Genomic DNA, 57,671 nt, shown 5'->3' with positions numbered 1-57,671 from the left:
AGCCATGAGACTCGGCGTCATTTCATATCCCTCAGACAAATTGTCCAGCATTATACGCCTGCAAACGATTACCTCAAGGTTTTTATCAGCAAAATCGCTTAATTTCCTAGCGTGGCAACCATCACGGCTTTGATGGTATGCATGCGGTTTTCTGCTTCGTCAAAAACAATAGAATAATCAGACTCAAACACTTCTTCGGTCACTTCCAGACCTTTCATGCCATATTTTTGAGCCACCTCTTTGCCTACGGTGGTTTCATCGTTGTGGAACGCGGGTAAGCAGTGCATGAATTTTACATCTGGATTCCCTGTGAGCTTAATGACTGACATGTTGACTTGGTAAGGCGTCAACTGCGCGACACGTTGATCCCACGCTTCCGGAGCTTCCCCCATGGAAACCCACACATCGGTATATAAGAAATCACAATCTTTCACGCCTTCTTCAACCGATTCCGTAAGGGTGATACGTGCCCCACTTTTTTCCGCCAGAGCCTGGCATTGCTTAACCAAAGATTCATCTGGCCAAAAAGCCTTAGGGGCGACTAAGCGAATGTCGACACCCATAATTGCGGCACCAACTAATAGCGAGTTACCCATGTTGTTGCGTGCATCGCCTAAGTACGCAAGCTTGAGTTGTTTTAGGGATTTTCCGTGGCTATGCTCAAGCATGGTTAGGAAATCAGCAAGGATTTGTGTTGGGTGGAACTCATCCGTGAGGCCGTTCCATACCGGAACGCCCGCATAGGTGCCGAGCTCTTCAACAATCTCTTGACCATACCCACGGTACTCAATGCCATCGTACATGCGACCAAGCACGCGAGCTGTGTCTTTCATTGACTCTTTATGGCCTATTTGCGAACCGGAAGGGCCGATGTAAGAAACCTGAGCACCTTGATCAAAGGCCGCTACTTCAAACGCACAGCGCGTACGTGTTGATGACTTTTCAAAGATCAGCGCGATGTTCTTACCCACTAAGCTCTTTTGCTCATTACCCGCGTATTTGGCTTTTTTTAACTCGGCCGCCAAATCGAGCAGGAACTGAATTTCCTTAGCGGAAAAATCAAGCAGCTTGAGGAAGTTCCGGTTCCGTAGATTAAACGCCATAGTTATGATCCTTTTTAATAATCTTTTGTATAGCGTCAGTTAAACATAACTACCCATGTTTTGTGAATATTTATTTTTAATTGGAGCAATGTTCGCCTTATTTATTGCAAAGTTGTGATTATAAATGCGTTTACATCGCTTCTTTTATTCCCTGACGAATGAGCACATAGTTGACCGGGATCGCCGTTACTAATCCACACAGCATCGCCAGTTGCATCATCCACCAAAAGCTGACGGAAGTGACTTGTAGAGGGGTATTGAGTACCTGTGCAAAAAGATAGAAATGGGCGAACGCCATAAACCCATACATACCAACTTGCCAAGCCGTCAACGAAAGAAAGTCAGCTTTGAGTGCCTCGAAGATCGCTTGGCGGCGACTGATATCTCGCATCGGTTTAATCGCAAAGTATTGAAAGATAATGCCCAAGGCAAATGCGATAACGAAGTCTAACCCCCAGACCGCAAAAATCTTATCGGCAAATAACCAGTGCCAACCAAATAAGATTGCGAGAGAAGGGAGCAGGAAAGCAAGGCTTTCAGCAATGATATCACCTAATGTACAGCCACTGCCGCAGTGCAGCGCTCCCTTGATAACTTGCACCAATGACGGGGTAGAATCATGTTGATGTTGATGTTGATGTTGATGTTGATGTTCTGGATTCGCACGACCGTAGCGAAAATAGAACCAAGCTAATAGCAAATGACCAAACAACGCACACAGGGGCCATACCCAGTTCATAATTTTCATCGGTTGCGGGCGCTGGCGAACATCTCTGATGATGATGAGGCTAGAGGTCAAGCCAAGAAGAATCGATATCCATGCAATCACGGTGACCCAAGTCGGTATCATAAGCGCTCCTAAAGCATTAGCGTAAGTGAGACGATGACCTAAATTTCATTGAAACAATTTGAAACAAAAAGTGCAAGTCATGCTATGGGGGAGTATTGCTGATGAGACAAAGAGTGTATGCGATGAGGGGATTGAGACGAAATGCGGAAACTCTACAGTAAAGAGCTTCCGCATCGTATAAAGGCTAGAGGTTTTCTTCTGCAAACTCGGCCAAACGACTGCGCACCACACCGTTTAAGTGAATGTTGGCGCTGCCTTCAAAGTTCTTAAAGCGTTCAACCATGTACGTTAAACCGGAAGTGACAGGCGTTAGATAGTGGGAATCAATCTGCGCTAGGTTACCTGAGCAGACAATTTTTGTTCCTTCACCACAGCGAGTGATGATTGTTTTGATCTGTGAAGCGGTTAAGTTTTGACACTCATCTAGCAGCACGAATGCATTTTGAATTGAACGTCCACGCATAAAGTTAATGGATTTGAACTGAATATTGGCTTTGTCACAGATGTATTTCATCGAGCCTTCAGTACAGTGATCATTTTTATGCAGCGCTTCGAGTGTATCCGTGACTGCGGCAAGCCAAGGCATCATTTTCTCTTCTTCCGAACCCGGTAAGAAGCCGATCGACTCACCGATGTCAGGAGTGTTACGGGTGACGATGATTTTATCAAACTGATTCTTTTCGATGGTTTGTTCAAGCGCAGCTGCCATCGCGAGCAATGTTTTACCGCTTCCTGCTGCACCGGTCAGAATGACCAGGTCTATGTCGGGGTCAAGCAAGGCATCGAGTGCCATGGCTTGGTAGACATTTTTGGGTGAAATATCCCAAGCACGGCGATGCATCATGTGCTCACGGCTGAGATCACGAATCGTAATTTCCTCTGGCGTTATGTCTTCAACACGTCCGGCAAAATCGCTCTCTTCATCAATCACATATTGGTTGATATAAGTGGGTTCAAACGGTTCTCGCGCTAAGGTATGGTAGGTTTTTCCGGCGTAGTTTTGGGTGTGGACTTCACTAATGTTGCTCCAGAAATCGCCTTCAATCTGCTGGAAACCTTTGGTTAAGTACTGAACATCATCAATCAATTGGTCGGTACGGTAGTCTTCAACAAAGCGGACACCGGCTCCTTTTGCCCGTAATCGCATGTTGATGTCTTTGGTGATCAAGACCACTTCACGGGGAGCTCGTTTGTTTTGTAAGTAGAGTACGGCGTTAAGTATACGGTTATCACCTGCTTTATCGGCAAAGGCTTTAACGGTTTCTTGCAGTTCAAAATCGGCGAGGATGGAAATATGTCCTGTGGCCATGCCATCTTTGGAAAAAGGTATGCCTTCGGATATCTGATCTGGGGTTGCTTCGCGGAATAAATCTTCCAGTGCTCGAATCGCGACTCGCGCATCCCGTGCGACGTCACGTTTACTGTCTTTGATTCGGTCAAGCTCTTCTAGGACGGTCATGGGAATGACCACATCGTGTTCTTGGAAGGAGTAAATGGCAAGAGGTTCGTGAAGCAGAATATTTGTGTCGAGCACAAACAGTTTCCGATCGGTATCGCCCATAAGCGTCTCCTTGCCGCAATGCGGCATGCTTAGCAATAGATGTTTGCGCAGGGCAGATTACTTTCGCTCAGCGGACTAGCAGAAGTAATCAATGACAAGCTGCAAACCCGTATGGTTCCGTTTTTGAATAAGCATAACTTGTGCCATTCAGCTTATGTCTGATGCTAAAAATCCTTAGCCTGTGACATAAAACCAAGTTACTTAGGCGTCCTATTCAATGTTGAGTATATGCAAATTTGACTACACTCAAGATTAGATTTGCCATTGAATTGTGACATTTTGAAGTCACACAAAAGGACGAAAAAAAATCCTGGCTTTTAAGGTGTTTGTTCGTGACCTGTATCACGGCTTGCAGTAATATTATCGACCTTTTTTCTCAGCCAGATATAACGCTAAATTCATAGATTTGTGACTTTTTTCTGGTAGCAGAAGCTTTAAGATAGCAACACGCTTAATTTCCAATTGATATAGGTGAGGTAGTCGATTCATGACATTTGCTTTGGGGCAACGCTGGATCAGCGATACGGAAAGTGATTTGGGATTAGGGACGGTCGTCGCGCTTGATGGGCGTACGGTCACTCTAATGTTTGCAGCATCAGAAGAGAATCGAGTCTACGCTCGTCATGATGCGCCAGTGACCCGAGTGACTTTTAATGTCGGTGATGAAGTGGAGAGTCAACAAGGCTGGTTTCTGACTGTCGAACAGGTAGTCGAAGACAGTGGCGTCGTCACCTATGTGGGGACTCGTTCCGACACCGAACAACAAGGGGTTGAGCTACGTGAGATTATGCTCAGCCATCAAATTCGCTTTAACAAACCTCAAGATAAGCTGTTTGCTGGTCAAATTGACCGCATGGATAACTTTGTGCTGCGTTATCGTGCATTAACCAATCAGTATCAGCAGCATCGTAGCCCAATGCGTGGCTTGTGTGGTATGCGTGCTGGTTTGATTCCTCACCAGCTGTTCATTGCCCATGAAGTGGGCCGCCGTCATGCACCACGTGTTTTACTGGCCGATGAAGTCGGGCTGGGAAAAACCATTGAAGCCGGCATGATTATTCACCAGCAAGTGTTGTCTGGGCGTGCTGAGCGAATATTGATTGTGGTTCCTGAGACCTTACAGCATCAATGGCTGGTTGAAATGCTCCGGCGTTTTAATTTGCACTTCTCTATCTTTGACGAGGAACGTTGTGTCGAGAGCGTTGCTGAAGGGGAAAACCCATTTGAAACTCAGCAATACGTTCTATGTTCACTCAATTTCTTGCGTAAAAGCCGCGAACGCTACCAACAAGCTTTGGATGCGGAGTGGGATTTACTGGTGGTCGATGAAGCTCATCACCTTGAATGGAGCCAGGATAACCCAAGTCGTGAATATCAAGTCATAGAAGGGCTGGCCAACAGCACTCCCGGCGTTTTACTTCTGACCGCAACCCCGGAGCAGCTTGGTCGTGAAAGTCACTTTGCGCGCCTGCGGTTGCTTGACCCTGACCGCTTTTATGACTATCACGCGTTTGTCGAAGAAGAGCAGCAGTACGAACCAGTGGCTGACGCCGTTGCTGCACTCTTTTCGGGCGAAGAGCTTCAAAATGACGCAAAAAATAAGATAACCGAACTACTTTCAGAACAAGATGTAGAACCTTTGTACCGGATTCTTAGTGGCGAAGTGAGTGACGAAGAAAAAGCTCAAGCGCGCCAAGAGTTGATCGATAACTTGATGGACCGCCATGGAACTGGACGCGTCTTGTTCCGTAATACTCGAGCGGCAGTGCAAGGTTTTCCTCAGCGTCATGTTCACTTGCTACCGATGGAGATTCCATCTCAATACACCACTTCAATGCGTGTCGCCAACATGATTGGTGGCAAAATTAGCCAGGAAGCACGTGCGGTGAAAAACCTCTATCCAGAGGAGATTTTCCAAGAGTTTGAAGGGGAAGAAACCAGCTGGTGGCAATTTGATCCTCGAGTGAATTGGCTTTTGGATAAAATCACCGAAAAGCGCAGCGAAAAAATCTTGGTCATTGCTTCGCGCGCTAGTACGGCTTTGCAGCTTGAGCAAGCGTTACGTGAGCGAGAAGGCATTCGGGCGACCGTTTTCCATGAAGGAATGTCGATTTTAGAACGTGATAAAGCGGCGGCGTATTTCGCTCAAGAAGAGGGCGGTGCTCAAGTTCTGATTTGTAGTGAAATTGGGTCTGAAGGACGCAACTTCCAGTTTGCGAATCAGCTGGTGATGTTCGATTTACCATTCAACCCTGATCTTTTAGAACAGCGAATTGGACGCTTGGACCGTATTGGACAAGCGCGTGATATCGAAGTGTATGTTCCTTATCTTGAGGGGACCTCACAAAGTATCTTAGCTCGCTGGTTTAATGAGGGCTTAAATGCATTTGCAGAAACTTGCCCAACAGGCCGCACGGTCTATGACCAGTTTGATACAACGCTGATTGAAATGTTGGCGACAGGGAATACTGAAGCGCTGGATGATGTGATTGAACAATCTTCGAAACTGAATAAATCATTAAAAGCACAGCTTGAGCAAGGGCGTGATCGCCTGCTGGAAATGCACTCAAATGGCGGTGAGCGAGCTCACGAGATTGTTGAGCGTATCGCCGCAACCGACGGCGATACCAATCTAGTGACTTTTGCGCTGAGCCTGTTTGATACCATTGGTCTAAACCAAGATGACAAAGGCGATAATGCTCTGGTCGTCACGCCGTCAGAACATATGATGGTACCAAGTTATCCGGGGTTACCGTATGAAGGGGCAACCATCACCTTTGAACGCAGCACCGCGCTCGCACGAGAAGATATTCACTTTATCAGTTGGGAACATCCAATGATTCAAGGTGGCATTGATCTTCTGATGAGTGAAGGTGTGGGCACTTCCGCGGTATCGCTGCTAAAAAATAAAGCGCTACCCGTGGGCACTGTCCTGCTTGAATTGGTATTTGTGGTTGATGCACAAGCGCCAAAAAGCAGTGGTATTAGCCGTTTCCTTCCACCGACACCGATTCGCCTTCTGCTTGATCAGAAAGGGAACGATCTGTCGCATCAAGTCGAGTTTGATGGTTTTAACCGTCAATTGAGTCCTGTTAATCGTCATCTGGCGAGTAAACTTGTCACCTCTGTTCAGCCTCAGTTGCACCATCTGATTGAGGTCGGTGAAGGGTTAATCGAAGCCAAAGTTGATGAGGTGAGACAGCAAGCACAGAGTGATATGCATAGCCGCCTCAATGCCGAGCTTGAACGTTTACAAGCATTAAAAGCGGTTAACCCAAACATCCGTGATGAAGAAATTGAAAGCCTTGACGAGCAAATTAACACGCTTAATGGTTACATTTCTCGTGCTCAGTATCAGCTTGATTCGTTACGCGTCATCGTCGTATCGCATAACTAAATCTACTTTCCAGATACGCAAAAGGCCTTCATTTGAAGGCCTTTTTTGTCGATGTCATGTGCAATTACATGATCCACTTCCACCAAACAAACAGCGCTAGGAAGCCAAAGAGATAAATCAGACCAATAACGGAAAGAAGCTTCAGCTTGTTCCCTACAGCCAAGGCTTTGGGGAGTGGTGTTTTGGTGACCAAAATAAAGTTAAGCAAGGCAAAGAACGGCGTGGTGACAAACGCCAGTACCATCGCGAAGTTCAACATGGGTAGTAGGGCTGATGCCCAAAATACGATAATGCCAAGCGCGAGTGCTGAGATGAACCACATCCAATTTTGGGTTGTTTTAGGGTTCATTTCCGGTTGGTTACGCAGCAAACGCTGAGATTCAGACACGACACGAGCATAGCCATCAATCACCGTAATGGTACTGCCAAAAATACAGAAAAATGCAATGACAGCAATAAGGTAGCGTGACCACTCACCAATCGTCGATGCGTACATACCCACTAACTGATGTGAAAATCCAATCCCTGATTTAGACAGTTCAACACCAGAACCGTGCAGAACCAACGCGCCTAATGACAGGAATACAATCGCCAGTAGCGCAGTGCCAATGTAGCCAACATTAAAGTCGAACAAAGCAGAACGTGCGGTGACCGCTTGATGTGAACTCTGGCTCTTGAGCCACATTGAGGTCAGGCTTGAAATTTCAATGGGTGCAGGCATCCACCCCATGGTGACGACGATAAAGCCGATCGCGGCGATGGTCCATGGCGAAGGTTCTTCTACTGCAGCCGATGCCACTGGTTGAGCATCGCTTGAAAAGGCAACCATTACCGCGCTAAGTGTCGCGATGGTTAATACAGCCATGATGATTTTTGACAGTGAATCGAGGGCTTTGTAGTGACCGGCAAATAAAATGACTAAGCAGGTAACCAGCACAATAGCACTCAGGGCACTCATTGAGAGATCAAATGGAATAAAGTAGCCCAGTAGACTTGCACTAAATAGCGCCAGTGCTGCGGTATTTACCACAGCTGAAATACTGGCCAGAGCCATGAAAACCCACAGGTAAGGACGGCCAAGTTTTGAGTAGCCTTCAACTAAACTTTGCCCGGTTCCCATCGTGTATTGAACACCAGCTCGAAAAAACGGATATTTAAAAAGGTTTACGAGCAAAATGAGCGCAGCAAGTTGCCAACCATAAATGGCACCCGCTTTAGTCGATGCGACGAGGTGTGAGCCACCTACCGCGGCAGCCGCGGTCATGACGCCGGGGCCTAAAGATTTGATCAATTGTGACAAGGGAGCTCGCTCTTCGGCGGGCCGGTACTCGGCAGCATTCTCCATGGGTTAATCCTTATACGTGTGCTTGATTATTGTTTTATAGTTTTTTGTCAATAGATGGTATGGATATCACATATGACTTTTGTGTCAAACTAAATTTACATTTTTTCAGAAATAGCAGTTTTAGGTTGACAATTAGCCATTCGAGCTTGAAAGGACTCTGGTATAATCGCGACGTTTTTAGTGACGGGACACATTGAATGGCGATGCATGAATACCACCCTCCTACTGAGCCGTGGGTTGAGATCATTTATGAAGACGAACATATTTTGGCAGTCAACAAGCCGTCTGGCCTGCTGTCGGTTCCTGGCCGTTTGCCTGAGCATCAAGACAGTATGTGGCGTCGCTTACAAGAAACACATCCCAGCATACAGGTTGTGCATCGCCTCGACATGGATACCTCAGGCTTGATGGTACTTGCTAAAGACAAATGGGCAGAGTCGGCGCTAAAAAAGCAGTTTCAATACCGATTAACTCATAAAGTGTACTATGCGCGAGTTTGGGGGGCGGTGAATCATGAGCAAGGCGAGCTCGATTTCCCACTGATAGGTGATTGGCCCAATCGCCCCAAGCAAAAAGTGTGTTATCAACAAGGAAAGCCCGCCAAAACCTATTATCAAGTGGTAGAACGCGAAGCCCAGACAACCCTAGTCCGCTTGCTACCTGTGACAGGGCGCTCGCATCAATTACGCGTTCACATGCAGGCTTTAGGGCACCCTATTGTTGGGGATGAGTTTTATGCATCCGAGCAAGCATTTGAATTTTCTGATAGGTTAGAGCTTCACGCCGCTGAGTTGAGTTTTTATCATCCTCGAAGTCACGAGTTAAGTAGCTTATTTGTTGCCTGTGATTTTTATCCGCAAGCCCAAGCGATGATCTTTGAGCATTTTGACGCTGAGAAAACACTGCCAGATTATAAAACTCTGCCCACCCCTTAGTCTGGGGAACTTGGGTAGCGAATAAGGAGAATAAAAAATGACGTTACCCAAAGTGGTCTTTCTGGACCGTGCCACCATTCCTTCCCATATCCATTTGCCTCATTTGCCGTTTGAGCATCTATGGGTCGAGTACGATACCACCGCGCCATCGCAAGTGCTTGAGCGTATTTATGATGCGGCGATCGTGATTACCAATAAAGTGGAACTCAAAGGTGATCTGCTCACTCAGCTTTCCGATCTCAAATTGATTGCTGTCTCTGCGACTGGCTATAACAACGTCGATATTGAGGCATGCCGAAAAAGTCATATTGCGGTCACCAACATTCAGGGGTATGCAACCCAATCTGTTCCCGAACATGTGATTGCAATGATGTTTGCTTTACGACGTAACTTATTTGCCTATCATCAAGATATTGCTAATGGTGAGTGGCAGCGTAACGGGCAGTTTTGCTTTTTTACTCATCCGATTAATGATATCTCCGGAAGTACGCTAGGCGTTATTGGCCGAGGTGCTTTGGGGCAAGCAACAGCTGAACTGGCCAAAGCAATTGGTATGAATGTCCTGTTTGCTGAGCGTAAGGGGGAAACCCGTTGTCGTACTGGATTGACACCGTTTGAACAGGTACTTCAGCAAAGTGATGTTTTGACGCTACATTGCCCGTTGAATGAGGACACGCACCATTTGATCGGTCAACGTGAGCTAAAAACGATGAAGTCGTCGGCCATTTTAATTAATACTGGGCGTGGTGGGTTAGTTGATGAGCAGGCATTAGTGGAGGCATTGACTGAACAAATCATCGCAGGGGCTGGTGTTGATGTATTTAGTGCGGAACCTGCTGATATGTCCAATCCTTTATTAGCGAACATGTCGCTGCCTAATTTACTTTTAACTCCGCACGTTGCCTGGGGGAGTGACTCTTCAATAACGCGTCTCGCCGAGATTTTAATACAGAATATTGCCGCCTTTGAACGAGGTGAGCGGCTCAATAGAATTGTTTAGACGGACGGTTCTTTCCTCTGGCTAAATATTGATAAAAGTAATAATTATATGGTGTATTTTTTTGTGAATTTTATCCATGCAATTGTATTAGTATGATGAATGTTTCCTGAACACTTGGTATTCTAAATAGGCAAATATTTGCTTATTTTTGTCGCTAGCAAAAATAATAACAACGTCAGGAAAAACAAATTCATGGATAATAAACAACATATAAACCCCCTGATCTTTAAAGGTCAAGGGGGGGCTTTTTTTGGTATTTGGATCGTTAATATATTACTTTCGATTGTTACTCTTGGTATTTATTCTGCGTGGGCAAAAGTGCGTACCAAACGTTATTTTTATGGTAATACGCAATTAGCCGGTGATGTATTTGAATATCATGCGAAACCGCTACAAATTCTAAAAGGGCGCTTAGTGGCTCTACTATGTCTATTGGTTTGGGCGTTGCTTGGGCAATTTAATCCGGTCGTCTCATTAGTGCTCATATTGGCGTTTTACGTTGCGATCCCTTGGCTACTTTGGAGTAACGCACGCTTTGATTCGGCAATGACCAGTTTTCGTAATGTCCATTTTTCTTTTGCCGGAGAACTGTCTAAGGCGTACGCGGTTATTCTGGGACGAGCTCTAGGGGCACTTGTTATTCTCGCGGTATATTGTGCTTTGGTTGCAGGCGCATTTCATGCCTCATTTGGTTTCGGGTTAGTCATGGCTATCGGAGCGCTGATCTTAATGGCCGTATTATACTCGTGGGTAGTGTTTGGCATTACGCAATATTTCGTCAACGGTTACCGTTACGGGGATTGGGCATTTTCAGCGCAGCTTAAGCAGAGTGTTTTTGTTAAAATCTACTTGTCTGCTATGGGTTTTGGAGTATTAGCCTTTATCGCGTTGACTGTGGTTATGTTGGCGTCTTCATTCTCCGGTGTTGATTTTAATGGCAGTGCGCAGGATATGTTCGCGACCATCGGGTCGAACTCTGTAATAACGGTGGTTGGTATGTATCTTGGCTTTATTTTGATTACGTTAACGCTAACCGCTTATACCGTAACTCGCGTCCGTAACTATTTATTTTCTGTGATGGTGCTGAGCCAAGAAGAGCATGACCAACTTAAACTGACGTTTATTTCTAAATTTAAGGTTTCAAGCTTTATATGGTTGATGCTCTCTAACTTCCTCTTACAACTTGTGACGCTTGGTTTAGCCAGACCGTGGGCGATGGTGAGAGCCTCTCGTTATGTCGCTGATAATACTCGTGTGGTTGGTGATATGGCGTTGCTTGTATCACGAGACCAAGATTCAGATATTGATTCGGCGGTTTCCGATGAAGTCGCTCAGGCCTTTGACCTGAACCTAGGCATCGGTTAATGCAACTATCGGGTCATGCATTCGCGCCTCGCAGTTCACAACGCTGCGAGGCGTTTTTTCATCTTGAACAAAATGAAGTCGGAAGCCAACAATGGGTTTTAGCCTTAGAGGGACAGCGGTTTTGTTATCCACTGCAGGATGTTGAGTTTAGTGCGCCAGTCGGCAACATGCCAATACGTTTGCAGTTGCCTGATGGGCGTATGTTTATTACCCAGCGAACGTCAGAGTTAGATAAGTGGCTCAAATCCCAGCAACGCTGGACGTTGAAGCTTGATTGGTTGGAACGTCACTGGATAGCTTGGCTGAGCAGTGGGATTCTGTGTTTGGTACTCCTTGTATCCGGTTATCACTATGCCTTACCTTGGGTGGGTAGTAAAACGGCACAAGCCTTGCCTGAGCGCTGGAGTCTTCTCATCGGTGACCAAGTTTTGGACACGCTCGACCATATTTACCAGCCATCACAATTGAGCATGGATCAGCAAAACGCTATTCGTTCACGAGTGGCAGGTTATCTTGAAAAATTACCTGTAATGCCATTTTCTATCGAGATAGAATTCCGGTCATCACCTGGGGAGAGTAACGCCTTTGCTTTACCCGGCGGCAAAATGGTTATTCTCGATGATTTAGTGGCTATGATGGAGAACCCGCGTCAACTTGACGCCATCATCATGCATGAGCTTGGGCATATCTATCATCGCCATATGCTCACTCGCTTGGTTCAATCAAGTATTATCTCGGTGGCGGTTGCAGTGATGACGGGGGAGGCCAGTGGTGTGATTGATAATATGGCTGGCGTGGGTGTTTTTCTCTTAGCGAACCAACAATCTCGCCGCAATGAGCAGCAAGCGGATGCGTTTGCGCGCCAAGCGATGATGCGTTTGTTTGATGATCACCAGGCCTTGGCGAAGGCGTTTGAGCGCCTAAAACAGCAGCCGGGGTTGGAGCTTCCACAGTGGCTAAGTACTCACCCTGATATTGAGCAGAGAATTCGAGATGCGCAAATATCGCCTTAGTTGGCAGAGGATGAAGAAACAAAAAAAGCAGCGGTTTTCCGCTGCTTTTTTATATCAAAGTGAGGCTTCTTACAAAGCAGCAATCGTCACTTTTTGCTCTTCAAGTTTCGCCAATGTCTCTTTGTAACCTTCGAGCTTCTCTCGCTCTTTTGCAACAACGGCTTCAGGCGCTTTCGCCACGAAACCTTCATTACCAAGCTTACCTTCAAGGCGTTTGATTTCACCTTGCGTTTTCTTCACTTCACCATCAAGGCGAGCAAGTTCCGCATCTTTATCAATGATACCCGCCATTGGGATCATCAGTTCCGATTTGCCCACAAGCGCGGTCGCGCAGGCTGGCGTCTCTTCTCCGTCATTGAGAACACGAATACTTTCAAGCTTAGCCAGTGACACCAGCACTTGTTCATTGGCACTGACACGAGCTGCATCAATGTTATTTGCCGCTTTTAGCATCACTTCCAGTGGCTTGCCTGGATTGATGTCGTATTCAGCACGGATATTACGAATGCTAGTGATGAAAGATTTGACCCACTCAATATCATCTAACGCTTCTTGGTGGAAATTATTTTCATCGTACTGTGGCAGTGCCTGCAGCATGATGGTTTCACCTTCAACACCCTCCACTAATGGCTTGATACTTTGCCAGATGGTTTCGGTAATGTAAGGAATTACCGGATGCGCAAGACGTAGGGTTTTTTCCAATACCGTGATTAAGGTGCGGCGAGTGCCTCGCTGCTGCGCTTCGTTACCTTTCCAAAGTACCGGCTTCGTTAGCTCCAAGTACCAGTCACAGAATTGGTTCCAAATGAACTCGTAAATCGTGTTGGCCGCCATATCTAAACGGAAGTTATCGATATGGTTGTTGAACTCTTTAGCCGCTAATTCAAATTGTGATTCGATCCAGCGGTCGGCATAGGAGTAGACGACTTCACTGCCTGCATCAAAGCCACAGTCTTGCTCTTCGGTGTTCATCAAGACGTAACGGCTCGCATTCCACAGCTTATTGCAGAAGTTGCGGTAGCCCTCTAGGCGTTTCATGTCCCAGTTAATATCACGTCCAGTTGATGCCATGGCCGCAAGCGTAAAGCGCAATGCGTCAGTACCGTAAGCTTCGATACCGTTCTCAAAGGTTTTGCGTGTGTTCTTTTCAATCTTCTTCGCTAATTGAGGCTGCATCATGTTGCCGGTGCGTTTCTCAACCAGAGATTCAAGGTCGATACCATCAATCATGTCGATAGGATCAAGAACGTTACCTTTCGATTTCGACATTTTATCGCCGTTTTCGTCACGAATTAGCCCTGTGACGTAAACGGTTTTGAACGGAACTTGTGGTTTGCCATTTTCATCTTTGATGAAGTGCATGGTCATCATGATCATACGCGCAACCCAGAAGAAGATGATGTCAAAGCCCGTAACTAATACATCCGAAGGGTGGAATGCTTTTAAATCCGGCGTTTGTTCTGGCCAGCCTTGAGTTCCAAAGGTCCACAATGCAGATGAGAACCAAGTATCCAGAACATCATCGTCTTGGCGCAGTTCAATCACTGACTCAAGGTTATGGTTACGGCGAACTTCTTCTTCGTTGCGACCCACGTAAACATTGCCTTGGTTGTCATACCAAGCCGGAATACGGTGACCCCACCATAGCTGACGCGAAATACACCAATCTTGAATATCACGCATCCAAGAGAAGTACATATTTTCGTACTGTTTTGGCACGAATTGGATTTCGCCATCTTCTACCGCTTTAGTCGCGACTTCAGCCATTGGGGCTGTGCGCACGTACCATTGGTCGGTGAGCATCGGTTCAATGACCACACCGCCACGGTCACCGTAAGGGACGGTTAAATCGTGATCTTTAATTTCTTCGAGCAAACCAAGCTGTTCAAACTCAGCAACAACCGCTTTACGTGCCGCAAAGCGCTCCAAACCTTGGTATTGGGCCGGAATCGTGGTTGGGTAGGCTTCGCTTGGCTCACCATTGGTAGTGAAGACTTCCGCTTCATCACGAATATTGGCATCAAAGGTGAGAATGTTGATCATCGGCAGTTGATGACGTTTACCGACTTCGTAGTCATTAAAGTCATGAGCTGGCGTGATTTTTACACAACCAGTGCCTTTTTCCATATCAGCGTGTTCATCGCCAACAATCGGAATGCGGCGGTCAACCAATGGAAGAATGATCTCTTTGCCAATCAGAGCTTTGTAGCGTGGATCTTCTGGGTTAACCGCAACACCGGTATCGCCAAGAACGGTTTCTGGGCGCGTCGTCGCAACCACAATGTAGTCTTTGCCTTCAGCGGTTTTCGCTCCGTCGGCGAGCGGGTAGCGGAAATGCCACATATGACCTTTTTTATCTTTATTTTCAACTTCAAGGTCAGAAATCGCGGTGTGCAGTTTTGGATCCCAGTTAACCAGACGTTTGCCACGGTAGATCAAATCTTCCTGATAAAGGCGAACAAACACTTCTTGAACGGCGTTGGAGAAACCTTCATCCATGGTGAAACGTTCGCGATCCCAATCAACAGAAGCACCAAGGCGACGCAGCTGTTTGGTGATGGTGCCGCCAGATTGGCCTTTCCATTCCCAAATTTTGTCGATAAATGCATCGCGGCCGTAATCGTGCTTGGTTTTTTCCTCTTCCGCGGCAATCTTACGCTCAACCACCATTTGGGTTGCGATACCTGCATGGTCAGTACCGACTTGCCACAAGGTGTTCTTGCCTTTCATGCGTTCGGCACGGATTAAAGTATCCATGATGGTGTCTTGGAAGGCGTGGCCCATGTGTAGGCTACCAGTGACGTTCGGTGGCGGGATCATGATGCTGTATGATGCTTTCGTCGTGTCACCGTGTGGCTTAAAGTAGCCTTTTTCTTCCCAAGCCTGATACAGCGCTTGTTCAATTGAAGTTGGGTTGTATGTCTTTTCCATAGTACTCATTTAATGGATACGTTGAGGTTAATCTTTGTCAATCTTTATAAGTGAACTCTCTGTTTGGAGAGCTTAACTATAAGGATTGACGACTAAGGGTAGTGTATTTCTATGGTTTGCAGCTGGTAGCCAGCATGACGATAGATTTTATACCTTTCTCTTGCGAGTTGCTTTGCTTTTTCATCGCAGGGGACGAAGTCTACCACCTCTGCAAACTTGTTCGCAAAGGTTGTCTGATTATCCGCCACATTTATAACAAGCTGACGATTCCAACTCGGTTTTACCCCTTGATGACCAATTTCGATACTGGTGGCGTACTTAGGGCCTTCACCGACAAGGTTATGGGCGATAAATTGCTCGGGTGGTTGCTGCCAAAAGTATTCGGCGAGTTGCTCAGCATGGGGCTTATCTTGGCAGTTGAGATAAACCTTAGCCCCTTGCTTGGCAAAGTGTTGAGCCAGAAAAACCACATAGGCAGCGAAACCTTCGGCGCTGGCCTGTGGTGATTGTTCAGGAACAATGTAAAAAGTCGCGTTAGACATGGCGCTTCACTTATTGATTGCAGCAACAAAAAAGGGCCTTTCGGCCCTTTTCGAATTACTCTTCGCTATCTTGGCCACTGCGGTTAAGCAGGAATTGGACAAGCATTGAGACCGGACGGCCCGTCGAGCCTTTTGATGCACCTGATTTCCAAGCGGTTCCGGCAATGTCGAGGTGAGCCCAGTTGTATTTCTTAGCAAATTTGGACAAGAAACAGCCCGCAGTGATGGTTCCCGCAGGACGACCACCAATATTGGCCATATCTGCAAATGGGCTTTTCAGTTGCTCATGGTACTCATCAGTCATTGGCAAACGCCATGCACGATCGCTGGCCTGCTCTGAAGCATTGATAATTTCATGCGCCAACGGGTTGTGGTTGGAAATGACCGCAGAAATGTGATGACCAAGGGCCATAATACATGCGCCAGTCAGGGTGGCCACGTCAACCACACATTCAGGTTCAAAACGCTCAACGTAAGTGAGAGCATCACACAAAACTAAACGGCCTTCCGCATCTGTGTTTAACACTTCAACCGTTTGACCCGACATGGTCGTGAGGATGTCTCCCGGACGATAAGCATTGCTGCCCGGCATGTTTTCACAACCTGCGAGCACACCGACAACATTAATAGGTAAGTTCAGTTTTGCTAGCGCTTTCATCGCGCCAAATACTGAAGCTGCACCACACATGTCGTATTTCATCTCATCCATACCAGCGCCGGGTTTGAGTGAGATACCGCCAGAATCAAAGGTTAAGCCTTTACCGACTAAGACAATCGGCTTAGCGTCTGGCTCGGGATTACCTTTGTACTCGATGATTGACATCATCGATTCGTTCTTCGAACCACGACCAACGGCGAGGTATGAGGTCATGCCGAGTTTTTCCATCTCTTGCTCACCAATGATTTTAGTGGTGATGGACTCGTAATCGTCAGCAAGGCGGCGCGCCTGAGAGGCAAGATACGCAGGGTTAGCGACGTTTGGTGGCATGTTACCTAGGTCTTTACATGCTCTTACACCTGACGCCACAGCCAGGCCGTGAGCAATGGCTTTTTCACCTAAACTCAGTTCACGGCGAGTCGGCACGTTGAAGACTAACTTGCGAAGTGGGCGGCGAGTTTCCGGCTTGGTACTTTTGAATTGATCAAAGGTATAAAGACCATCTTTGGTCGCTTCAACAGCTTGACGTACTTTCCAGTATGTATCACGACCTTTGACATGAAGCTCAGTGAGGAAGCATACTGCCTCCATCGAACCGGTTTCGTTCAATGTACTGATGGTTTTTTGAATGATTTCTTTGTATTGGCGCTCGCCCAGTTCGCGTTCTTTGCCACAACCGACGAGCAAAACACGCTCAGAAAGTACTCCGGGTACTTGGTGAAGCAGTAGCACTTGGCCTGGTTTTCCTTCTAGGTCACCACGACGCAGTAGTGAGCTGATATAGCCATCACTGATTTTGTCGAGTTGCTCTGCTACTGGAGAAAGGCGACGTGGTTCAAAGACGCCGACAACGATACATGCGCTGCGCTGTTTCTCTGGACTTCCACTTTTTACACTGAACTCCATGCGTACTCCTACATCCTAAAGACAAATAGTTCTAAATGTTAGATAATGGTCGCCATACTTATGGGAACAACCTTTGAATTAAGCAATCTAACAGTTAGTGAAAAATTAAAAAATAAAAGGTTCAACGGAAAACTATAGTGATTCGACTAAAAATACAAGTTTTGTATAGGTAATTTCAGCGTGATTATTGTTAGATATTTGATCCGCGAGACACTCAAGAGCCAGTTAGCGATCTTTTTTGTACTGTTTCTGGTGTTCGTCAGCCAAAAATTTATTCGAGTGTTAGCGGATGCGTCGGATGGTGAAATTCCTGCCCGTATGATTCTCTCTATTGTTGGTTTAAATATGCCATCAATGGGGTTGTTAATGCTGCCATTAAGCCTGTTTATTGGGATTCTTTTAACCTTCGGACGTCTCTACGCCGAGAGTGAAATTACCGTAATGAACGCGACCGGAATAGGAAATAAATTTCTCATTCGTGCCGCGTTATACCTTGCGGTGATTACTGGTGGTTTAGCGGCGTTTAACGCATTTTGGCTTTCACCATGGGGGCAGGATAAAGAAGCTCAACTGTTTGAACAGTTTGAAGCCGAAAACAGCGTTGACCTGCTACAAAAAGGACATTTTCAGCGTACGCCGGACGGTTCGTCAGTGGTGTTTATTGACAACATCCAGAACAAAAAGTTGTCCAATGTTTTTGTTGCCCAACTAACGCCTCGGGATTCGATTTTACCAAGTGTTATGTTCTCTAACTCTGGAGAAGTCAAAGAGCTTGGGGATGGTCGTCAAGTCATTAGTATGTATGACGGGACCCGTTATGAAGGAGTTCCAACTCGGGTTGATTATATGACAACAACCTTTGATGAATACCAAGGGCTGATTGGGCAGCGTGAAGTCAAACAGCGTAGCCGAGATTGGGAAGCGATTCCGACGATAAACCTGATTAAAAACTCTGATCCGGAAGCACAAGCCGAACTTCAGTGGCGAATTTCGTTAGTGGTGTGTATTCCACTGCTGACGATGTTGGTTGTCCCCCTATCAGCGGTTAACCCTCGTCAAGGGCGCTTTGCGAAGATGGGACCGGCTATTTTGATCTATCTTGCGTATTTCCTTGCTATCAGTGCAACGAAATCAGCACTCGAAGATGGCTCAATTCCGACCATTGTCGGCATGTGGCCGATTAACGCGGCCCTGTTGTTTACGGCTATTGTTGCCAACTCATTGGACAGTGTCATGGCTCGACGCCTGAAAGACCGATTTAGAAAAAAGAAGGCCGCATAACCTGTGTTTAAAATTCTTGATTTGTATATAGGTCGAACCATTATTGCGACCACCTCTTTGGTTTTGGCCACTTTTGTTGGTCTGTCGGCGATCATTAAATACGTTGAGCAGTTACGTAAAGTTGGGCAGGGCAGTTATGATTTGCTACAAGCCTTGTTCTTCGTAGTGCTGAGTATCCCACGCGATGTGGAAATGTTTTTCCCTATGGCTGCGCTGTTGGGCGCGTTAATTGGTCTGGGAATGATGGCTTCAAGTTCGGAGCTGGTGGTGATGCAAGCCTCTGGTTTTTCGAAATTGAACATCGGAACCTCGGTACTCAAAACCGCCGTGCCTTTGATGATAGCTGTCACCCTGCTTGGACAGTGGGGGGCGCCGCAGGCGCAGAAAATGGCGCGAGATATGCGAGCGTTCTCCACCTCTGGAGGGCAGTTGCTGTCGGTACGTGCTGGGGTGTGGGCGCGAGATGCCAACGACTTCATCTTCATCGGTAAAGTGGAGGAAGATAAACTCTATGGGTTGAGCATGTGGCGTTTTGATGCGGATAAAAAGCTCGATACAGTCGTGTATGCCAAAGAAGCGGACTTTGTTGAGCAAAGCCATTGGATGTTGAAAGATGTACAAGTGACAAACTTGCAAAATGATATCGAAATATCCAAACAAAACCTCGATGAGTACCGTTGGGATACAACGCTCGCTCCGGATAAGCTCGCCGTCGTGACTGTGAAGCCTGAAGAGTTGTCTCTGACGGGGTTGTATGATTACGTCTCTTATCTTGATGCCTCAGAGCAGGATTCTTCCCGTTATGAATTGGCACTGTGGCGTAAAGTCACTCAACCATTTTCAATTGCGGTGATGATGTTGATGGCCCTGTCGTTTATTTTTGGTCCGCTGCGTAGCGTGACCATGGGGGCTCGCATTTTATCGGGCGTCATTGCCGGCTTTACGTTTTACATCTCCAGTGAATTTTTCGGTCCATTGAGTTTGGTGTACGAAATGCCGCCTGCTTTTGGCGCCATTGCGCCTAGTGTGGTGTTTTTGACGATTGCCGTCTTATTGTTGAGGCGCAAGCTTTAGCGACTGTTTGATGTATTAAAAAGGCTGCCTGGATGGCAGCCTTTTTAATTTATTGCGTTACTGGTCTCTGCGAGATGCTGTCTTATAACAACTGCTTAAGGCGATAAAGAGCACCCAAGGCTTGGCGCGGCGTCAATTCGTCCGGATCGATACTTGCCAAGACTTCTTCGACTTCACTCGGCTCGGGAATTAAACTCAGTTGATTGGCGACATCGACCCCTTGACTGGACGACGGATTATGGCTGGAATCTCCCAAGCTTTCTGCTTTACTGAGCTGTTCTAGTTGTGTGAGTTTAGCGCGTGCATTTTTGATCACACTTTTTGGAACACCAGCAAGCCCGGCGACCGCCAAACCATAAGATTTGCTGGCGGCTCCTTCTTGTACGGCATGCATAAACGCGATGCTGTCACCATGCTCAACCGCATCAAGATGCACGTTGGCTAATGCAGGAATTTGCTTGGGTAGCTCAGTCAATTCGAAGTAGTGAGTTGCAAATAAGGTTAACGCACCAATTTGTTTTGCGAGCCATTCGGCACTGGCCCAAGCCAGAGATAAGCCGTCATAGGTGCTGGTGCCGCGACCAATTTCATCCATCAAGACTAAGCTACGCTGGGTTGCGTTGTGCAAGATATTCGCGGTCTCCGTCATCTCAACCATGAAGGTTGAACGGCCTGATGCGAGATCATCGGACGCACCAATACGAGTAAAGATACGATCAATCGAGCCTATCTGTGCTGACTCTGCGGGGACATATGCGCCAATATGAGCCATCAGAGCAATCAAGGCGGTTTGTCGCATGTAGGTCGATTTACCTCCCATATTAGGTCCGGTAATGATCAACATTTTACGTTGCTCTGAGAGTTCAATTGGGTTGGCAATAAAAGGGTCATCCAACACTTGCTCAACCACTGGGTGGCGCCCTCCTTGAATATGCACTCCGATATCATCGGTGAGTTCTGGTCGGCAGTAGTCAAGGCTCTCGGCCCGCTCAGCCAAATTCTGCAACACATCGAGTTGAGAGAGCGCCGAGGCTAAATTTTGTAAACTCTCAAGATTTGGAAGTAGAAGATCAAATAACTGTTCCCATAATTGCTTCTCAAGCGCCAAGGCTTTGGACTTGGAGTTGAGGACCTTATCTTCATGCTCTTTGAGCTCAGGGATGATATAGCGTTCTGCATTTTTTAGGGTTTGGCGGCGAATATAGTGAGGCGGCACCAAGTGGCTTTGTCCTCGGCTGACCTGAATGTAAAAACCATGAACGTTGTTATAGCCCACTTTTAGGGTATCAATGCCGTGACGTTCTCGCTCTTCCCGCTCAAGTGCTTCAAGGTATTCAGTGGCACCCTCCGCGAGATTACGCCATTCATCAAGCTCAGCGTTGTAACCACTGGCGATCACGCCGCCATCACGAATCACAACCGGCGGGTTTTCAATGATGGCTCGCTCTAGCAGTGCACAGATTTCCTGTTGAGGTGCGCAGTACTGAGCTAACTTCTGCAAATAAGGGTGCGAGAGCTCACTCACGACAGAGGCAAGATCCGGTAATTGTTGCATGGCGTTACGTAACCTTGCCATATCGCGAGGGCGTGCTGACCTCAAGGCTAAACGCGCCAAGATTCGCTCTATATCGCCAATCTGTTTAAGCACTGGGTGTAACTCAGCAAATAAGGCCTTGTGCTTAATATCGCCTATAGCATCGAGGCGTTGATTGAGTGCCTCAGTATTGCGCATTGGCTGATGAAGCCAACGCTTAAGCATACGACTGCCCATGGGTGTTGCCGTGTGATCCAGCACCTCTGCCAAGGTATTTTCGCTGCCACCGGCTAAGTTTTGAGTGATTTCCAAATTACGACGAGTTGCCGCATCAAGGATAACGGAGCTGTCTTGACGGTCAAAAGTGAGTGAGCGAATGTGTGGCAGGGCTGTGCGTTGGGTATCTTTCACATATTGGATTAAACAACCTGCTGCACATAGACCATACTGTGCTTGCTCAACCCCAAAACCCACTAAATCTTTAGTGCCAAACTGTTGATTGAGTTGCTGCCTTGCGGTATCAAGTTCAAACTCCCAAACAGGACGACGACGATTACCTTTTCGGTGCTCCATTAACTGCACGGGTTCAAAATCTTCAGGAAACAGCAGTTCACGTGGAGAGGTGCGTTGTAACTCAGCCTGCATCGCCTCTTCATCTTGTGGTTCGCTTAGCTGAAAGCGCCCTGAAGTAATATCTAAGGTCGCGTAACCAAATTGGCCTTGATGATGATAAATCGCTGCAATTAGGTTATCGACACGTTCAGAGAGCAAGGCTTCATCAGTCACGGTTCCTGGAGTAACGATGCGTACGACTTTACGTTCAACCGGACCTTTACTGGTTGCTGGGTCACCGATTTGTTCACAAATCGCGACGGATTCACCAAGCTGAACCAGTTTGGCGAGATAACCTTCCACAGCATGGTAAGGGACGCCTGCCATAGGTATTGGTTGGCCAGCTGACGAGCCTCGTTTAGTCAGTGAGATATCGAGCAAATGTGCAGCGCGCTTTGCATCATCGTAAAAAAGCTCGTAAAAATCGCCCATACGATAGAACAGCAAAATCTCTGGATTTTCAGCTTTCAGTTTGAGGTATTGCTGCATCATGGGGGTGTGTTTTTGCTCGACTGTCACGGGGCCATCTTTGTGTTTATTGGTGTTGGCGATTAGGATACGTGAAAGGAATTGATGCGAAAAGACGAAAATCGGATTTTAGTTATGCAAACGTTGGAAAAATTATCCGCTCAATTGGGCACTTTGCTTGAACAAAAACAACACATTATGACAACGGCTGAATCATGTACTGGTGGTGGTGTCGCCTCTGCTATTACTGATATCGCAGGAAGTTCAGCTTGGTTCGATCGCGCCTTTATTACCTACAGTAATGAAGCGAAAATGGAAATGCTTGGTGTCAGCGAGCGCTTACTCAATACGGTCGGGGCGGTCAGTGAGCCCGTAGTCATCGAAATGGTTCAAGGTGCACTTAAGCATTCACGAGCGACGCTCGGTGTATCCATCAGTGGTATTGCAGGCCCTGGAGGCGGGAGTGATGAAAAACCAGTGGGAACAGTATGCTTTGCATGGGCGAGTACCAACGGTTGGCACAAAGTTGAAACCGTACGATTTAGCGGCGACCGTTGTCAGGTACGCCAGCAAGCGAGCTATCACGCGTTATCGGAAATTTATCAGTACCTTAGTCGATAAACCGGTGATGGCATCCTGAAGTGTTACCTTTGGGCGGCGTCTCACGCTTATGGCACGAGATGTAAATTTTTTTTGTACAGGGCTAGACACTGTATGAATCAACAGTATAATAACCAGCAATTCAAGCTCATAATTTGAGTTAAGTAGATTCAGTTCACTTGATGAAAGTGGGCGCAACGGAGAAAGTGATGGACGATAACAAACAGAAAGCGTTAGCCGCGGCGTTAGGTCAAATTGAAAAGCAATTCGGTAAAGGTTCAATCATGCGCCTTGGTGATAACCGTGCGATGGATGTTGAAACCATTTCTACCGGTTCACTTTCTCTTGATATTGCTTTGGGTGCTGGTGGCTTACCAATGGGACGTATCGTTGAAGTTTACGGCCCTGAATCTTCTGGTAAAACGACATTAACCTTAGAGTTGATCGCTGCCGCGCAACGTGAAGGTAAAACCTGTGCATTTATTGATGCTGAGCACGCACTGGATCCTGTCTATGCGAAAAAACTGGGTGTCGATATCGATGCATTACTGGTTTCTCAGCCAGATACCGGCGAACAAGCGCTTGAAATCTGTGATGCATTAGCTCGCTCAGGAGCAATTGACGTTATGGTGGTTGACTCGGTAGCCGCATTGACGCCAAAAGCGGAAATCGAAGGTGAGATGGGTGATAGCCACATGGGCTTGCAAGCTCGTATGCTGTCTCAAGCGATGCGTAAATTAACGGGTAACCTCAAGCAGTCAAACTGTATGTGTATCTTCATCAACCAAATCCGTATGAAGATTGGTGTTATGTTTGGTAACCCAGAAACCACAACCGGTGGTAATGCGCTTAAATTCTACGCTTCTGTACGTCTTGATATTCGCCGTACTGGCTCTATCAAAGAAGGTGACGAAGTTGTAGGTAACGAAACCCGTATTAAAGTCGTTAAGAACAAAATCGCGGCACCATTTAAAGAAGCGCACACTCAAATCATGTATGGTCAAGGCTTCAACCGCGAAGGCGAGTTGATTGATCTTGGTGTGAAACATAAGCTGATTGAAAAGGCAGGAGCTTGGTATAGCTACAACGGTGACAAAGTGGGTCAGGGGAAAGCGAACGCATGTAAATACATGCGTGAAAATCCTGAGACGGCCAAAACCATTGATAGCAAACTGCGTGAAATGTTACTGGCACCTGCTGAAATCCCAGCCGATGAGCCAGAATTTGGTGCGATGCCTGAGCAATCTGAAGAGCTATAAAACGCTCGACAAAGTCATTCTATTTTTAAGCCCTGCAATGCAGGGCTTTGTTGTATTTTGTAAACGGAAATTGAACTATGTTTAGACGTTCATCACCGCCTTCATTATCGGTTAAAGAGATGGCCATTCAGCTATTAAGCCGACGAGATCACGGTGAGCATGAGTTGGCGCAAAAGCTGACCCAAAAAGGTTATGAGCCAGATGACGTTCAAGAAGCGATAGCGTTCTGTCAGCGTCATCACTATTTGGATGATTTACGCTTTGCGAAGAGCCAAGTACGTCAACATGTCGGAAAGGGGCATGGCGAAAGGCGCATACGTCAAGAACTGAATCAAAAACGTGTGGCAGAATCTGTGATTGACCAAGCTTTCGCTGCTGAGCCCCAAGATTGGTTTGAACTCGCAAAATCGGCTGCAGATAAAAAATTCAAAGGCATCCCGGCCAAGGATCAAAAAGAATACGCCAAGCGCGTACGTTTTTTACAATATCGTGGTTACAGTTTTGAGCAAATCAGCTACGGATTGAACTCAAACCGAGACGATGAGTGATAGCGCCATAACCCTGACTTTTTTGCTCGCCATGAATTTGTTACCGTGACAGCCGAATATTAAAACTCTCAAGCACACCAACAATGACGCATCTCAATGTGAGAACTAAATCTCGTTGGAACTAGCATCAAATGCACGCTTGAGTATACAATACCCCAAAATTTTAACTCGCTATTTTCAGGAAGAGCTGCATGTACATGAGCACTGACGAGGTTCGTAACTCGTTCCTCAAGTTCTTTGAAGCCAAAGGACACCAAATCGTAGAAAGTTCGTCGTTAGTTCCACACAACGATCCGACTCTGCTTTTCACTAATGCCGGTATGAACCAATTTAAAGATTGCTTCCTTGGCCTAGAGAAGCGAGCCTACACACGAGCTACTACGGCCCAGCGCTGTGTACGTGCCGGTGGTAAACACAACGATTTAGAAAACGTAGGTTTTACTGCGCGCCACCATACCTTTTTTGAAATGCTGGGTAACTTCAGCTTTGGTGATTATTTCAAAGAAGATGCAATTAAGTTTGCATGGGAGTTTTTGACGCAAGTACTTAAACTTCCTCAAGAACGTCTTCTCGTCACCATTTATCAAACGGATGACGAAGCCTTCGACATATGGAACAAACAAGTTGGTGTTCCTGCTGATCGCATTGTGCGTATCGGTGATAAGCCAGGGGGCAAGCCTTATGAGTCAGATAACTTCTGGCAAATGGGGGATACCGGTCCTTGTGGTCCGTGTAGCGAAATTTTCTACGATCACGGTGAGCATATTTGGGGTGGCCGTCCTGGCACGCCAGAAGAAGATGGCGACCGCTTTATCGAGATCTGGAATAACGTTTTCATGCAATTTAACCGTCATGCTGACGGCACCATGGAACCCTTGCCGAAACCGTCCGTGGATACAGGAATGGGCATTGAGCGTATTTCTGCAATCATGCAAGGCGTACACTCTAACTACGAGATCGATGTTTTCCAAACGCTGATCAAAGCGGCCGCAGACGTCATTGGCTATGAGGATCTTTCAAACCAGTCACTGCGTGTCGTTGCTGACCACATTCGTTCGTGTGCTTTCCTGATTGTTGATGGTGTGATGCCGTCCAATGAAGGCCGTGGCTATGTGTTACGTCGTATCATTCGTCGCGCTGTACGCCATGGTAATAAGCTTGGCGCCAAAGGCACTTTCTTCCACAAATTGGTTGGTCCGTTGATTGATATCATGGGCAGTGCGGGTAAAGAGCTTAAGAAACAGCAAGCGATTGTTGAAAAAGTACTGCGTATCGAAGAAGAAAACTTCGGGCGTACCTTGGATCGCGGTATGGCCATTTTAAATGAAGCACTAGAAGCCGTTGAAGGTGATGTTCTTGATGGCGAAACCGTCTTCAAGCTATACGATACCTACGGATTCCCAGCTGATTTGACCAATGATGTGGCCAGAGAAAAAGGCTATTCGATTGATGCAGACGGTTTTGAGCAAGCAATGGAAGCTCAGCGTCAGCGAGCTCGTGAAGCGGGGCAATTTGGTACCGATTACAATTCCAGCATTAAAGTCGACGCTGACACAGAGTTTTGTGGTTACACCGCGACTCAAGGTGAAAGCACCATTTCGGCACTGTTCTTTGACGGTGAAGAAATTGATTCTTTGTCTGCTGGGCATAAAGCCATCATCGTACTGGAAGAAACGCCATTTTACGCTGAGTCAGGCGGTCAATGTGGTGACACCGGAGTATTAAAAACAGAATCGGGTGTGTTCCAAGTGAATGATACCCAAAAATTGGGTAATGCAATCGCTCACTACGGTGAATTAATTCAAGGTGTGGTTGCCAAAGGTGACGCGGTGAAAGCTGAAGTGGATGCTGAACGTCGTCAGGCTATTTCTTTGAACCACTCTGCAACCCACTTGCTCCATGAAGCGCTGCGTATTGTTCTAGGCGAACATGTGGCACAGAAAGGGTCGCTGGTTCGAGCTGAAGCTCTGCGTTTTGACTTCTCTCATCTTGAAGCAATGACGGAAGAGGAAATTAAACGGGTTGAACGTTTAGTGAACCAACAAATTCGTCGCAATCATCATATTCAGACTGAAATCATGGATATTGAAGCTGCGAAAGCCAAAGGTGCGATGGCGCTATTTGGTGAAAAATACGATGACCAAGTGCGTGTGTTATCGATGGGCGATTTCTCTACTGAGCTTTGTGGTGGTATCCACGCTAGCAATACCGGTGATATTGGCTTGTTCAAGATTATCTCTGAAGCGGGGATTGCAGCAGGGATTCGCCGAATCGAAGCCGTGACAGGTGAAGCGGCATTAGATCTCATCGAAGAGCAGCAAGAGAAATATCAAGAAAAGTTAGGCGAAGCGGCGAGCAAAGCGAAGAGTTTGGAAAAAGAAATTCAGGTTCTTAAAGAAAAACTTGCTGCGCAAGCTGGCGCTTCTCTGATTGATCAAGTTAAAGACATTTCTGGAGTGAAAGTCTTGGTTGCTCAACTTGATGGCGCGGAAAACAAAGCATTGCGTGGTATGGTTGATGAATTGAAAAACCAACTGGGTAGTGGAATCATCATGCTTGGTAACGTTGCTGATGGTAAAGTCGGCCTGATTGCGGGTGTGACGAAAGATCTGACTGGCAAAGTCAAAGCGGGTGAGTTGGTCAATATGGTCGCAGTACAAGTCGGTGGTAAAGGGGGCGGTCGTCCTGATATGGCCCAAGCTGGTGGTAGCGACGCAAGTGCTCTACCTGCGGCTCTTGCTTCGACTGAGGCATGGTTACAAGAGCGTTTATAATTTAAATTATAAATCAATCGGCGTAATATAGTCGCCGAACTTATGTTTAAGATAACCAAGCGTTATCTCAGAAGATATTTCTGAGAGCGCTTGGTTTTTGTTTTATCCACGCTAATTTTATCCAACATGTTGAGTATGAATTGGCCGCAATGAGATGTTGTGTCCTAGGAAGGTGAAGACTGGTGAAAAAGCCCCTTATCGTGCAGAAGTTTGGTGGAACCTCTGTTGGCTCCATAGAGAAAATTCATGGTGTTGCTGAGCATATTATTAAGGCGAAAAATGCTGGCAACCAAGTTGTGGTTGTGGTTTCGGCTATGTCTGGCGAAACGAACCGATTAATGGACCTTGCCACGCAGATCGACTCGGTGCCAACCGCTCGTGAATTGGATGTTCTATTGTCTGCAGGTGAGCAGGTATCAATGGCATTGCTTGCAATGACATTGAATAAGTTGGGCTATCCAGCCCGTTCTCTAACTGGAGGACAAGCGGGAATAACCACCGACAGTCAGCACAACGATGCGACGATTACACATATCGAGACATCGATGGTGAATCAATGGTTGGAGCAAGATAACATTGTGATTGTCGCAGGCTTCCAGGGCACGAATGAATTAGGGGATATCACTACCTTAGGCCGCGGCGGGTCAGATACCACAGCGGTCACATTAGCCGGAGCGCTACACGCAGATGAATGCCAAATCTTTACCGATGTTGATGGTATTTATACTTGCGATCCTCGGATTGTCAGTCGCGCACAAAAGTTGGATGTTATCGACTTTCCTTCCATGGAAGAGATGGCAAAAAAGGGCGCTAAGGTACTACATTTACCGTCAGTACAGTTTGCGTGGCAGCATAACGTCCCGTTACGAGTACTATCGACCTTTGAACCAGGGCCCGGAAGTTTGGTGGCGGGGGAAGAGTGCCATGCTGATGTGTGTGGACTTGCCGTTCAGCGAGATGTCGTTATGATTCAAGTTGATAACGGTAGTTTGTCAGCGTTGCTCACCCAGTGCCAGATGTTGGGGATTGCGGTCAGTAATGTGATCGAACGAGCAGATTGGACAGGTATTGTAATAAAACAAGATGCCCGTCCAAAGTTGGAACTGGTTTTCCACGACAAAATCCGCAATAGTGAAGAGGTAAGTCTTCTCACTGCGGTGGGAAAACAAGCCGAAGGATTGGTCGAGCATGCTCAAGCACTGCTCGGTGAAGAGGGGATTGAAGTGCCGTTCATTTGCTGTCAAAAGCAATCACTGGCTTTAATTCTTTCACCGGCACACATTGAACGTGCTGCAAATATACTGCACGACGTTTACATCAAAGCCAATATAGCGATAGATTGTCAGCCAAAACATGCGTTTTTAGGTTAGATTCTCGTTGAATAGAGTTTACGAAAATATAAATTTTGTTGGATAATGGCTTAGTAGCAAGATAAATTCAGAGATTACTCAAGGAGAGCATAGAATGCTAATTTTGACTCGCCGCGTTGGCGAAACACTAATGATTGGTGATGAAGTGACAGTAACTGTACTCGGTGTAAAAGGTAACCAAGTACGTATCGGCGTTAATGCTCCGAAAGAAGTGTCTGTGCACCGTGAAGAGATTTACATGCGCATACAGGCCGAGAAAGGCAGCGGTAATGTGGCTTCTGGCAACTACTAATCGCTGAAAAGGCTGACATTTAGTCAGCCTTTTTTGTCTCTAAAAATCATTTAAAGCAGTGAAAAACAACCGATTCACCAGACTTTGATTAAATAGCCAACGATTGACTTACTTTTTGGGGATTTTCCCAAGAAAATGTTTGACATATTTTTGGTAAATCGTAATATGTGCCTCCGCAAGACGGTGAGGTGGCCGAGAGGCCGAAGGCGCTCCCCTGCTAAGGGAGTATGTGGTTTGTAGCCGCATCGAGGGTTCGAATCCCTCCCTCACCGCCATTCTTGCTTATTTGGGTTAGCATCCAAATGAAAACAAAAAAGTGCGTCCTTAGCTCAGCTGGATAGAGTACCTGGCTACGAACCAGGCGGTCGGAGGTTCGAATCCTCCAGGACGCGCCATATTTATTCTTTGTTTTGATTGAATATGGAAAATGCGGTGAGGTGGCCGAGAGGCTGAAGGCGCTCCCCTGCTAAGGGAGTATGCGGTTTGTAGCCGCATCGAGGGTTCGAATCCCTCCCTCACCGCCATTTATTGGCCTAAGGTCAATTTTTTTGTTTTAAAATAAGTTAAATGTGATATGTTTCACAACTCTGCGCGCTCGTAGCTCAGCTGGATAGAGTACCTGGCTACGAACCAGGCGGTCGAAGGTTCGAATCCTTCCGAGCGCGCCATCACTCTTTTGAAGTGATGAATACAATAGAATTAGGGCATTGCCCTGATATTGAACTATCAATATCAAAACCTGCGCGCTCGTAGCTCAGCTGGATAGAGTACCTGGCTACGAACCAGGCGGTCGAAGGTTCGAATCCTTCCGAGCGCGCCATTATTCTTTTAGAGTGATGTATGGTTTTAGATAATCAATATCAAAATTTGCGCGCTCGTAGCTCAGCTGGATAGAGTACCTGGCTACGAACCAGGCGGTCGAAGGTTCGAATCCTTCCGAGCGCGCCATTATTTCGTTTAATAAGCTTGTATTGCTTAGTAAACACGACGCGTCCTTAGCTCAGCTGGATAGAGTACCTGGCTACGAACCAGGCGGTCGGAGGTTCGAATCCTCCAGGACGCGCCACTCTTCATCAATTAGGCTCTTACCTGATTTGATTTCAAAAATTTGCGCGCTCGTAGCTCAGCTGGATAGAGTACCTGGCTACGAACCAGGCGGTCGAAGGTTCGAATCCTTCCGAGCGCGCCATCATTTTGAGCCTTGCTTTTGCAAGGCTTTTTTATGCCCATTCAAAAGATCATTTCGTTAACAATTAATTAAAATTAAATTTACATCCATTTGTTTTTAAAAGGCTTAATGGCTGAATTTTTAAGCAAATCCCATTATTGAATCGAAACATCAGCTAACTTCTTTAAAGACAAAGATAAATATGTCGAAAAGTTCTGTTTAGGCAGAGTTATGTGACTGACAAGACATTTGTTCACAATAAGTGTGCAACAGCACTCGTTGGACTCGAAAGCAAATTGACAAAATTTAATCAATTACGATAATCCTAGACCGCTTATCAGAGTGACGATTGACTCTGGTGCCATTTGCCACATTAAGATGGCGTTTGTCAGGATGACAACGAAAGGAAGCTCAAATGGAGAATATCGGAAGTCTGCTCGCCGACGCAGCGACTCTCATGGTGACAGGTATGGCTGTCGTCTATCTATTTCTAACGGTTCTCGTTTATCTCGTTCAATTAATGTCAAAACTGGTTTCCGAGGAACAACCGGAACCTGCTACCCAACCGCTCGCATCTAAAACAACGATTCCAACCGCTACGGGTGTGAATCCTAAACTCATTGCGGCGATTTCTAGCGCGGTACATCAGTATCGCAACTCTTCTGCCAAATAGCCTAGTTACATGAATTAAAAGGAGTTTATGAGCATGTCTACACCACTCGCTATTACGGATGTGGTCCTGCGGGATGCCCATCAATCATTGTTTGCGACACGCATGCGAATTGAAGATATGTTACCTATCGCTGCCGAGTTGGATAAGGTTGGATATTGGTCGTTAGAAACTTGGGGCGGTGCTACCTTTGATGCCTGTATTCGTTTTCTCGGTGAAGATCCGTGGGAGCGTTTGCGTGAATTAAAGAAAGCAATGCCCAATACCCCGATGCAAATGTTGCTGAGAGGACAAAACTTACTGGGTTATCGTCATTATGCCGATGATGTGGTTGAAAAGTTTGTTGAACGCGCCCACAGCAATGGTATGGATGTTTTTCGTATCTTTGATGCGATGAACGATGTACGCAACTTTGAAAAGGCAGTGAAAGCGACCGTTGATGTGGGTGGGCATGCTCAAGGCACGCTGTCTTACACTACCAGTCCTGTACATGACTCTGATACTTGGGTTGACCTTGCCAAGCGACTTGAAGACCTTGGTTGTCACTCGCTGTGCATCAAAGACATGTCCGGCTTGCTCAAGCCTTACGAAGCTTATGAGCTTATTTCCCGTATTAAACAATCATGTGATGTGCCATTAGCCCTTCATTGCCATGCGACGACGGGGCTCTCTACTGCAACTGCAGTAAAAGCCGTTGAAGCGGGTATCGACATTCTAGATACCGCCATTTCGTCAATGAGCTCGACTTATGGTCATACACCAACCGAAACCGTTGTGGCTATGCTTCAAGGAACTGAGCGTGATAGCGGATTGAAGCTCGATCAGCTTGAACCTATCGCGGCATACTTCCGTGAAGTTCGCAAAAAATACGCCAAATTTGAAGGCCAGTTAAAAGGGGTCGATTCGCGAATTCTTATTGCTCAAGTACCGGGTGGCATGCTCACCAATATGGAAGGGCAGCTTAAAGAGCAGGGTGCAGCTGATCGTATCGATGAGGTGTTAGAAGAGATTCCTCGCGTGCGTAAAGATCTCGGTTACATTCCATTAGTCACTCCAACCTCTCAGATTGTCGGTACCCAGTCGGTGATAAACGTGCTGACAGGTGAGCGGTATAAGAGCATCACTAAAGAGACTGCCGGGGTATTGAAAGGCGAATATGGTAAAGCGCCGGCGCCAGTTAATACTGAACTACAAGCTAAAGTTCTTGAAGGGGCAGAGCCGATTACTTGCCGCCCAGCCGATTTGCTTGAAGCTGAAATGACCACATTGACGGAAGATCTACTGACCAAAGCCAAACAAGAAGGGATTGCGTTAGCAGAAGATACTGTGGATGACGTTCTTACGTACGCCTTGTTCCCACAAGTTGGCTTGAAATTCCTTAAAAACCGCCGCAATCCAGATGCTTTTGAGCCTGTTCCTGGCAGTGAGCAGACAGCGGTTGTTGATGCGCCAGTTGCTGCGCCAGCCACCGGTGGCGTAGAAGCCTACAGCGTCAAAGTTGACGGGCAGGTTTATGAAGTGGAAGTGGGGCCGCAAGGACAACTGACCTCTGTCGCCCCCGCGAGCCAGCCAGCGGCTTCACCAGCCCCTGCGCCACAAGCCGCGGTAAATGATGCGGAAGTTGTACCAGCACCATTGGCTGGCAACATCTTTAAGATTATCGCACAAAGCGGCGCTGAAGTGGCTGAGGGGGATGTGCTACTGATACTCGAAGCCATGAAGATGGAAACTGAAGTCCGCGCGGCACGCAGCGGTAAAGTTCACGATCTGCATGTTAAAGAAGGTGACTCTGTTTCCGTTGGCTCACCATTACTAAGCCTAGTGTAAGGGAGTGTCATGGACGGATTACTGACTCTCTGGCGAGAGACGGGCATCGCTAACTTCGAATTTGGTCAAATTTGTATGATTTTGGTCGGTGGGTTACTGCTGTTTCTCGCGATTCGAAAAGGCTTTGAGCCGTTACTGTTGTTGCCCATCGGCTTTGGTGCCATTTTAGCTAATATTCCTAATGCTGGCTTTACTGAGCCAGGTGGCATGCTTTATTACGTCTACCACGTTGGGATTGAATCTGGAGTGTTCCCACTGCTCATCTTCATGGGCGTGGGCGCGATGACCGATTTTGGCGCATTGATCGCGAACCCTAAGACATTATGGTTGGGGGCTGCTGCACAATTTGGCATTTTTACCACTTTGTTCGGTGCTATTTTGTTGAACTTCGTACCTGGTATGGAGTTTTCGATGGCCGATGCCGCCTCGATTGCGATCATTGGCGGTGCTGACGGGCCCACGGCGATTTTCTTAGCCAGCCGATTGTCACCTGATTTATTAGGGGCGATTGCGGTTGCGGCCTACAGCTATATGGCATTAGTTCCGATTATACAGCCGCCTATCATGAAAGCGCTGACGACGCCTGAGCAGCGTAAAATTCAGATGAAGCAACTGCGTCATGTTGGAAAAACAGAGAAAATCCTGTTTCCTATGGCCGTTTTATTGATGACGATTCTGTTCTTGCCTTCCGCAACACCGCTGGTTGGTATGTTTTGTTTAGGTAACTTAATGCGTGAAGCTGGCGTGGTTGAGCGTTTGTCAAAAACCGCGCAAAACGAACTGATCAACATCGTCACCATTTTTCTTGGCTTAGGGGTGGGCTCTAAACTGCAGTCAGATAAGTTTTTAAACTTCGAAACCTTGGGGATTCTAGCGCTAGGCGCGGCCGCATTCAGTGTTGGAACGGCGTCTGGGGTCATGATGGCTAAATTACTGGGCAAGTTTAGCAAAGAGCCGATTAACCCATTGATTGGGGCTGCTGGTGTTTCTGCGGTGCCGATGGCTGCGCGAGTGGTTAATAAAGTCGGTCTACAAGCAAACCCTCAGAACTTTTTGTTGATGCATGCGATGGGGCCTAATGTCGCAGGGGTGCTGGGTTCGGCTGTGGCTGCTGGTATTCTTTTGGCCTTGGTTCATTAAGTAGCAATTTTCGACAAAACGGTTAACTTAGTCCGAATAAATGGTATATATTCAAAGGGATGCCTCAAGCATCCCTTTTCTACATCATAGGGAAACGTATTTATGGATAACAAACAAATCGCGATTACTCAGTTTGGAGAGCCTGACGTTCTCAAGCTACAAACCTCGCCCATTCCTCAACCCCAAGCAGGAGAAGTGTTGGTCAAAGTCGCATTTGCCGGCGTTAATCCTATTGATGTCAAAACGCGGGCAGGCCTTGGTTGGGCTGCAACGCAGAATAAAGACAATTTGCCTTGGGTGCCAGGGTACGACATTTCAGGCGAAATTCAGCAACTGGGTGATAATACTCAACGCTTTAGCGTTGGAGATAAAGTGGCTGGGTTCATCGGCTTTCCACTACAAGGTGGCGGTTATAGCCAATATGTTTGTGTGCCAGAATCGGCATTAAGCCTAGTGCCTGACTCTGTGATGTTGGAAGCTGCTGCAGCGCTACCTCTGGGGGGGCAGACGGCAGCCCAAGCCTTGGACAAGTCTCAGTTGAAGGAAGGAGAGAAGGTTCTCATCTTGGCGGGCGCGGGGGGCGTTGGCCATATCGCGATTCAAATCGCAGTCGCTGCCAAAGCAGAGGTATATACCACCTGTAGCGAAGCGAACCTTGATTATATGGCGACACTGGGCGCTCATGCGATTAACTATCAATTTTCGCCAGTATCACAGCGGCTGCAAGATATCGATGTACTGATTGATTTGGTTGGCGGTGATGCGGCGTTAGATGCATTAAAGTGCCTAAAAGATGGTGCTCGCGTGATCAGTGTACCTACGATTAGCGCGGAAATGATCTGCGAAAAAGCCAAACTACTTGGTTTTGAAGCGAGTGGGATGTTGGTTGACCCTAACCCTGAACAACTCGACACCATGCTCTATATGGTGAGTGTTGGGTTATTGAAAACCGAAATTTTTGCCACTTATCCGCTTGAGCAAGCGATGGATGCACATCGACAAATCGAAACCGGACATACTCGAGGTAAAGTTCTGCTTGATATGCAATGATCGAGCAATTTAATCTCGCATTTCAACACATAGCGCTGTGGTTCTCTGACTCAGCGTTATGGGTATTATTCTTGAGTGGCTTTCTTAGTGCGACATTATTACCCGGTGGCTCAGAAGCGAGCCTGATCGCGACGTTAAAATTGCAGGCTTACCCTCTGGGTTGGATTTTAGTGGTTGCGACATTAGGTAACACTCTGGGAGGAATAACAAATTATGCGCTTGGCTGTTGGCTTCCGAATCGAACTCAATCCTCAAAACATGGTCATAAAGCTGTAGCTTGGTTACAGAAATATGGCTTTTGGTCGCTTTTATTAAGTTGGTTGCCTATCATCGGTGATCCTCTGTGTCTTGCTGCAGGTTGGTTGCGCTTGCCTTTCTGGCCTAGCTTCTCAATGATTTTTATCGGTAAAGCCCTTCGGTACTCTTTACTTGCAGCGCTATTTTTTGGCTTTTTTTAAAGGAGATGTCATGAGAAAAATATGGCTTGGTGCGTTTTCTCTCTTAGCTTTGTATGGCTGTTCTTCCAATAACGTGTCAATGTTCTCCTCCCTTCCTCAAGGGGTGACTTTAATCGAAGAGGTTGAAGCTCAGCCCGGTAAGGCGATGATTCCCTATTCAAAATACCGTTTAGACAATGGCTTAACGGTGATTCTTTCTCCGGATCACTCGGACCCACTCGTGCATGTGGATGTGACATATCACGTTGGGTCAGCTCGTGAACAGGTGGGCAAATCCGGGTTTGCACATTTCTTTGAACACATGATGTTCCAAGGCAGTGAACACGTTGGTGACCAAGAGCATTTTCGAATTATCACCGAAGCAGGCGGTACGCTAAATGGCTCAACCAACCGCGATCGAACCAACTATTTTGAAACGGTGCCAGCCAATCAGTTAGAAAAAATGCTGTGGTTGGAGTCCGACCGAATGGGTTATCTTCTTGATGCGGTTTCTCAGCGTAAGTTTGAAATCCAGCGTGACACGGTGAAAAACGAGCGCGCCCAAAACTTTGACAATCGACCTTATGGTTTAATGTGGGAGAAGATGGGCGAAGCGATGTATCCTGAAGGGCATCCTTACTCATGGCAAACCATTGGTTATGTTGAAGATCTTGACCGCGTGGATGTGAATGATCTCAAAGCTTTTTTCCTACGCTGGTATGGGCCCAATAATGCCGTTTTGACCATTGGTGGTGACATTAATGTCAATGAAACGCTAGATTGGATTGAAAAATATTTTGGCCCTATTCCCAAAGGGCCTGATGTTGATGATGCGCCAAAGCAGCCTGCACAGCTTAATAACGACCGTTATGTGACGATGCAAGATCGTATCCAGCAGCCCATGGTTCTGGTGGGTTGGCCAACGGAGTATTTGGGGGCCGATTCTCAACAATCTCTGGATATGCTAGCCAAAGTCTTGGGCAGCGGCGCGAATAGCTTGTTGTACCAAAAATTGGTAAAACCACAAAAAGCCGTTGATGCCGGAGCGTTTCAAGATTGTGCGGAGTTAGCGTGCACCTTTTATGTGTATGCTATGGCGCCAAGTGGTGAAAAAGGCCAGCTTAAACCGCTGTACGACGAATTGATGCAAACCCTTAAAGAATTTAAACGGTCGGGCGTAGAGCAAGCTCGTTTAGACCAAGTTACTGGTATGGCTGAAGCCAATGCGGTTTTCTCGTTACAAAGTGTACGCGGTAAAGTCACTCGTTTGGCATCAAACCAAACGTTCTTTGATCAGCCTGACCGCATACAGCAGCAACTGGAACAAATACGTGCTGTCACTCCGCAGTCCGTAATGGACGCTTACCAGCAGTTTGTTGCGAATAAACCAAAAGTGACATTGAGTGTGGTGCCGCGTGGCAAGACGCAATACCAAGTCGCGAAGCCAAATTTTGAAACGCCGCCACGTCAATTGCCAGATTACACACCCATTGAGGAAGATGATCTCAATTACCGTCGTCCAAAAGATAACTTTGACCGTTCAGTGATGCCTCAGGTGGCACAAAGCGTAAAAGCGCAAATGCCTAAGCTGTATGAACAGCACTTTGACAATGGGATTGAGCTGCTCGGCTCTCAAACCAGTGAAACCCCGACGGTACAGTTAGTCATGAAATTGCCGGCTGGTGAGCGTTATGTGCCAAATGGCAAAGAAGGGCTTGCTGGACTCACCGCGTCGCTGTTGGAAGAGGGCACGACCAAGCACTCATTAGAGCAATTGGAAGCCAAGCTCAGTAAACTGGGTAGTGAAGTCAGTGTGAACAGTAATCACTATACCACCAGTATCGTCGTCTCTAGTTTGGAGAAGAACTTTGAACCCACGCTTGAGATCATGCAGGAGGTGTTATTCCATCCTGCGTTTAACCAAGACGATTTTGAGCGTGTGAAGCAGCAAATGTTGCAAAGTATCGTTTACCAGCATCAGCAGCCAAGTTGGCTTGCTTCGCAAGCTACACGCGAAGTCTTGTACTCCGGCACCGTGTTTGCAAGGGCGCAAGATGGTACGGCGCAATCGCTGCAAGCGTTAACGTTAGAAGATGTTAAACAGTTTTATGCGAAGCATTACACGCCACAAGGAACACAAATTGTGGTTGTCGGTGATGTCAATAAGCGCGACGTACGCAAGAAACTGGCGTTTTTGAAATCATGGCAAGGTGAAGCGGTGCCGTTGCTACGTCCACAAACGTTAACGTCACTTGATGCGCAGAAGATTTACCTGATTGATAAACCAGATGCGCCGCAAACGACAGTGCGTATGGTCCGTCAAGGTTTACCGTTTGATGCCACAGGCGAAGTCTACCTTACTCAGTTAGCCAACTTTAATCTTGCAGGTAACTTTAATAGTCGTATCAATCAGAACTTACGTGAAGACAAAGGCTACACTTATGGGGCGAATGGGTACTTAGCGGCGAATCGTGAAGTGGGCGCGATTGTTTTTAATGCGCAAGTTCGCGCAGATGCGACCGTGGCGTCTATCATTGAAATGAAGAAGGAAATGGCGAAATACAGCCAATCTGGAATTACGGATAAAGAGATGAAGTTCTTGCGGTTGGCGGTCGGTCAACAGGACGCACTGAAATATGAAACCCCTTCTCAAAAGGCGCAATTGTTGAGCAATATTCTGACGTACAGTCTTGATGATGATTATCTTAAGCAGCGCAATGATATTGTTGAGAGTGTGTCAAAACAGGCTCTCAATGAGGTTGCGAGCAAGTGGTTTAACCCCAATGATTATCAAATCATCGTGGTTGGTGATACTAAATCGTTAAAACCACAATTAGAAAAGTTACAGATTCCGATGGAAGAGCTTGAAATCATCCGTTAGAGTACACATAAATTAGGCATCAGCAGGGGCGACTGAGTCGCCCTTCCACATTTAAGCCAGCCGAAAGCCTCTTTCGGCAACAGATATAGGCGACCTCGTTTTGACTGATTTTGCTGCGCGACTTGAGCGAGTTGCACGTAATCCCAATATCCTTAAACAGCTTTCCCGCGGTGTAGAACGAGAAACGCTACGTTACAACCCAGATGGTTCACTGGCGACGACGCCACATCCTCAAGATCTTGGATCGGCGTATACCAACGAATGGATTACGACTGATTTCTCTGAATCTTTATTAGAGTTTATTACACCTGTCTCACATGAGGTCGATACGCTCTTAGGTCAACTGGAAGATATCCATCACTTCACGCAAACGAAGTTGGGTGAAGAGAGCATGTGGCCACTATCGATGCCATGTTATGTCAGCGATGAAGACGACATTCAGTTAGCGCAATATGGTTCGACGAATTCGGGGCGAATGAAGACGTTATACCGCGAAGGGTTAAAGCGTCGCTATGGCAGCTTGATGCAAATTATCTCCGGTGTGCATTTTAACTTCTCCTTCCCTGATGAGTTCTGGGATGTCCTATATGGTGAGCAAGATGAAAACGCACGTCAGGAAAGTAAATCAGACAGCTATTTTGCGGTGATTCGTAATTACTATCGCTTAGGTTGGCTTATCCCGTATTTCTTTGGCGCATCACCTGCTATCTGTTCTTCATTTTTGCGAGGAAGAGACACCAAGCTTCCGTTTGAGAATATCGGCCAGACTCTCTACCTGCCGTACGCAACCTCTTTACGATTAAGTGATTTAGGTTATACCAACAGCGCACAAAGTGCGTTGAAGATCGGTTTCAATAGCCTTGAGCAGTATCTTGAAGGGCTTAATCGTGCTATCCGTACACCATCACAAGAGTTTGCAGAAATTGGTGTCAAAGTGGATGGTGAATATCATCAGCTCAATACCAATGTATTGCAGATCGAAAATGAGCTCTATGCACCCATTCGTCCTAAACGTGTGGCGAAAAGTGGGGAAAAACCATCAGAAGCGTTAGGTCGTGGTGGTGTTGAGTACATTGAAGTTCGTTCACTGGATGTTAACCCTTACAGTGCGGTGGGTATCAATGAAGATCAAGTGCGATTCCTCGATCTATTCCTGACTTGGGCTGCGCTGTCGGAATCTGAACCCATGAACGATGACCAGCTGCAGTGCTGGCGCCGTAACTGGAAGAGTGTGGTGGTTGAAGGACGTAAACCTGGGCTTGAATTGCAGCAGGGCTGTGGCGGTGAAGTTATCACGCTTCAAGCATGGGCAAAGCGCGTCTTTGCGGAGCTTAAGCTCGTCGCAAAACAGTTTGACCAAGCTTTGGGTGATGAGACCTATCAGCAAGTGTGTGAAAAGCTTGAGTCTTGGATTGACGACCCTGAATTGACGATTTCTGGTCAATTACTACGAGATACCAAAAAGCTGGGTGGGCTTGGTAAGGTCGGCACTCAGTTTGGCGCAGAGTATCGTCTGAAAAACTTGGCGCATGATTACCGAGTGTATTCTGCACAATTGATGGAACAAGAAGTTGTACGTTCTAGTCAGGAGCATCAAGAGCTTGAAGCGCAGCCGCAAGGGGATTTTGACCAGTTCTTGGCTGACTATTTTTCGTATCTTAAGTCATAATGAATTGGCAAAGAGCGTTTAAGATAAGTGGGTTGACGATCGCGCTGCTGATCGTCACTGGGTGCTCAACGGCGCCGCCCACTAATCCGAACAATCTTTGTGATATTTTTCGCGAGAAGTCGAGCTGGTATGAAGACGCAATTGATATGCAAGAGGAGTGGGGGACCCCAATCCAGATTGCGATGGCGTTTATTAACCAAGAGAGCAGTTATCGACACAACGCCAAACCACCGAAAGATTATCTGCTAGGGTTTATTCCGTGGGGGCGAATCAGTAGCGCTTATGGCTATGCCCAGGCACAAGATCCTGCTTGGGAAGATTTCCAAAAAGCGACGGATCACGGTGGTTCTCGTAGCGACTTTGCTGACTCACTGATGTTTGTCGGTTGGTACACCAACGAAACCTACCGTGTGCTGGGCATCTCGAAGTGGGATTCGTATAATCAGTATCTCGCCTACCATGAAGGTCGTGGGGGATACAAAAACAGGACCTATCAGTCCAAACCTTCGCTATTGCGTGTGGCTCGTAAAGTTGAACAGCAAGCGAAGGATTATGGTTGGCAACTCAAGAAGTGCCGCCAAGAATTGGAAAGCAATCGAAGCTGGTTCTTTTAGCCAGCAGGGAGAAAAAGAATGCCATTACTAGACAGTTTTACGGTTGATCACACTCGTATGAATGCGCCAGCGGTTCGAGTTGCGAAAACCATGACCACGCCGAAAGGCGATACCATTACGGTATTTGACCTACGCTTTACGTTACCTAATAAAGACATTTTGTCTGAGCGTGGTATTCATACGCTTGAGCATTTGTACGCTGGTTTTATGCGTCAGCATCTTAATCGTGACAGCGTAGAAATCATTGATATCTCACCGATGGGCTGTCGTACTGGCTTCTACATGAGTTTGATTGGTACGCCTCAAGAGCAGCAAGTGGCTGACGCTTGGTTGGCTTCGATGCAAGATGTCCTCAAAGTAGAGAACCAGAATAATATTCCTGAGTTGAACGAATATCAGTGTGGCACGGCTCAAATGCACTCGCTGGAAGAAGCGAAGCAGATCGCTCAAACCGTGATTAACACAGGTATTAGTGTCAACAAGAATGATGATCTCGCCCTACCTGAAGCAATGTTGAAAGAGTTGAAAGTGAACTAACTGTCTTTCAATAAAAAAGGAAGGCTAAGCCTTCCTTTTTTTGTGCCCAAAAATCGATGTATATCGCTCGGCTACTATCGCGCTTTGGGCAGTACAACAACTTGCGTTTTGGCCAACCAATCATGCCAGCCACGCTTTTTGGGGTCCACTAACGCCATGATATTGGCCAGCCCAAATAGCGAAGTGGTGAAGCGAATCAGCGCTTGTCGTACCGTAATAGGAGAATTATCAAGCTGCCTCACTTGCAGTTTCCATGCACGCATTCCCAATGTTTGCCCGGCTCGGGTCCAAAAGAAAACAAAGAAATAAGCCCAAACACTCAGCAGATAAAGGCTAAAAACCGGGCTCCACAGCGGATGATTAGTCAGCAAATCGCTGATATCCACATACGGCGAGATAGCCAGCCAGCCCATTGCCTCAAGAGCCTGTAAAATTGCGATTAATAACCCCGCGGCAATCATTTCAATTGCAATCACCATTAACCCGTCATAAAACAGCGCGGCTAAGCGGCGAAAAAAGCCTGCGTTAGGAAGAGAAATTTCAGTCATACCAGTTTAGTCCTACATCATTGTGCTTAGCATAGCGTGTTCGTGGTAGACAGAGAAGCAGCAAAAGAAGGAGCTTAGTGGTCAGTCACATCGCAGTGTCTAGGCGGTGACCAATTTGGCTTGGCCAATAAAATAACCGTCTTCATCAAAACGTTTTACTTCTCCATCTTCGACCACAATCGTGATGTAGCGGGTATCTGAAAATTGCCAATTACGCCACTGGTAGACAAACTGACCATCCTTTACCCACCAATACCCTTCATCGATGTCATTGGGGCGGTCGGACACTCCCATCATTTTGCCATCCGCTTGAAAGGTAATACGATAAGGAATATTAAAACAATCTTTAGTCAGCATGATTTGGTTGGTTAACAGTTGACGAATCTCCTTGCTATTAAGTGGAAGCTGCTGGCAATCTGCTAGGGTTTCAATCGGCAGTACTTGTTTTGCGATGCTTGCCAATTCCGCGATACCTTGGCGAATTTTATCGCTGGGGATAGATTGAAAACTCAAGCGAAAGCTATTGGTTTTTTTATCATGATAATAATATTGCGCCCCACTGTTGAGCAAAATGCCTTGAGCCTTGGCGAGTTGTTCAAAGTGTTCAGCATCAAACTCTTGCTTATAATCAATCCAAAATGCTGTGCCCGCTAAAGAGGGCGAAACCCCAGATTGTGGAAAGTAGTAATTGAGCGCTTTTTCCATCGTCAGCCATTTTTCTCGATAACGCCTTAGCATTTTATTGGCTAACGTATCGTAATAACCCAGACTTAAAAAGAGGGCCAGAGTTTGGCAGTTGTTCTTTGGCGGTAAACTGTGTGTACGTTGTTGAAATAGGCGTATTTGTTCAATGAGTGGTGCGGCTGCCACAATGAACCCGATGCGCAGCCCAGGTGCGATGGTTGAGGTAAAGCTTGAGATATAAATAATTCGGTCACTTTGATATTCACCGCGCAGAGCCGGGCAAGAGTCCTCGATAAAATTAATGTCATGCTCAAAATCATCTTCAATAATCAACACATCTTGCTGCTCAGCCATTGCCATTAAAGCTTCACGGCGCTGTCCCGTCATTCTGACTGTCGTTGGAAACTGGTTACTGGGCGTGGTGTAGATGAGTTTACATTCAGCGACATTGTCATTGACCTCAAGCCCTTGTTGGTCAACGTTAAGCGGAATAATCTCAGCTCTTCGGGCTTGAAATTGATGCAAGGCTTCGGGATACCCCGGATTTTCGACCCCGACTTTGGTGCCATTAGCGACCAGTAATTTGGCAAGATAGTAAAGACTATTTTGACACCCTAAGGTCACGGCAATCTGATTGCTATCGACAAAAATCCCTCGTTTAGTCAGAACTCGTGTTCGTATCTGCTCGATAAGATCGGCGTAGTCGTCCAAACTTGAAGTCCAGCTGTGATGATTACTTCGATTGAGTGACTGTATGCTGCATTTTCGCCATTCTGAAACGGGAAATAAGTCATCATCAACCAATCCACTGACAAACAGATAGCGATAAGAACGTAAGTCTTGTCCACTCTCAATAGGCACCGCATTTTCTTTTAGTAGATACTGCTGCCAGTTGAGTGATGGAGTGTGGTTGGATGCTTGCAGCGTCGGTTTTGGCGTACTGTTGATTTCAAGATCAGGGTGAACAAAATACCCTTTGCGTTCAATGGCAACCAAAATATCTTCTTCAGTGAGCTGTTCGTATACACGCAAAATGGTATTGCGCGAGACATGTAATTTTTGCGCTAAACGACGTGAAGACTCGAGGGCTTTGGTGGCAGGAATAAAACCGTCAAAAATAGCTTGTGAGATCGCACTTTTTATCTGCTCTTGCAGGGTACGCGAATCGTGGGGATTGATGTGAATATAACGGCTTAACATATCGCTCCTGTTATCCTGCTTTGGTCGTGTGCGGAAAAATCAGATAAAAAAAGGCATGACACGACAGTCATACCTTTTTAAGCACTCATCAAGGATTAAGCAATCAATTTTTTCAACTGTGTTTTGACAATCTCTAAACCTTTGACCACTAAATCCGACTCGATGGTGAGTGGCGGAAGAAAACGAATAACATTTCCTTTGACGCCGCAAGAAAGCAAGATAACCCCGGCTTGATTGCTGGCAGCAACTAACTGCTTAGTTAATGCCGCAAGGGGTTGTTGAGTGTGTGGATCATTCAGTTCAATGGCCACCATCGCACCCACTTGGCGAATATCGCCGATTTGAGGAATCTGCTTTTGCATTTCCAGCAACTGTTCTTTAAACAGTAATCCGGTGTGCTCGGCGCGTTCACATAAATTTTCTTTCCTTATGATATCAATCACTTCGAGTGCGGCGGTGCATGATAAGGGCGATCCCGCATAGGTACCGCCGATACCACCGGGGTTGGCAGCATCCATGATCTCAGACTTGCCGACAACACCAGAAAGTGGAAAACCTCCGGCCATTCCTTTTGCCATTGTGATTAAGTCCGGTTCAATGCCTAAGTGCTCGGTAGCAAACCATTTACCAGTACGTGCGTAACCGGTTTGGATCTCATCACAAATCAAGACGATACCGTGTTTATCGCACACCTCACGCAATTGCTTGGCCCATGAAGCGGGCGCTTGATAGAAGCCACCTTCACCCTGGATGGGTTCGACGATGATCGCCGCTACGCGACTTGGCTCGATATCGCAAGCAAACAGGTCATCCAGTGCCTCCAAACTTTGCTGCTCCGTTACCCCATGATAGGCATTAGGAAACGGCAGGTGATAGATCTCATTTGGAAAGGGGCCAAAGCCCGCTTTATACGGCGCAACTTTGCCCGTTAGACCCATACATAAGTTGGTACGACCATGAAAACCACCTTTAAACGCCAACACACCTGAGCGACCAGTGTATGCACGAGCAATTTTAACGGCGTTTTCGACCGCTTCAGCACCGGTGGTCAAAAAAGCGGCCTTTTTAGCGCTTGGCCCTGGTGCTATCTCAACCACTTTTTCTGCCAGTTCAACAAAGCTCGTATAAGGGGTCACCATTGAGCAAGTATGACTGAAGTTATCAAGCTGCTTTTTCACCGCTTCGACAATTTGTGGATGAGAGTGACCCGTATTATTTACCGCAATGCCCGCAGCAAAGTCGATATACTGGTTGCCTTCAATGTCAGTAATCAGCGCATTTTTCGCTGTCGCTGCGTAAATGGGTGACATATTTGCCATTCCATTGGCGACAACTTTTTCTTTGCGCTGTTGCCATTCCAAGTTGGTCATGATCGTATCCTTTCTCTAATTCTGAGATCTATTGACGGCTTACAAGCCGCCGAAACACATGTATTTAATGTTCAAGTATTCGTCGATACCTTGCTTTGCACCTTCACGGCCAAAGCCTGATTGTTTAACACCGCCGAAAGGCGCAACTTCGGTAGAAATTAATCCTTCATTAATGCCGACCATGCCATACTCCAATTGCTCAGCAATATGGAAAGCACGTGGAATCGATCCGGTGTAGAAGTAGCTCGCCAATCCATAAATGGTGTCGTTGGCTTTCTCGACCAATTCTTGGTCATCACTAAAGCGAACAATCGGCGCGACTGGGCCAAACAGCTCGGTTTGCACAATGTCCATGTCCTGAGTCACGTCAGTTAATACCGTCGGTTCAACGAACAATCCATCAAGCCCTTGACCACCCATCGCGACTTTCGCACCTTGTTCGATAGCTGTGGAGATATAACCCATCACACTCTCTTTGGCACGGCTATCGACCAATGGACCAATAGTGACTCCCTCTTCTAGACCATCACCCACTTTCAGTTTGGCAACGGCCTGAGTGAATTTTTCAACAAACTCATCGTAGACTGCGTCTTGAACGTAAAAGCGATTGGCGCAGACACAGGTTTGCCCAGCATTACGGAATTTTGAAGCAATCGCGCCTTCTACTGCATCATCAATATTAGCGTCATCAAACACGATGAACGGGGCATTACCTCCCAATTCCATAGAGGTACGCTTTATGGTTTCAGCACTTTGTTTGATGAGATGGCGGCCAACTTCGGTTGAACCGGTAAAAGACAATTTCTTGATATCATCATGTGTACAGAAAATATCACCGACAGCAACAGACGAGTGGTTGTTGACCACGATCAGGAGATCGCGGGGAAGACCAGCTTGGTATGCCAGCTCCGCCGTAGCATAAGCAGAAAGCGGAGTTTGGTTGGCCGGTTTGACCATAAAGCTGCAACCTGCAGCCAGGGCCGGTGCCGCTTTACGTGTAATCATCGCAATCGGGAAGTTCCATGGTGTAATCGCCGCTGCAACACCAACCGGTTGACGAATCGTCATGATGCGTTTGCTTGAGGCTGGCTCTGGAATCACTTCCCCATAGGTACGTTTACCTTCTTCAGCGAACCATTTCAAAAACGACGCGCCGTAATTGACTTCACCTTTTGACTCGGCCAGAGGTTTTCCTTGTTCTAGGGTCATGATGCGCGCGAGGTCATCGGCGTTGTCCATCATTAACTGGTACCAAGTCTCCAGGACTTTACTGCGCTCAGCAGCGGTTTTTTGTTGCCATAGCTTCTGAGCTTGCTTGGACTTTTCGACCAGCTTGAGAATCTCTGAGCTCGAAATCGACGGGATGTACGCGACGACCTGTTCTGTTGCAGGGTTGATCACCGCGATTGCATCGTCATTGGCATCACAAGTCGCGTTTAGCAGACTTTTGTTTACGATTTGCTCCATATAATTCATCTCTCGTTTATGGCTTTAGAGAAATGTTAGACCCAAAGGGGGGAGCCAACGAAGTACCAGTTACTTCTCTTTGTTGGTACCAGTTGTGAAAAATTCGCTGGTACCATCTGAATGCGTCTACTGGTTCTATCGGTTTATAAATTCTTTGGTCATATTGATTCGGCAAATAAATGAATAACAAACAAGTAACGACACAGAAGAGGATTTTCTATGTTCAGTTTAAAAGGAAAGAAGCTTGCTAAAGGGGTTTTAGCAGTTACTTTAGGTGTTAGCGCATTGGTAACATCAGCGGCAACGTTCGCAGCCGATTACAATTGGCGTTTTGCGAATTTATATGGTCGTGGTACGGCATTTGGTGCCGTTTACGAAGATTTGGCCAAAAATATTGAAACTATGTCAGATGGTCGCATCGCCGTTCAGGTTTTGTACTCTGGAGAAGGCGTTGGTACCAGCGGGATTTTAAACGCGGTCAAATCGGGCTTGATCACCATGGGCGCGCCATTTCAACCTATGCATGCAGGGGAATTTCCGGCAGGTGTTGTTGAAGTCGGATTGCCTGGCGGGACTTCAGATGTTGGAGAACTCCTTACTCTATTCAATGAACGCGGTTGGGGAGATGTCCTGAGCGAAGCTTATGGCAAGCAAGGTTTGGTGTGGTTAGAACCTTACATTCAGCCACCCGTTTACATTATTACTAAAAAGCCGATTAAATCGATTGAAGATTTTAAAGGCATGAAGATCCGTGCGCCGGGCGCGTATGGAAAGTTCCTACGTAACCTCGGCGCGTCTCCAGTATCGTTAGCATGGAGCGAAATCTATACCTCATTGGCCACAGGTGTGATTGACGGTTCGATTGGCTCAAATATGATCGACCACCGAGACGGTAACCATGTTGAAGTCGCAAAATACATGTACCCACTGCCGATCGCGGGCGCACAAGTTTTACCGATTATTGTCAATCAACGTGAGTGGAAAAAACTGCCTCAAGATTTACAAGCAATCGTGCGAGCGGCCACGTCACAACATGCCTTAGAACAAATCACTAAATCTAAGCTTTGGGAATCACAAGCCGTAGCTGAAATGGAAGCCAAAGGCTTGGAGTGGAGTCCTCAACCTTCTGATGCAGACAAGCAAGCTTGGAGCGAAGCGGGGACCAGCCTGGCACAGGAATATGCCAAAGAAGATCCGTACTCGAAACAGTTGGTGGATATTCTAGAAAAAACGCAACAGTAACAAGGAATAAATAGGGTGAGCCAATGTGGCTCGCCCTATTTTGTTTGGAGTTGGTATGATAACGGAAATAGTACACGCTTACTGCCGAGCCGTTCGCTGGGCGATTCGAGTGATAGGTCACTCGGTCTCATACCTGATGCCGATTTTGGCTTTAGTGGTTGCCTACGAAGTGTTTGCTCGCTACATCTTAGATCGCCCAACCCTCTGGGCATACGACACATCTCTATTCTTATTTGGCTACATTGCGGCGCTTGGCGGTGCATTGGCCCAGCAAAAGTCAGCGCATATTAATGTGGATATTGTTCATGGCAAAGTGTCACTGAAAATACGCCGACTTTTTGATGTGGTGACATCGCTGCTTGCGATGTTTTTCCTTACGGTAATGGCCAAAACGTGTTTTGGCATGTTTCTCGAAGCGCTTGAACTGGGTTACAAAACGCAGAGTGAATGGGCGCCGCACACCCATCATTTTTGGCTTATGGTGACCGTGTCTGCGGTTATCTTTATCGCTCAGTACTCAACTGAATTGTTGGCGAACCTTTATTATCTAGTGACTGGCAGGGATCTGGTATTTCGTGACCATGATGATGAGGCGTTGAACGACCAACCTTTTAAAGTTGATTTGCAACAACAACACAATTCGTCCCTGTTTGATAAGGAGAGCACAAATGGGAATTGAGGTGCTAACTGCTGTCTTGCTGGGATGCATATTGGTGGCATTTATTTTAGGGGCTCAAGTTGGGTTGGCGCTGGGCGGGATTGCGATGGGGGTTGGATACCTTTCTTGGGGCGAGACCATTTTCAATATCATTCCAACAACCATCGAAAGCACCTTCTTTAGTTTTATCTTACTTGCGATCCCTCTTTATATTTATATGGGGCAACTCCTTACACGCTCGGGAATTGGTGATGCGATGTTTAACGCCAGCCAATTAGCCATTGGTCGAGTTCGTGGATCGCTCGCGATCAGTGTGATCGGGGTATGTTCAATGATTGGTGCGATGGTTGGAATCATTGGTGCAGGGATCATGACATCAAGTAGCATCGCCTTAAAACCAATGCTTGACCGTGGTTATGATCGAAAATTGGCGCTTGGCGTAATCATGGCTGGTGGATCATTAGGTATTCTTATTCCGCCAAGTATTCCAATGATTATGTTTGCATCAGCCACGCAAAACTCTGTTGGACGCATGTTTCTTGGGGCGATGGGACCTGCCTTAGTCACCATCATCTTACTGATTGGCTATGTGATTATTTCTTGTAAGCTGCGTCCTGAACGTGCGCCGCTCGATGCCGATACGGATGTTGAGGTCCCTAAAGGTTATGAACGCTTTAAAACAATTCGTGATGGGGCGTCTTCTGCGGCGCTGATTGTGGTGGTACTTGGCAGTATTATTGCTGGTATTGCAACGCCAACCGAATCTGGTGCGCTAGGTGTTATGGGCGCGATTGTGCTCTCAATATTATTTAAACGCTTCAAGCCACAAATGTTATTTCGCTCTGGAATGCAAACGGCAATGTTAGTGAGTGTTGCCATGTGGATCATTATCGGCGCGTCTGTATTCAGTAATTTCCATTTGTTGATGGGCATTCAAAGCTTGGTAGCTGGGTTTACTCAGGATCTCGATTTACCGCCGATCATGATCATTATTATGTTTCAAGTGATCATGCTATTTCTTGGGTTTATCATTGATGAATTCATCATTGTCTTGATGTGTGCTCCGATTTTTACACCAGTGGCCGTCTCACTTGGCTACGATCCTATCTGGTTCGGGGTACTGATGATCCTTAATATTGTGATTGCAGTCCAAACGCCGCCGTATGGCTTTGCTCTGTTTTACTTGAAAGGCATCGCACCTAAAGGTGTGACCATGATGGATCTCTATCGTTCGGTATTGCCTTTTATTACGGTGCAATTGCTGGTGCTGATTATCGTCATGGTTTTTCCTCAACTGGTCACTTGGTTCCCGAATTACGTAATGAATTAGCTTTATCACAAGGATATGAAGTCGAATACTGAGAAAAATGGTCACAAAAGCGAGAAGAAGACGTTGCGGTGTGCTTGATGGCAGGTAGATAGATAAGCAAAAAGTCTGATTTAACCATTCTGTGGCGAAATTATCAGCAAACGATATTGTTTTCAGTCTTTTGGGCTTGCGCCGTCTGAAAGCTTACGTATAATGCCAAACATCAAAGGGCAATAGCCCCAAGATGCCGGTGTGGTGAAATTGGTATACACGACGGATTCAAAATCCGTTGCCTTCGGGCGTGGCGGTTCAAGTCCGCCCACCGGTACCATATTCTAAGACAAAGCCTCGACGAAAGTCGGGGCTTTGTTGTTTCTATCGCTTGCGATACTGCCCACGTTGGTCCTTACCTTGAAATAGGCGTAATGCGCTGTAAAAGAGAGTTACTCAGAAAGAGTGAGAGATGTGGTTTCTTTGCAATAGAATTATCTGAAGACTTATTCCTGCTTATTTTACTGGTTATCTGGCCAGATCATTTTTCTTAGTGACCATGAAATAGGATCGATCATTTAATTGCATTAGAGTTCATATTCTCTTTTTATCGGTATTCATAACATTCTTATCCATCTCAAAGTGACTTAGGATTAATAAAGTTAGTTAATATTGGTCACTCTTTTATTCTTGAATATAAACTCTAAGTTTAAATGCCGAAAATAAGTATTTTCTTATTTTTATTTTAAGTTGTTTGTTTTATTAGTAATACATTGATAATTTTCTCTGTAGTATTATTCCCAAATCTACTTTTTGTATTTTTTGTCTGTTGATAATAATTATCTCGAAAGTATACTCCTCTCAAATCAACAAGCTTACCTTTAACATACTTTTTAGGATTAGTTATTAATTATTAATAATTAGTCCTTTTGATTTATTTTTTAGTTATTAATCTTCTATATTAATAATTGCTTGTTAACCCAAAGCGACAGATTTACGAGAATTTAGACAGAGGTCAATGATATGAAGTACTTATCTTTGGTGTTAGGCCTGCTTGTTAGTGGGGCTGCCGTCGCCACTGATGGCACTATCACTCAAGGTTATCCCGATGAAACACTTTCAGCGGATCAATATTCGGGTTGTAATATCTCTTCAAGTGATATTTATGCTTATCCGGTTGAAGGTTTGCCTACAGCGCGTCAACTTGAATCGATGTCTTCGACATATGGTTGGTCGGGCAGTACATCAACACTCGATGTTACAGACCATGTGCTAAAAACAGTGGGCACCGTAACCAAGACCATTAAAGAGCCGTTTTATGAAGATTGGGGCACACTGGCGATACCGGTTTGCCATGATTACTTCACACCATCAAACCAGAATGGCGGCACAATCACCATCAGTAACGGAACCCACTCTGTTAATATTAGTGGCATTTACTATCAAGGCGGTTATCACACGGTTAACGGCATGGGATGGCGATTTATTAGCTCTCAAAATCTGATTGATGCTGGTTTTTCTAATGGTGACCAATTAACGATTAAGATTAAGAACTCAAGTGCAGCGCCGTACTCTTCATATACAGGGTGGGGTAAATTACTCAAAATGGCTCAAGGTGTTCCTACCATTGTTTTGACATTTGATGATGGCGGTAAAGGTCCTTGGGATCAACTCGCGTATACGCAAGCGAAAGGCATCAAAGGCACTATTTTCTACCCATGGGAGTATGAAGGGCGCCGCGATAAATTAACGGTTGATCAACTACGTGACTTAAAAGATGCCGGTTGGGATATTGAGTTAAATGGTACGGGTAATGATGGGTCTATGACCAATCGTAAAAGTGCGAAAGAAGCGACACAGCATCTGGTCTCTGGACGTCAGTGGTTGGCGGAAAATGGCTTAAATGATTATGCCCGTTTCTTTGCATATCCAAATGGCAATTACGATAAATATGTTCGTCCGGTGACCAAGAAAGGGGTGCAAGGCGCCATTGGGTCTCCAGTTGTTGAAATGAGCAGTGTGTCTGAAATTAAAGTAGGTATGGTCGCAGAGGCTCGAACGTTCCCGAAAGGCACTCGCGTTGTTAGTGTTGATAGCGAAAATAACACGGTGACGTTGGATAACGCTTCATTAGATGTTGGACGTGGAGGCGAAACGGTGACAAAACCCAACTCTTACATGAGCTTTTTTGATGACTCTGGAGAGTTTTATACCGGTAAGCTGCAAGCCGAACTTAAAAAAGAAGGGTTTAAAGTGGGACGCACAACACGTCCAAATACCATCTATTCACGTTACTGTGTGGGTGACTATGGTTTAGTTGCTCCAGCTCGTGGTTCTACCATCAAGTCCGGTGATGACCCCGTTGCGCGTGTTGAGTCTTGGATTGAAGACCCTCAAAAAGCAGGCACGACAACGTTAATATATTTACACAATGTGACGGGCAGTCAGGATGGTATTAATACCAGTGTGGCGACCTATCAGATGTGGATTGATAAACTGGCTCAAGCTCGAGATGAAGGTAAAATTCAGATTTTGACCATGCAAGAATGGTATGAACGAGATTGTGGCGATAAGTCGTGACTTTAATTAAAAAAAGGGAGGCTCTTGCCTCTCTTTTTTTGGGCTGAACTAAGTTGGGCATGCGATATGACTTGACGATTTAGTTTCATTTTTATTATTTCAAGTTCTTGTCAACAATGATGTTCGTTGTCAAAAGTTAGACAGCTTCAATCCTATGAAATAATGTGAATATATAAAACGAGTGTCATTATTGAATTCGTATCAGCCTTGATGATTTGATATTAATTTCGTTGTGATTTTAATTATCTGTTTTTAATGCCTATTTACCTATGGTTATCTTTTTATGAAATTACGTTGATATTGCGGTCGTTTATTTACTTTCATAATTTTCATTTTTCTTCAGTCTTATACTGTAAGTTTTTCGTTATTTCTTATTTCTTTTTAAGTAATGTAACCTCTACACAACAAAGCTACGTTGATCATATTTTCTATTATTCCCTCTATTTTGAATTGCTCCTAGTTGGATCCCGAGGATAGGATGATTTTTATTGTATTTCGTTCTGACATTTTCATACTGTGAATGGTTTCCACGATAAAGTAATGCGATTAAAAATAGGCTGTCATCAAGTACTTTTTCTCGTTTCTATTCACGTCATATTTGCGGATGTAACAGAAAATTATGGTTGATAGAGGATAGTTACTATGCGTTTGTTTTTAGTGTTACTGAACCTAATGTACGTCATATACGCAGGATTAGCGGTCGCGCGTGCTGAAAGTAAAGAGATAAAAAATAGTATCGATTTATCAGCATGTTCTTTAACAAGTGCCCAAGTGTTTGAGTATCCAGTTAAAGGGCTACCTTATGCGAGTCAACTGTTGTCAATGTCTTCCTCTTATGGTTGGGATGGCGCAGTATCGACACTCTCAGTAAAAGACAATGTGGTTCAAACGACCGGGACCATTTCAATGTATTTACGTGATACATTCTCGGAAGATTGGGGAACACTCGCCATTCCGGTATGCCACGATTCCTTTATTCCTGCTAATCAAAACGGCGGTAACGTAACGGTGACTAATGGAGAAGTATCAGTTGGTGTTGGTGGCATCGACTATTTAGGTGGTTACCATACGATTGGTGGTTTGGCGTGGCGCTATGTGAGCGCTCAAACATTAATTGATGCAGGGTTTCGTGAAGGTGATGAAGTCACCGTCAAAATTAAAAACTCGACGAAAGCACCGTACTCCTCATACACAGGGTGGGGGAAACTTATCAAGCGTGCCCAAGGTGTACCAACGTTAGTGTTAACCTTTGATGATGGTGGAACGGGGCCATGGGAACAGTTGGACTACTCTCGAGATAAAGGCATTAAGGGGACGATTTTTTATCCGTGGGATTATGAAGGTCGGAACAATAAAATGACCGTTGAGCAACTCCAAGATATGAAAGAGGCGGGTTGGGATATTGAATTGAATGGCACCGGGGATGACTCTTCAATGACCTTAGCGCCAACGGCTAAAAAAGCGGTGAGTTCGCTGTTAGAAGGTCGAGCTTGGTTGGCAAAAAATGGTTTAAATGATAACGCTCAGTTTTTTGCTTATCCAAATGGGAATTACGACAGCTACTCGCGTGCGGTGGTAAGAAGTGATATATCGGGTCAGACGGGCTCGACCGTAGTCAAAACGAAAAGTGTTTCCGGGATCAAAGTTGGAATGGTGGCCGAAGGGCGCTCTTTTCCAAAGGGAACGCGCGTTGTGAAAGTCAATAAGCGTAAAAAACGAGTGGTGCTCGATCACGCTTCACGCGGGGTTGGACGTGGCGGTGAACCAATAGACCAGCCGAACAAATATATGACGTTTACTGATGATTCGAGTGAGTTCTTTACGTGGAAGTTGCAGAAAAGGCTAAAGCAGGCAGGATTTAAAATTGGCCGAACCACTCGGCCGAATACCATGTATTCAAGATATTGTGTTGGTGATTATGGATTGGTTGCGCCATCTCGAGGCTCAGTATTGAAATCAGGCGATGATCCTGTTGAGCGCATAGAGTACTGGATAGATGAAGTCCAGAAAGCAGGGACCACAACCGTTTTGTACTTTCATGATATCACGGGTTCCCAAGACGGCATTAATACGAGTATTAATACCTATCAAATGTGGATCGACAAATTGGCCGAAGCTCGCGATGAAGGGAAAATTGAGGTTCTGACAATGAAAGAGTGGTATGACCGTGATTGTGGAAGCGGAGAGTCCTAACTCATGCTCTTTTGAAGATCAACATAGAGGTGCTGATAACAGCGCCTCTTTTTTTGTCCAAAAATAGTGCGTGATACATATATGATGTGCCAGTTTAGTGCATGAGTTATAAGCTCGAGTCGGGCAGACCTTAGCTGTATCAGTAGCTACATGAAACTTGGCTAAGTGGTCAGGATTTTGCTAGTAAAAATGGCTGACCATAATGGCGCAGGATGCACTGTCACAACAAGGAGTAAGTATGTCGCTGCCAATCATTGATATATCCCCACTCGATTCTTCCAATCGTCAAGATTGGCTACCCGTTATCAAGCAAATAGATCAAGCCTGCCGTGAACTTGGCTTTTTCTACGTCGTAGGCCATGGCATTCCACAGCAGCAGTTTGACTTGATTCAATCGATGTCAGAACAGCTCTTTGCACTTCCTACCGAGCAAAAGCAGAAAATTTCCATTGAAAAAAGTAGTAACCATCGAGGGTGGGGGCGTCTTAATGCCGAAAAGCTTGATCCAAATGGTGAGCTTGACTGTAAAGAATCGTTTGATATGGCGCTGGATCTGTCACCTTATCATTCACAAGTATCGCGGTGTCCGGCTTTATATGGTCCGAATCAATACCCAGACATTTCCGGGTTTGCTCAAGCGATGAATCAGCACTACTCACTGACATTAGATGTCGGGATGAAAATTTTACGGGCCATGGCGATAGCACTCGGTGAAGATGAGATGTTTTTCGCCAAGTATTTCAAACTCCCAATTTCAGTGTTGCGTATGCTTAGTTACCCAAGTCAACAACATGAAACGAACGGTGCCGGTGCACATACCGATTACGGCTGTATAACGCTACTCTATCAAGATCAAAGTGGTGGGTTACAAGTATTGAACAAACAAGATGAATGGATCGATGCGCCTCCAGTTGAAGGCAGTTTTGTTGTCAATATCGGTGACCTGATGCAGCGTTGGACAAATGACGTCTATCGTTCTACCTCGCACCGTGTTACCAGCCCAGTTTCTGGTTGCGATCGGTTTTCAATGCCTTTCTTTGTGGAGCCAGATTTTGATACACCAATCGACACGCTATCCTCATGCCTCGAAGAGGGACAATCTGGATACCCGTCAATAACTGCGGGTCAATGGATATTATCTCGCTTTGAAGATACCTATTCATACCGACAAGATAAAGACGTGGCTTAAAATCCCCAAACATGAAGGGCAGCAGGAAGGGCTTAGGGGAACTCAAGCCTTTCTTTTCTCTTTCACCAACCTGAATTTAAGTAGTAACTGAAAAAATCCGATTTATTATTTTTATTTGACCATCTAAACTTAAGTTCTAAATTGTTGAGTGCTATTGGGTCGTGCTGCAGTGGCAAGTATAAAAATAACCGTGGATAGGCTTCAGCCTGGATTACACATTCGTCTTCCCCTCAAATGGAATGACCATCCTTTTTTGTTGAATAGCTTCAAAATCAAAAATGAGCAACAGGTTCAGATGATTCGTCATTTGGGCATCTCTCATGTTTTCCTCAATCCGAATCAAAGTGATACACAACCTCTTCCGCCTAAGCAAATGGAGGAGCAGAGTGAAGAGAACGTTCAGCAATTAGATGACGAAACAAAAAAACTTTGGGAAGAGAAGCAACAAAGGATCGAGAAGCTCAATGCATACCGACGACGTGTTGCCCAATGTGAAAAAGAGTTTGAACGCTCACTGGCACGGATGCGAGCTGTGATGAATAAAATACGTAACCGACCGGAGCATGCTGTAGGGGAGGCGATAGAGCTTGTCGACAGCATTGTTGATAATCTTCTCAGCGAAGATGATGTCACACTGCATTTGATGAATGGTAAAAGTGAGTTTGAAGATATCTATTTCCATTCTTTAAACGTCGCGGTCATTGCGATGATGATAGCCCGAGCGAAAGAGTGGTCAGCTGAGAAAATAAAGCAGGTCGCTTTTGCCTCTCTATTTCATGATATTGGTAAAATTAAGGTACCGACCGCCATTATCCGTAAAAAGACGGATCTCACTGAACCTGAAAATAACTACTTAAAGCTCCATACCAAGTATGGATTGGATATTGCCAGCAATATTGAGAGCTTTCCTGACATCGCCCAAACTGTGATTGCTCAACATCACGAATGTAATGATGGCAGCGGTTACCCCGAAGGTTTAAAAGAAAGCCAAATTGACGAAGTAACCCAAGTCGTGGCCGTTGCCAATGCTTATGACAACCTCTGCCATCCGAATAATCCGGATAAACAAAAAATCCCTTATGTTGCGCTTTCTTATTTATATAAGAATGGGCAAAAGCGGTATAACCAAGATAACCTCAGTATTCTGATTAAGTTCATGGGAGTGTATCCTCCCGGAACAGCAGTACAGCTCTCTAACGATACCATTGGACTTGTGGTTTCGGTCAACTCGAAACATATCCTCTATCCGAATGTTTTAATTTACGACCCTTCGGTACCTAGAACTCAGGCTCCAATCATTGATCTTGCGCAGCGAGATATAAAGATTGTCAGCGCTATATTACCCAATAAGCTTCCAGACAAAGTGCGTGAGTACCTTAATCCTCGTTCTCGAGTCTCTTACTTCTTCGACTCAGATGGTTAAATGCAAGTTATCCACAGGAAAATGTGAGTATCTTGTGTGATTTGTAGTGAGTAAATGTAGATAAAAACCATGTTGAGCAAAAATCAGCCGAACGCGTAATTTATTGCGATTTATTGTGATTTTTTACTTGCCAACTCAAAGCAACTCCCTATAATGCGCCCTCACTGACACGGCAGACGCCACAAGGCTTCAGCCAATGTCTTAGAGGGTAAGACTTCTAAAAAAAGAAAATTTGCGAAAGTGTTTGACACAACAAATTATCTGGTTAGAATGCACCTCCGCTTTGAGAACAAAGTTTCGATAAGCAACGCTCTTTAACAATATAAACCTATCAATCTGTGTGGGCACTCGTTGATGATAATCAAAGATGATTCTAAAGAATCAACTGAGGTTTCAATGAACTGAG

The 57,671-nt window shown here is 46.0% G+C and carries 41 protein-coding genes and 9 tRNA genes; 38 read left to right on the top strand and 12 right to left on the bottom strand.

What is annotated here, in order from left to right; genetic code table 11:
* Window positions 1-98: 98 nt before the first annotated feature.
* From argF to ACFFUV_RS19330, 3 genes are all read right to left on the bottom strand, one after another.
* Window positions 99-1,103 carry an ornithine carbamoyltransferase gene (gene argF / locus ACFFUV_RS19340; RefSeq protein ID WP_390196143.1) on the bottom strand — a complete coding sequence of 335 codons (1,005 nt, stop codon included), beginning with the start codon at window positions 1,101-1,103 and terminating at the stop codon, window positions 99-101.
* 130 nt (window positions 1,104-1,233) lie between these two features.
* Window positions 1,234-1,953 carry a DUF4396 domain-containing protein gene (locus ACFFUV_RS19335; RefSeq protein ID WP_390196140.1) on the bottom strand — a complete coding sequence of 240 codons (720 nt, stop codon included), beginning with the start codon at window positions 1,951-1,953 and terminating at the stop codon, window positions 1,234-1,236.
* A gap of 184 nt (window positions 1,954-2,137) precedes the next feature.
* On the bottom strand, window positions 2,138-3,514 hold the full coding sequence (locus ACFFUV_RS19330; protein WP_390196137.1) for a PhoH family protein: 1,377 nt from the start codon (window positions 3,512-3,514) through the stop codon (window positions 2,138-2,140).
* A 487-nt stretch (window positions 3,515-4,001) separates the two neighbouring features.
* On the opposite strand from ACFFUV_RS19330, the gene rapA reads away from it, so the two are divergent.
* Window positions 4,002-6,911, top strand: coding sequence for an RNA polymerase-associated protein RapA (rapA, locus tag ACFFUV_RS19325; protein WP_390196134.1), 2,910 nt, complete (start codon window positions 4,002-4,004; stop codon window positions 6,909-6,911).
* A gap of 64 nt (window positions 6,912-6,975) precedes the next feature.
* On the opposite strand, the gene ACFFUV_RS19320 is transcribed toward rapA, so the two are convergent.
* Entirely contained in the window at window positions 6,976-8,256 is a 1,281-nt protein-coding gene (locus ACFFUV_RS19320; protein WP_390196131.1) for an NRAMP family divalent metal transporter, read from the bottom strand.
* Window positions 8,257-8,453: 197 nt separating this feature from the next.
* Here ACFFUV_RS19320 and rluA point away from each other — a divergent pair, with 197 nt between their 5' ends.
* The 4 genes from rluA to ACFFUV_RS19300 all read left to right on the top strand — a co-directional run bounded on the left by rluA (window position 8,454) and on the right by ACFFUV_RS19300 (window position 12,569).
* Window positions 8,454-9,191, top strand: a complete 738-nt coding sequence (rluA, locus tag ACFFUV_RS19315) for a bifunctional tRNA pseudouridine(32) synthase/23S rRNA pseudouridine(746) synthase RluA (protein ID WP_390196128.1) — start codon at window positions 8,454-8,456, stop codon at window positions 9,189-9,191.
* 37 nt (window positions 9,192-9,228) lie between these two features.
* Complete coding sequence (locus ACFFUV_RS19310) at window positions 9,229-10,191, top strand: D-2-hydroxyacid dehydrogenase (protein WP_390196125.1); 963 nt, start codon at window positions 9,229-9,231, stop codon at window positions 10,189-10,191.
* A gap of 192 nt (window positions 10,192-10,383) precedes the next feature.
* Window positions 10,384-11,556 carry a YjgN family protein gene (locus tag ACFFUV_RS19305; RefSeq protein WP_390196122.1) on the top strand — a complete coding sequence of 391 codons (1,173 nt, stop codon included), beginning with the start codon at window positions 10,384-10,386 and terminating at the stop codon, window positions 11,554-11,556.
* Window positions 11,556-12,569, top strand: coding sequence for a M48 family metallopeptidase (locus tag ACFFUV_RS19300; RefSeq protein ID WP_390196119.1), 1,014 nt, complete (start codon window positions 11,556-11,558; stop codon window positions 12,567-12,569). Before ACFFUV_RS19305 ends, ACFFUV_RS19300 begins: the two co-directional genes overlap by 1 nt.
* Before the next feature lie 69 nt (window positions 12,570-12,638).
* On the opposite strand, the gene ACFFUV_RS19295 is transcribed toward ACFFUV_RS19300, so the two are convergent.
* The 3 genes from ACFFUV_RS19295 to pepA all read right to left on the bottom strand — a co-directional run bounded on the left by ACFFUV_RS19295 (window position 12,639) and on the right by pepA (window position 17,606).
* Window positions 12,639-15,500 carry a valine--tRNA ligase gene (locus ACFFUV_RS19295; protein ID WP_390196116.1) on the bottom strand — a complete coding sequence of 954 codons (2,862 nt, stop codon included), beginning with the start codon at window positions 15,498-15,500 and terminating at the stop codon, window positions 12,639-12,641.
* A gap of 92 nt (window positions 15,501-15,592) precedes the next feature.
* Window positions 15,593-16,042, bottom strand: a complete 450-nt coding sequence (locus ACFFUV_RS19290; RefSeq protein WP_390196113.1) for a DNA polymerase III subunit chi — start codon at window positions 16,040-16,042, stop codon at window positions 15,593-15,595.
* A 55-nt stretch (window positions 16,043-16,097) separates the two neighbouring features.
* On the bottom strand, window positions 16,098-17,606 hold the full coding sequence (gene pepA, locus ACFFUV_RS19285; RefSeq protein ID WP_390196110.1) for a leucyl aminopeptidase: 1,509 nt from the start codon (window positions 17,604-17,606) through the stop codon (window positions 16,098-16,100).
* A 180-nt stretch (window positions 17,607-17,786) separates the two neighbouring features.
* Here pepA and lptF point away from each other — a divergent pair, with 180 nt between their 5' ends.
* Together lptF and lptG are read left to right on the top strand one after the other, a co-directional pair.
* A complete protein-coding gene (gene lptF / locus ACFFUV_RS19280; protein WP_390196104.1) occupies window positions 17,787-18,887 on the top strand; it encodes an LPS export ABC transporter permease LptF in 1,101 nt (366 codons plus the stop codon).
* Window positions 18,888-18,890: 3 nt separating this feature from the next.
* Entirely contained in the window at window positions 18,891-19,961 is a 1,071-nt protein-coding gene (gene lptG, locus ACFFUV_RS19275; protein WP_390196100.1) for an LPS export ABC transporter permease LptG, read from the top strand.
* 82 nt (window positions 19,962-20,043) lie between these two features.
* Here the strand turns inward: lptG and mutS are convergent, their stop codons facing one another.
* Complete coding sequence (gene mutS / locus ACFFUV_RS19270; RefSeq protein WP_390196097.1) at window positions 20,044-22,626, bottom strand: DNA mismatch repair protein MutS; 2,583 nt, start codon at window positions 22,624-22,626, stop codon at window positions 20,044-20,046.
* An 84-nt stretch (window positions 22,627-22,710) separates the two neighbouring features.
* On the opposite strand from mutS, the gene pncC reads away from it, so the two are divergent.
* The 23 genes from pncC to luxS all read left to right on the top strand — a co-directional run bounded on the left by pncC (window position 22,711) and on the right by luxS (window position 41,411).
* A complete protein-coding gene (gene pncC / locus ACFFUV_RS19265; RefSeq protein ID WP_390196094.1) occupies window positions 22,711-23,196 on the top strand; it encodes a nicotinamide-nucleotide amidase in 486 nt (161 codons plus the stop codon).
* Between the two features lie 188 nt (window positions 23,197-23,384).
* A complete protein-coding gene (recA, locus tag ACFFUV_RS19260; RefSeq protein ID WP_390196091.1) occupies window positions 23,385-24,434 on the top strand; it encodes a recombinase RecA in 1,050 nt (349 codons plus the stop codon).
* 77 nt (window positions 24,435-24,511) lie between these two features.
* Entirely contained in the window at window positions 24,512-24,982 is a 471-nt protein-coding gene (gene recX / locus ACFFUV_RS19255; protein WP_390196088.1) for a recombination regulator RecX, read from the top strand.
* Window positions 24,983-25,173: 191 nt separating this feature from the next.
* On the top strand, window positions 25,174-27,756 hold the full coding sequence (alaS, locus tag ACFFUV_RS19250) for an alanine--tRNA ligase (protein ID WP_390196085.1): 2,583 nt from the start codon (window positions 25,174-25,176) through the stop codon (window positions 27,754-27,756).
* A 182-nt stretch (window positions 27,757-27,938) separates the two neighbouring features.
* A complete protein-coding gene (locus ACFFUV_RS19245) occupies window positions 27,939-29,126 on the top strand; it encodes an aspartate kinase (RefSeq protein WP_390196082.1) in 1,188 nt (395 codons plus the stop codon).
* Window positions 29,127-29,220: 94 nt separating this feature from the next.
* Window positions 29,221-29,418 (top strand): carbon storage regulator CsrA, encoded by a 198-nt coding sequence (gene csrA / locus ACFFUV_RS19240; RefSeq protein ID WP_237315324.1) that lies wholly within the window; start codon window positions 29,221-29,223, stop codon window positions 29,416-29,418.
* A gap of 182 nt (window positions 29,419-29,600) precedes the next feature.
* Window positions 29,601-29,693 (top strand) — tRNA-Ser (locus ACFFUV_RS19235).
* A gap of 43 nt (window positions 29,694-29,736) precedes the next feature.
* Window positions 29,737-29,813 (top strand) — tRNA-Arg (locus ACFFUV_RS19230).
* Between the two features lie 36 nt (window positions 29,814-29,849).
* Window positions 29,850-29,942 (top strand) — tRNA-Ser (locus tag ACFFUV_RS19225).
* Between the two features lie 67 nt (window positions 29,943-30,009).
* Window positions 30,010-30,086 (top strand) — tRNA-Arg (locus ACFFUV_RS19220).
* A gap of 75 nt (window positions 30,087-30,161) precedes the next feature.
* Window positions 30,162-30,238: transfer RNA gene (locus ACFFUV_RS19215), tRNA-Arg, on the top strand.
* A 51-nt stretch (window positions 30,239-30,289) separates the two neighbouring features.
* Window positions 30,290-30,366: transfer RNA gene (locus ACFFUV_RS19210), tRNA-Arg, on the top strand.
* Between the two features lie 41 nt (window positions 30,367-30,407).
* Window positions 30,408-30,484, top strand: a tRNA-Arg gene (locus ACFFUV_RS19205).
* A 46-nt stretch (window positions 30,485-30,530) separates the two neighbouring features.
* Window positions 30,531-30,607: transfer RNA gene (locus ACFFUV_RS19200), tRNA-Arg, on the top strand.
* 394 nt (window positions 30,608-31,001) lie between these two features.
* Entirely contained in the window at window positions 31,002-31,259 is a 258-nt protein-coding gene (locus tag ACFFUV_RS19195; RefSeq protein ID WP_390196078.1) for an oxaloacetate decarboxylase subunit gamma, read from the top strand.
* Window positions 31,260-31,292: 33 nt separating this feature from the next.
* Window positions 31,293-33,083: a sodium-extruding oxaloacetate decarboxylase subunit alpha gene (gene oadA, locus ACFFUV_RS19190; protein WP_390196075.1), complete on the top strand. Its 1,791-nt coding sequence runs from the start codon at window positions 31,293-31,295 to the stop codon at window positions 33,081-33,083.
* Between the two features lie 9 nt (window positions 33,084-33,092).
* Window positions 33,093-34,223 (top strand): sodium ion-translocating decarboxylase subunit beta, encoded by a 1,131-nt coding sequence (locus ACFFUV_RS19185; RefSeq protein ID WP_390196072.1) that lies wholly within the window; start codon window positions 33,093-33,095, stop codon window positions 34,221-34,223.
* 102 nt (window positions 34,224-34,325) lie between these two features.
* The gene (locus ACFFUV_RS19180; RefSeq protein WP_390196069.1) at window positions 34,326-35,273 is read left to right on the top strand and encodes an NADP-dependent oxidoreductase; all 948 of its coding nucleotides are present in this window, start codon (window positions 34,326-34,328) and stop codon (window positions 35,271-35,273) included.
* Window positions 35,270-35,731, top strand: coding sequence for a YqaA family protein (locus ACFFUV_RS19175; protein WP_390196066.1), 462 nt, complete (start codon window positions 35,270-35,272; stop codon window positions 35,729-35,731). Before ACFFUV_RS19180 ends, ACFFUV_RS19175 begins: the two co-directional genes overlap by 4 nt.
* 10 nt (window positions 35,732-35,741) lie before the next feature.
* Window positions 35,742-38,591, top strand: a complete 2,850-nt coding sequence (locus ACFFUV_RS19170; protein WP_390196063.1) for a M16 family metallopeptidase — start codon at window positions 35,742-35,744, stop codon at window positions 38,589-38,591.
* A 100-nt stretch (window positions 38,592-38,691) separates the two neighbouring features.
* Window positions 38,692-40,260: a glutamate--cysteine ligase gene (gene gshA / locus ACFFUV_RS19165; RefSeq protein WP_390196060.1), complete on the top strand. Its 1,569-nt coding sequence runs from the start codon at window positions 38,692-38,694 to the stop codon at window positions 40,258-40,260.
* Entirely contained in the window at window positions 40,260-40,874 is a 615-nt protein-coding gene (locus ACFFUV_RS19160) for a transglycosylase SLT domain-containing protein (RefSeq protein ID WP_390196057.1), read from the top strand. Before gshA ends, ACFFUV_RS19160 begins: the two co-directional genes overlap by 1 nt.
* Window positions 40,875-40,892: 18 nt before the next feature.
* Window positions 40,893-41,411, top strand: coding sequence for an S-ribosylhomocysteine lyase (gene luxS / locus ACFFUV_RS19155; protein WP_390196054.1), 519 nt, complete (start codon window positions 40,893-40,895; stop codon window positions 41,409-41,411).
* A gap of 74 nt (window positions 41,412-41,485) precedes the next feature.
* On the opposite strand, the gene ACFFUV_RS19150 is transcribed toward luxS, so the two are convergent.
* The 4 genes from ACFFUV_RS19150 to ACFFUV_RS19135 all read right to left on the bottom strand — a co-directional run bounded on the left by ACFFUV_RS19150 (window position 41,486) and on the right by ACFFUV_RS19135 (window position 46,680).
* Window positions 41,486-41,959, bottom strand: a complete 474-nt coding sequence (locus ACFFUV_RS19150) for an RDD family protein (RefSeq protein WP_390196051.1) — start codon at window positions 41,957-41,959, stop codon at window positions 41,486-41,488.
* Between the two features lie 99 nt (window positions 41,960-42,058).
* The gene (pdxR, locus tag ACFFUV_RS19145; protein WP_390196048.1) at window positions 42,059-43,843 is read right to left on the bottom strand and encodes a MocR-like pyridoxine biosynthesis transcription factor PdxR; all 1,785 of its coding nucleotides are present in this window, start codon (window positions 43,841-43,843) and stop codon (window positions 42,059-42,061) included.
* Window positions 43,844-43,938: 95 nt separating this feature from the next.
* Window positions 43,939-45,213, bottom strand: coding sequence for a 4-aminobutyrate--2-oxoglutarate transaminase (gabT, locus tag ACFFUV_RS19140; protein ID WP_390196045.1), 1,275 nt, complete (start codon window positions 45,211-45,213; stop codon window positions 43,939-43,941).
* A gap of 39 nt (window positions 45,214-45,252) precedes the next feature.
* The gene (locus tag ACFFUV_RS19135; RefSeq protein ID WP_390196042.1) at window positions 45,253-46,680 is read right to left on the bottom strand and encodes an NAD-dependent succinate-semialdehyde dehydrogenase; all 1,428 of its coding nucleotides are present in this window, start codon (window positions 46,678-46,680) and stop codon (window positions 45,253-45,255) included.
* Between the two features lie 219 nt (window positions 46,681-46,899).
* Between ACFFUV_RS19135 and ACFFUV_RS19130 the strand changes: the two genes are divergently transcribed.
* The 8 genes from ACFFUV_RS19130 (at window position 46,900) to ACFFUV_RS19095 (ending at window position 57,265) form a co-directional block, all read left to right on the top strand.
* The gene (locus ACFFUV_RS19130) at window positions 46,900-47,922 is read left to right on the top strand and encodes a TRAP transporter substrate-binding protein (protein ID WP_390196039.1); all 1,023 of its coding nucleotides are present in this window, start codon (window positions 46,900-46,902) and stop codon (window positions 47,920-47,922) included.
* Between the two features lie 55 nt (window positions 47,923-47,977).
* The gene (locus ACFFUV_RS19125; protein WP_390196036.1) at window positions 47,978-48,601 is read left to right on the top strand and encodes a TRAP transporter small permease subunit; all 624 of its coding nucleotides are present in this window, start codon (window positions 47,978-47,980) and stop codon (window positions 48,599-48,601) included.
* The gene (locus ACFFUV_RS19120; RefSeq protein ID WP_390196034.1) at window positions 48,591-49,910 is read left to right on the top strand and encodes a TRAP transporter large permease; all 1,320 of its coding nucleotides are present in this window, start codon (window positions 48,591-48,593) and stop codon (window positions 49,908-49,910) included. Before ACFFUV_RS19125 ends, ACFFUV_RS19120 begins: the two co-directional genes overlap by 11 nt.
* A 225-nt stretch (window positions 49,911-50,135) precedes the next feature.
* Window positions 50,136-50,220, top strand: a tRNA-Leu gene (locus ACFFUV_RS19115).
* 683 nt (window positions 50,221-50,903) lie between these two features.
* On the top strand, window positions 50,904-52,460 hold the full coding sequence (locus tag ACFFUV_RS19110) for a polysaccharide deacetylase family protein (RefSeq protein WP_390196031.1): 1,557 nt from the start codon (window positions 50,904-50,906) through the stop codon (window positions 52,458-52,460).
* A gap of 642 nt (window positions 52,461-53,102) precedes the next feature.
* On the top strand, window positions 53,103-54,653 hold the full coding sequence (locus tag ACFFUV_RS19105; protein WP_390196028.1) for a polysaccharide deacetylase family protein: 1,551 nt from the start codon (window positions 53,103-53,105) through the stop codon (window positions 54,651-54,653).
* 238 nt (window positions 54,654-54,891) lie between these two features.
* Window positions 54,892-55,842, top strand: a complete 951-nt coding sequence (locus tag ACFFUV_RS19100) for an isopenicillin N synthase family dioxygenase (RefSeq protein ID WP_390196025.1) — start codon at window positions 54,892-54,894, stop codon at window positions 55,840-55,842.
* Between the two features lie 169 nt (window positions 55,843-56,011).
* The gene (locus ACFFUV_RS19095) at window positions 56,012-57,265 is read left to right on the top strand and encodes a cyclic di-GMP phosphodiesterase (RefSeq protein WP_390196022.1); all 1,254 of its coding nucleotides are present in this window, start codon (window positions 56,012-56,014) and stop codon (window positions 57,263-57,265) included.
* The last annotated feature ends 406 nt before the right edge of the window (window positions 57,266-57,671 follow it).

The sequence above is a fragment of the Vibrio olivae genome (genome assembly GCF_042428525.1).
Classification (GTDB): Bacteria; Pseudomonadota; Gammaproteobacteria; order Enterobacterales; family Vibrionaceae; genus Vibrio; species Vibrio olivae.
Note: the sequence above shows the minus strand (reverse complement) of the source record. Positions and strands in the feature narration are given on the sequence as shown.

What these genes read in the sequence shown, in the direction of transcription:
- pdxR (WP_390196048.1), bottom strand. Translation starts at nt 43,843, where the DNA reads ATGTTAAGCCGTTATATTCACATCAATCCCCACGATTCGCGTACCCTG.
- ACFFUV_RS19125 (WP_390196036.1), top strand. Translation starts at nt 47,978, where the DNA reads ATGATAACGGAAATAGTACACGCTTACTGCCGAGCCGTTCGCTGGGCG.
- pncC (WP_390196094.1), top strand. Translation starts at nt 22,711, where the DNA reads ATGCAAACGTTGGAAAAATTATCCGCTCAATTGGGCACTTTGCTTGAA.
- ACFFUV_RS19160 (WP_390196057.1), top strand. Translation starts at nt 40,260, where the DNA reads ATGAATTGGCAAAGAGCGTTTAAGATAAGTGGGTTGACGATCGCGCTG.
- ACFFUV_RS19170 (WP_390196063.1), top strand. Translation starts at nt 35,742, where the DNA reads ATGAGAAAAATATGGCTTGGTGCGTTTTCTCTCTTAGCTTTGTATGGC.
- ACFFUV_RS19105 (WP_390196028.1), top strand. Translation starts at nt 53,103, where the DNA reads ATGCGTTTGTTTTTAGTGTTACTGAACCTAATGTACGTCATATACGCA.
- ACFFUV_RS19320 (WP_390196131.1), bottom strand. Translation starts at nt 8,256, where the DNA reads ATGGAGAATGCTGCCGAGTACCGGCCCGCCGAAGAGCGAGCTCCCTTG.
- ACFFUV_RS19130 (WP_390196039.1), top strand. Translation starts at nt 46,900, where the DNA reads ATGTTCAGTTTAAAAGGAAAGAAGCTTGCTAAAGGGGTTTTAGCAGTT.
- rluA (WP_390196128.1), top strand. Translation starts at nt 8,454, where the DNA reads ATGGCGATGCATGAATACCACCCTCCTACTGAGCCGTGGGTTGAGATC.
- rapA (WP_390196134.1), top strand. Translation starts at nt 4,002, where the DNA reads ATGACATTTGCTTTGGGGCAACGCTGGATCAGCGATACGGAAAGTGAT.
- ACFFUV_RS19150 (WP_390196051.1), bottom strand. Translation starts at nt 41,959, where the DNA reads ATGACTGAAATTTCTCTTCCTAACGCAGGCTTTTTTCGCCGCTTAGCC.
- ACFFUV_RS19180 (WP_390196069.1), top strand. Translation starts at nt 34,326, where the DNA reads ATGGATAACAAACAAATCGCGATTACTCAGTTTGGAGAGCCTGACGTT.
- pepA (WP_390196110.1), bottom strand. Translation starts at nt 17,606, where the DNA reads ATGGAGTTCAGTGTAAAAAGTGGAAGTCCAGAGAAACAGCGCAGCGCA.
- ACFFUV_RS19330 (WP_390196137.1), bottom strand. Translation starts at nt 3,514, where the DNA reads ATGGGCGATACCGATCGGAAACTGTTTGTGCTCGACACAAATATTCTG.
- recX (WP_390196088.1), top strand. Translation starts at nt 24,512, where the DNA reads ATGTTTAGACGTTCATCACCGCCTTCATTATCGGTTAAAGAGATGGCC.
- ACFFUV_RS19335 (WP_390196140.1), bottom strand. Translation starts at nt 1,953, where the DNA reads ATGATACCGACTTGGGTCACCGTGATTGCATGGATATCGATTCTTCTT.
- csrA (WP_237315324.1), top strand. Translation starts at nt 29,221, where the DNA reads ATGCTAATTTTGACTCGCCGCGTTGGCGAAACACTAATGATTGGTGAT.
- ACFFUV_RS19310 (WP_390196125.1), top strand. Translation starts at nt 9,229, where the DNA reads ATGACGTTACCCAAAGTGGTCTTTCTGGACCGTGCCACCATTCCTTCC.
- alaS (WP_390196085.1), top strand. Translation starts at nt 25,174, where the DNA reads ATGTACATGAGCACTGACGAGGTTCGTAACTCGTTCCTCAAGTTCTTT.
- ACFFUV_RS19185 (WP_390196072.1), top strand. Translation starts at nt 33,093, where the DNA reads ATGGACGGATTACTGACTCTCTGGCGAGAGACGGGCATCGCTAACTTC.
- ACFFUV_RS19100 (WP_390196025.1), top strand. Translation starts at nt 54,892, where the DNA reads ATGTCGCTGCCAATCATTGATATATCCCCACTCGATTCTTCCAATCGT.
- luxS (WP_390196054.1), top strand. Translation starts at nt 40,893, where the DNA reads ATGCCATTACTAGACAGTTTTACGGTTGATCACACTCGTATGAATGCG.
- argF (WP_390196143.1), bottom strand. Translation starts at nt 1,103, where the DNA reads ATGGCGTTTAATCTACGGAACCGGAACTTCCTCAAGCTGCTTGATTTT.
- oadA (WP_390196075.1), top strand. Translation starts at nt 31,293, where the DNA reads ATGTCTACACCACTCGCTATTACGGATGTGGTCCTGCGGGATGCCCAT.
- ACFFUV_RS19305 (WP_390196122.1), top strand. Translation starts at nt 10,384, where the DNA reads ATGGATAATAAACAACATATAAACCCCCTGATCTTTAAAGGTCAAGGG.
- ACFFUV_RS19135 (WP_390196042.1), bottom strand. Translation starts at nt 46,680, where the DNA reads ATGGAGCAAATCGTAAACAAAAGTCTGCTAAACGCGACTTGTGATGCC.
- ACFFUV_RS19290 (WP_390196113.1), bottom strand. Translation starts at nt 16,042, where the DNA reads ATGTCTAACGCGACTTTTTACATTGTTCCTGAACAATCACCACAGGCC.
- ACFFUV_RS19175 (WP_390196066.1), top strand. Translation starts at nt 35,270, where the DNA reads ATGATCGAGCAATTTAATCTCGCATTTCAACACATAGCGCTGTGGTTC.
- ACFFUV_RS19110 (WP_390196031.1), top strand. Translation starts at nt 50,904, where the DNA reads ATGAAGTACTTATCTTTGGTGTTAGGCCTGCTTGTTAGTGGGGCTGCC.
- ACFFUV_RS19300 (WP_390196119.1), top strand. Translation starts at nt 11,556, where the DNA reads ATGCAACTATCGGGTCATGCATTCGCGCCTCGCAGTTCACAACGCTGC.
- ACFFUV_RS19195 (WP_390196078.1), top strand. Translation starts at nt 31,002, where the DNA reads ATGGAGAATATCGGAAGTCTGCTCGCCGACGCAGCGACTCTCATGGTG.
- recA (WP_390196091.1), top strand. Translation starts at nt 23,385, where the DNA reads ATGGACGATAACAAACAGAAAGCGTTAGCCGCGGCGTTAGGTCAAATT.
- ACFFUV_RS19120 (WP_390196034.1), top strand. Translation starts at nt 48,591, where the DNA reads ATGGGAATTGAGGTGCTAACTGCTGTCTTGCTGGGATGCATATTGGTG.
- gabT (WP_390196045.1), bottom strand. Translation starts at nt 45,213, where the DNA reads ATGACCAACTTGGAATGGCAACAGCGCAAAGAAAAAGTTGTCGCCAAT.
- ACFFUV_RS19295 (WP_390196116.1), bottom strand. Translation starts at nt 15,500, where the DNA reads ATGGAAAAGACATACAACCCAACTTCAATTGAACAAGCGCTGTATCAG.